This is a genomic window from Phenylobacterium sp. (assembly GCF_004799515.1).
GTDB lineage: Bacteria > Pseudomonadota > Alphaproteobacteria > Caulobacterales > Caulobacteraceae > Phenylobacterium.
The window spans coordinates 109980-167389 of sequence record NZ_SSMX01000053.1 but is presented as its reverse complement, the minus strand read 5'-3'; the positions used below and the strand labels follow the sequence as shown (position 1 = coordinate 167389).

The following is a 57410-nucleotide window of genomic DNA, read 5'->3' as shown; positions in this document are numbered from 1 at the left end:
CCGGCGTGGTGATGCAGCGCAATGTCAACGCCGGTCAGACCATCGCCAGCCTGACCAACGGCGGGACCGCCGCGGCCTTCGTGGTCAGCGACCTGTCGAAGGTCTGGCTGGTGGGCAACCTGCGCGAAGCCCAGGCTCCGGCGGCCCGGGTCGGCCAGGCGGTCGAGATGACCGTCACCGCGCTGCCGGGACAGACCTTCGCCGGGCGGCTGGATTTCGTCGCGCCCAGCGTCGACCCGGTCACCCGCCGCGTCGCCGTGCGCGCCACTGTCGCCAACCCCGGCGAGCGGCTGAAGCCTGAGATGTTCGCCGACTTCAGCCTGACCACCGGGGAGACCCGCACCTCGGTGGCCGTGCCGGCGGACGCGGTGATCTATGAAGGCGACGCCGCCCGCGTCTGGGTGGCGCGCGCCGCCGACCGCAGCGTGGCGCTGCGCCAGGTGACCACCGGGCGCACCACAGGCGGCGAGGTGGAGGTCCTCTCCGGCCTGCGTCCCGGCGAGCTGGTCGTCACTAGCGGCTCGCTGTTCATCGACCGCGCCGTCCGGGGCGACTGAGGCCATGAACGGGGTCATCGCCTTCGCCCTGCGGCAACGGGGGCTGATGCTCCTGCTGCTGGGAGCCATGGTGGTCGCCGGCGTCTTCGCCTTCCGCCAGCTCAACATCGAGGCCTATCCCGATCCGGTGCCGCCGCTGGTCGACATCGTCACCCAGAGCACCGGCCAGTCGGCGGAGGAGGTCGAGCGCTATGTGACCATCCCTATCGAGGTGCAGCTGGCAGGCATCCCGCACGTCAAGACGATCCGCACCATCTCGCTGTTCGGCCTCTCCGACGTGAAGGTGCAGTTCACCTACGACTTCACCTACGACCAAGCCGAGCAGCGGGTGATCAACCGCCTGTCGCAGCTCGCCCCGTTGCCCAACGGCGCCAGTCCGCAGGTCTCGCCGACGAGCCCGATCGGGGAGATCTACCGCTATCGCCTGACCGGGCCGAAGGGCTACTCGGTGACCGACCTGAAGACCCTGCAGGACTGGGTGCTGCAGCGGCGGTTCAAGGCGGTGCCAGGGGTCATCGACGTCACCGGCTGGGGCGGCAAGACCAAGACCTACGACGTCACCATCGACAAGGCCAAGCTGGTCGCTCACGGCCTGACCCTGCCGCAGGTGATCCAGGTCATCGGCAACAGCAACGTCAACGTCGGCGGCCAGACCGTGAACTTCGGCCCGCAGGCCGCCATCGTCCGCGGCATCGGCCTGATCCAGTCGGTTGACCAGCTGCGCAACACCATGATCGCCAGCCCGAACGGCTCGCCGGTCATGCTGAGCGACGTGGCTGAGGTCAGCATCGGCCACCTGCCGCGCCTGGGCGTCGCCGGCCAGGACCGCGACGACGACATCGTCGAGGGCATCGTCCTGATGCAGCGCGGCGAGAAGAGCATGCCGACCATCCGCGCCGTCGAGGACGAGGTGAAGCTGCTCAATTCCAGCGGCATCCTGCCGCCGGGCGTCAGGATCGAGAAGATCTACGACCGCAGCGACCTGATCGCGGTGACCACCCACACGGTGCTGGACAATATGCTGTTCGGGATCGTGCTGATCTTCCTGGTGCAGTGGATATTCCTGGGCAATTTCCGGACCGCGCTGATCGTCTCGGCGACGGTGCCCTTCGCGCTGTTCTTCGCCGTGCTGATCATGATCCTACGCGGTGAATCCGCGAATCTGTTGTCGGTCGGCGCCATCGACTTCGGCCTGGTGGTCGATGCGACCGTGATCATGGTCGAGAACATCTACCGGCACTTGGCCGAACCCCGGACGCCGCCCCCCGCCGACAGCCCACGCGCCGCGTCCTCGCGGGAGCTGACCACCATCGCCGACGCCGCGGCCGAGGTGAACAAGGCGATCTTCTTTTCCGCGGCGATCATCACCGCCAGCTTCGTGCCCCTGTTCACCCTGACCGGTGTCGAAGGTCACATCTTCGGGCCGATGGCCCAGACCTACGCCTACGCCATCGCCGGCGGCCTGATCGCCACCTTCACGGTGTCGCCGGCGCTCAGCGCCATCCTGTTGCCGGAGAAGGTCAACGAGACCGACACGGTGGTGGTGCGGGGCTTGCGCAACCTCTACCGGCCGGTGCTGCGCTTCGCGCTCGCCAACCGCATCCTGACGCTGGGCGGGGCCGGCCTGATGCTGGTCGTGGCCCTCCTGGCCGGGCGCACCCTGGGGCTCGAGTTCCTGCCGCACCTGGAGGAGGGCAACTTCTGGATCCGCGCCACCATGCCCGCGGCGATCTCGCTGGAGGCCGGCGACGCGGCGGTCAACCGCATGCGCCAGGTGATCGGCCAGTTCCCGGAGGTCGAGACCGTGGTCTCGCAGCATGGCCGCCCGGACGACGGCACCGACTCCACCGGCTTCTTCAACACCGAGTTCTTCGTGCCGCTGAAGCCGTTCAACACCTGGCCGCACGGCATGGACAAGGCCAAGCTGACCAAGGCGCTCGACGAGGCCCTGGAGTCGCAGTTTCCCGGAGTCGACTTCAACTTCTCGCAGAACATCCAGGACAACGTCGAGGAGGCCGCTTCAGGCGTGAAGGGCGAGAATTCGGTGAAGCTGTTCGGGCCGGATCTGATCGCGCTGCAGTCCACCGCCGAGCAGATCAAGGACACCATGGCCAAGGTGCCCGGCATCACCGACCTGGCCGTGCTGACCAGCCTGGGCCAGCCCACGGTCCAGATCCAGATCGACCGCGCCAAGGCCGCGCGATACGGCCTCGCGCCGGGAGACATCAATTCGACGATCCAGGCGGCGATCGGCGGACAGTCGGCCGGGAACTTCTACGAGCAGGGCAGCGACCGCAACTTCCCGATCGTCGTGCGCCTGCAGCCCGAGGACCGCGGCGATCTGGAGGCGATCCGCAACCTGCCGATCGGCGCGACCAACCCGAACGGCGGGGTGGTGCAGGTGCCGCTGGCCGACGTCGCCGACGTGCGGCTGGTCTCCGGCGCGGCCTTCGTCTACCGCGAGAACCAGGAGCGCTACATCCCGATCAAGTTCAGCGTCCGGGGCCGCGACCTGGGCGGGGCGGTTCTGGAGGCCCAGCGCGCGGTCGCCGACAAGGTCAAGGTGCCGGGCGGCTATCACCTGGAATGGGTGGGCGAGCTCGGCGAACTGCAGAGCGCGCTGACCCGGCTAGAGGTCGTCGTGCCCTTGAGCCTGCTGCTGATCGGCCTCCTGTTGTTCCTGAACTTCTCGCGTCTCAGCGACACCTTGCTGGCGGCCAGCGTCATGCCGATGGCGATGATCGGCGGCGTGCTGGCGCTGTTCGTCACCCAGACGCCGCTCAGCATTTCCGCGGCGATCGGCTTCATCGGCCTGTTCGGCATTTCGGTGATGAATGGGATCATCGTGCTGTCGTCGTTCAACCGCCTGGTGGGCGCGGGCTTTCCCCGCGATGCGGCCTTGCTGCGGGCCTGCGAGACCCAGCTGCGGCCCGTGGCCATGACCAGCATCGCCGCCTGCGTCGGGCTCCTACCCGCGGCGTTGTCGACGGCGATCGGCTCGCAGGTGCAGAGGCCGCTGGCGCTCGTGGTGGTGGGCGGCATGCTGCTGGCGCCGGCCCTGGTGCTGGTGGTCCTGCCGGTGCTGATCGACGTCTTCTCGCGTCGCGGCCTGAACTATCGCCAGGCCGAGCCTGAGGGCGGAGCCGTTCCCGAGGCCGAGGCGCCTTAGCGGTCGAAGGGGCTCAGGACGTCGCCGACCAAGGACCAGCGCCCAGCGCTTGGAACAGCGCCACGGTGTCGGTGAAGCGGCTGGTGCGGGCCTGGATCAGGGCGATGCGGCTCTGCTGGGCCGCCTGCTGGGCGGTGTAGAGCGCCGCGGCGCTGACCTCGCCGGAGCGTTCGCGGGCCTCGGTCAGCTGCAGGGTGCGCGCTGCGGCGCGATCCGCGTTCACCGCCAGTTGCAGGGCGTCGGCGTCGATCTGCAGCGCCTGCAGGGCGTCGGCCACCCCCTGGAAAGCCGACAGAGAGGTGCTGCGGTACTGCGCCAGCGCCTGGGCGTAGGCGGCTTCGGCGGCGCGCTGCTGGTGGAGCAGGGCGCCGCCGTGGAAGATCGGCTGCGCGACGCCCGCCGCGAGACTCCAGAAGCCGTTCGGCGCCGACGTCAGCTGCGCGATCCGGTCGGCGTTGCTGCCGCCGTTGGCGGTGAGGTTGAAGCTGGGCAGGCGCGCGGCGGCGGCGACCCCGATGTTGGCGCTGGCCTGGTGCAGGTTGGCTTCGGCGGCGCGGACGTCGGGGCGGTGCTGCGCCAGCGCCGCCGGCACGCTCACCGGGATGTTCTGCGGCAGCTGCAGGCTCGCGATGTCGAGGTCCACGGCTGGACCTTCGGATGGATAGCGCCCGAGCAGGATCGCCAGCAGGTCCTTCTCCGTGGCGAGCTGGCGGGTGAGCGGCGGCACGGCCTGCTGGGCTTGGGCGAGCGCGCTTTCCTGGGCGGCGACCTCAGCCGCCGAGACCTCGCCCACGCGCTCCTGCAGGCGCAGGATGTCGAGCAGCTTGGTCTCCGCGGCGATGATGTCCTGGTTGGCGGCGATCTGGCCGCGCAGGCTCGCCACCTGCAGCGCCGTCTGGACCACATTGGAGGTCAGCGTCAGGTAGGCCGCGTCGACCTGGGCGTTCGCCGCCTGCACCTGCGCCTTGGCGGCCTCGACCTGCCGCCGGACCCCGCCAAATACGTCGGGGACGTAGGAGATCGCCACCTGCGCCGTGTAGAGGTTGTAGATCGAGGCGTTGTCGGCCAGCACCGGGGCGATGACCGCCGAGGTCTTGTTGCGCGAGCCGTTGAAGCTCGCGTCCACCGTCGGCAGGTAGGCGGCGCGCTGGACGCGCAGCAGCTCGCGGCTTTGCGCCAGCGCGCTCTGGGCGGCGGCGAGGTCGGGGTTGTTGGCGATCGCCTCCTTCACCAGGGCGTCGATCTGCGGCGAGGCGAAGAGGCGCCACCATTCCGCCGGCAGGGTCTTGCCCGCGTCGAAGGTCTGGGCCGCGCCGGCCGGATCGGCGACCTGGCTGGTCTGGGTCGGCTGGGACGCGACGAATTCCGAGACCTTGGGCGGCGCCGGCGGTGTGTAGTTCGGGCCCGCCGCGCAGCCGGCGGACAGCGCGCTCAGCAACGCGATCGGCGCAGCCCGCAACATCGCCGTCCTGCGCGTTCGGGAGATCAAGCGAAGGTCCCTCGTTTGTCCGGCGGCCCGCAGCCAACTGGCGGCGCAGAATACCGCGATCCGCTGGCGCGGCGCCAGCCGACTGACCTCCGCGCGCCACCTCCTGCGCCCTGGCGAAGGCGGGATCGTGGCGGCCTCATGTCGCCTCTGGAACGGTGGGCGCGGCCGGCGCGGAGGCCGCCGGCGGGCGCCAGGCGGAAAGGGCCAGCGGCGGCAGGAGCAAGAGTCCCAGGAGGGTGCACGTCACCAGGCCGCCGATGATCACCTGCGCCATCGGGCCCAGCAGCTCCATGCCCGGCCGTCCCGCATCCAGGGCCATGGGCGCCAGCGCCGCGCTGACCAGGAGCGCGCTGGTGACGATGGGCCAGAGCCGCTGGCGGGCCGCCAGCCGGACGGTCTCCGCCGTCCAGGGCCGGGCGCGGGCCACCACGAGGTCCTCCACCCGCGAGACCAGCAGGATCGCCGCGCGCGCCGAAATCCCGAACAGGGCGACGAATCCCGCCAGCGCGCCCAACGACAGCACCCCGCCGGTCAGGGCCACCACCGCGGCCCCGCCGACGAAGGCGAAGGCGGTGGATCCCAGCACCAGCACCCCCGCCCGGGCGGACCCGAAGGCGAACCCCAGGAGGGCCAGCATGCCTACGGCGGCGAGCGCGATCCCAGTCAGCGCGTTCCCGCCGCCCAACTCGCCGGAGTTCACCGACACGAAGTCGAGGTAGACGCCGGGCGGCAGCGTCACGGCCTTGGCGACGCGCGCCTGGGCCTCGCGGATGAAGGCGCGCTCGTCGCCCACGCCGTCGGCGAACACCGACTGCCGGCGCACCCCGCCATCATGCTCGATCGCGCCGCGGGTCTCGGAGAGATAGACGTTGGCCACGGTCTTCAACGGCGCGGAGACGCCCGAGCTCGACCGCAGCAGCAGGTCGCCGGCGCCGTCCGGGTCCTTGCGCAGATCGGTCTGGGCGGTGACCACGATGTCGACGGCGCGGCCCTTGTCGTAGACCTGGGCGGCGCGGCGGCCCTCGAAGGCGGTCTGGACGGTGTCGAGCACGTCGGCGGCGGACAGGCCATAGATCGCCAGGCGCTGGAAGTTCAGGTCGACGCGGACGGCGGGCGCGGCGGCGGCGATGGGCGCGGTGACGTGGCGTGCGCCCGGAACGCCGGCCAGCGCCATCGCCACCTTGGCCGCGGTGGCGTCCAGGGCGTCGAGGTCGTCGCCGGAAATCCGCACCTCGACCTGGCCGCGCCGCTCGGGGCCGGTGACCTCGCTGGCGAAGCGCGAGCGGACGTCGGCGTGGAAGCCGGTGTAGCGCTCGAGGGCTGCGCGGATCTTCCGCTCCGCGGCGTCCTGGGCGCTATCCGAGAGGCCGGGCTTAAGCTCGATGTCGAAGAGGGCGTGCTCCGGCCCGGATGGATCGATCCCCGTCTCGGCGCGGCCGGTGAGCTGGGAGACCGTGGCGACCTGCGGGATCGCCAGCAGATCCCGCGTCATCCGCCGCCCGTAATCCTGCATCGCCGAGATGGAGGTCGAAGCCGGGCCGCTAAGTTCGGCGGTCAGGTGGCCGCTGTGAAAGGGTGGCAAGAACTCCAGGCGGAAGGCCGCGAAGGCGAAGCCGGCGACCAGCACCAGCGCCAGGCTCGCCAGCCAGATCCATCCGGCCCCGATGCGCATCACCCCGGCCAGCGCGCCGTCGTAGCCCTGCTTCAGCCGGTGCAGGACGGGGGGCTCGTGATCGGGGCGCACATGGCCGAGGAACATCAGGGCGAGCGCCGGCGTCACCAGCATGGCGACCAGGAGCGAGGCGACGAGGGCGGCGATCACCGCGGTCGCCAAGGGGGCGAGCAGGGCGCCGGCGACGCCCGGGATGACATAGACCGGCAGCAGGCCCACCACGATCAGCGCCGTGGCGTAGAGCACCGGCTCGCGCACCTCGATCGACGCCCGCAGCAAGGCCTCGGACCGCGAGCCGTCGTGGAATTCGGCGTCGCGCAGGCGGTTCAGCAGGTGGTCGAAGTCGATAACCGCGTCGTCCAGCACCAGCCCTAGCGCCAGGACGAGACCGCCCAGGGTCATGACGTTCAGCGTCCAGCCCAGCAGGCTGAGCACGGTCAAGGCCGCGGCCAACGACAGCGGCAGGCTCAAGAGGGCGACGATGGCGGCCCGCCAGTCGCGCAGCGCCAGGACCAGCAGCACCGCCGCCAGGATCGCGCCGATCACGAGGTCTCGGGTCAGGCCGCTCAGGCCCGCGGTGATGAAACTGGCCGGACGGTCGATGGACAGGTCCGTTGTGACGCCCTCAGCCTGCAAGACCGGGCGCAGCAGGGCCAGCTTGGCTTCGACGGCGCGGGTGGTGTCGAGGGGGTTGGCGCCCATCTGGGCGCGGATGCGCAGCACCACCGCCGCCCGGCCCTGCACCTGGGCGTCGCCCACCGGCGGGGCGGGCCCGTCGACCACGTCGGCGACATCGCTGATCCGCGTGGGCGCGCTGCCCACCACCTGGATCTGGCCGGCCTCGACGTCCTCTGGCGTCAGCGCCTGGCCATGCGGATCGACCAAGACGCGTTGGGTGGGCGTATCGATGAAGCCCGCGCCGGCCACGCCGGTGGCGCGGCGCACAGCCTCGAAGACGTCGGCGTAGCCCAGATCGCTGTCGGACAGGTCGCCCGCGCGGGCGCGCACCTCGATCCGGCGCACCTCGCCGCCATAGACCTCAATCTCGGCGACGCCGGGCGTCGAGAGCAGCGGCGGGCGCGCGGTCCACTGGACCAGGGTGCGTAGGTCCATGGGCGACAACTTCGCGCTGGTGAACGCCACCTTCAGCACGTCGCCGCCGCCGGCCGTGGCAGGCGACAGGCGCGGCGCGCCCACGCCCTGCGGCAGGCCCGCGGCGACCGGGGCCAGGCGCTCGGCGATCGCCTGGCGCACCCGCAACGGCTGCGCGCCGGTCTGGAACCGCAGGGTCACGACGGACCGGCCGGGGATCGAGGTGGAATGGATGTCGGCGACGCCGGGCGTGCCGATCAGGGCGTTCTCGACGGTGCGGGTGACCAGCTGCTCCACCTGCTCGGCGCCGAGGCCGGCCGCCTCGGTCTCCACCGAGGCCGAGGCCGGCGCGAGCGGCGGCAGCAGGTCCTGCTTCAGGCCGCCGGCGGCGAGGGCGCCATAGACCAGCAGCAGCGCGGCGGCGGCGATCACCACCCGCGGGCATCGCAGCGCCTGCCGGACGAGGGCGGAGATCACGCTACCGCGCCTGGCCGGCGGCGAGGTCGGCGGCGAACAGGCCCGCGACGCCGCTCACCGCCACCTGCTCGCCGGGCGCGAAGCCCTTGGCCACGAAATATCCGCCGTCCTCCGGCAACTCGTCCTGCAACAGGCGGCGTTCGAACTGGGCGTCGCCGTGACGGACGTAAGCCCAGAGGGAGCCTTGGTAGCGGACCACGGACTCCTTCTTGATCACCACGCCGCTCTTGGGGCTGCCGGTGTCGATATGGGCGCTTTGGGTGAGGCCGACGGAGAGCAGGATCGCCGAGGGGCCGGTCACCTCGACAATCAGGCCGGAGGACTGCAGCCGCGGCTCGGCGGCGCGGGCGGGGCCCAGCACCACGCCACCGACGCTGGTGTCGGCGCTGACGTCGATCTTCACCGTCCTGGCCCCGGCCTGGCCGGCGTTGGAGGGGGTGTCCACGTGCACCAGGGCCGCGACGCCCTTCGACAGGGCGCTGACCAGGGCCTGTCGGCGCGCCTCGCTCATGCGCGCGACGCCGGGACCCCATTCGAGACCCAGGCGCTGGCGCAGGATCTCGACCTTCAGCGCGTCGGATTTGGCCTGGGCTTCTGCGGCCTCCTGGTCCTTGCGGGCCAGCGCGCCGCCGGTGGTGGCCAGGGTCTTGGCCCGGACGGCTTCGGCGCGGGAGGCCTCGGCCGCGGCGACGGCGGTCAGGAGGTCCGAATTGAGCTGCGCCAGCGGGCCGGGATCGAGCACCTTGGCGAAGGCGTCCACCTGGGCCTTGTGCTGGCCGGCGGCGAGCGGCTCGGTCTTGACCCCCAGGGTCTTCTGTTGCGCGCCCGAAAGGGTGACGCCGCCGCTCGCGGCGGCCGACCAGGCGGGGCCGGTCGCCATGACGGAAAGGGCCAGGACGGCCCGCAGGATCTGGATTCGAGTTTTCACGATCCCCGCCACCGTTCCGGCGTCGCGCGAAAGCCGCGTTCCGGTCCGCTTAGGCTAACCCGGTTCGCGGATTCCGGGCTAGTCGAGATCGCCAAGATCGGGCGGCTCGGAAGTCTCCGGCTGAGGCGCGGTCCGGGTCAGGGTTCCGGCCACCCAGCGCGCCACCTGCGGGCCGATCGCCAGCACCACGATCACCCGCAGCGTCTGCAGGGCCATGACGAACGGCGTGTCGACCTTGGTGGAGGCGGCGATGATCGCCGCGGCGTCGACGCCGCCGGGGCTGGTGGCGAGGTAGGCGGTCAGCGGATCGACGTGCAGCAGGACCACCAGCAGCCAGGCCAGGGCGCCGCAGAAGGCCATCAGGAGGGCGGTGGCGCCCAGGCTCTGGGGCAGGGCCCGGGCGGCGGCGGCCAGCACCTCGCGGGTGAAGCGCAGGCCGGTGTTCCAGCCGATCACCGCATAGCTGGCGATCAGCACGACGGGCGGCAGCTCGAGAGTGACCCAGCCCATGACGTTCAGCACGGCGCCCAGCGCCAGGGGCCCCAGCAGCACGCCGGCCGGGATCCGCGAGGCGAGGCCAACGCCGCCGCCCACGGCCGCCACGGCGATGGTGGCGGCAAGGTTCTGCAGGTGGACCGGCGGGAAATAGCCGCCGGCGAAGCGCGGGGCGCCGCCGCCATGCACGAACAGCAGGGCCACGCCGGACGCGGCGGCGGCGACCAGCACCACGCGCAGGTACTGCATGAAGGCGACCAAGCGGACGTCCGCGCCATAGGCCTCGCCCATCACCATCATCGCGGTGGCCGCGCCGGGCAGCATGCCCCAGACGGCCGTCGTGCCGGGAACGATGCGCAGGCGGCTCATGGCTCAGCCGATGCCTGCGCTGGCCGCAATCGAGGCCGCCACCACCGTCAGGAACACCGGCCAGTGGCTTGCGAAGCCGCCGACTATGGCTGGCGTGATCGAACGCGCGACCAGGCAACCGACGATCGTCTGGGCGGCGGCCATCAAGGGGCGGGGAACTTTCACCGCGCCGCCCGCCGCCTGGACGCAGGCCGCGGCGGCCAACGGCCCCAGCATCAGGCCCGCCGGCAGCCGGGCCAACTGCAGCAGTCCCGCGCCCACGGCGGAGGCGGCCAGCAGGGCGACCCATCGTCCGGCGGCAGGCAGGCGGTCCAGTGGCCGGCGCGCTGTCGCCGGGGGCGCCTCGATCACGCCTGCAGCTCGATCTCGTCGGTCTTGGCCACGCGGCTGAGCCGCGGGAAGATCTTCTCGAAGGCGAAGGCGTGCATCTCGGCCGTGTGGGTCGCCGTGGCGTCCTCGGCCAGCACCACGGCGTAGCCGTGCTCATGCGCGGCGCGGGCCGTCGATTCCACGCCCATGTTGGTGGCGATGCCGCCGATGACCACGGTGGTGACGCCGCGGCGACGCAGCTGCAGGTCGAGGTCGGTGCCGTAGAAGGCGCCCCACTGCCGTTTGGTGACCCGAAGGTCGGAGGGTTCGGCCAGGCCGTCGACGAGTTCGGTCCAGCCTTCAGGAAAGCCGCCGGGCGGCATCCCCGAGGGCTGATCGACAGGGCTCTTCAGGGAATCGGCCAAGTCCGGCGCGAAGGCGACATTGACCAGCACCACCGGCGCCTTCGCTGCGCGGAACCGGCGGGCCAGGTCCATGCCCTTGGCGACGACCGCCTCGCCGGAATGGGGCTGAAGCGGCAGGCCGGCGATGAACTTCTGGAGGTCGACCAGGATCAGGGCCGTGGTCTGGGCGGGCAGGGTGATCATCGGGGCGTCCTTTCGGGATCGCGGCGTCCGTTTCCGCCCGTTGTCCGGGGGAGCGCGAGGCGCTACAGAGTTGAGGATGGACTCAAGCAGCGTCTCTATTTGAGGATGTCCTCAACTTCGTCAAGCCGGAATCGCGGGCCGCTGGCGCCGCAGCGCGAGGTCGGCCGCCAGCGGGTCGCCGACCTGATCGAGGCGGCGGCGGCGGTGATCCAGGAACGCGGGTTCGAGGCCGCGACCATGGCCGAGATCGCCGCGCGGGCCGAGGCGAAGATCGGCTCCCTCTATCGCTTCTTTCCCAACAAGGACGCCATCGCCGACGCGCTGATGGCGCACCAGGCCGAGATCCTGCGGACCGAGTACGACGCGCTACATGCCCGGGCGGCGGACGCTACGCCGGAGGCGCTGGCCGATATGCTCATCGACCTTCTGGTCAAGCTGCACCCGCAGACCCAGGGCCTCGCCGCTATGCTGGATTCGCGGACGGACTGGACGGCGGTGCGCCAGAGGTTCCGCGCCCAGACCCTGGCGGGCATCAAGACGGCGCTGACCACCTGCGCGCCTGGCCTCGGCGACGCGGAGGCGGACGACGTCGCCGCCGTGATGCTCAACAACATGAAGACCATGGTGGGCATGATCAGCAAGGACGCGCCCACCAGCCCCGGCGCGCCGGAGGAGCTGCGGCTGATGACCCGGCTCTATCTGGCGGCCAAGCTCGCGCCTGGCCGGCTCGGCGGCGGGGCTGCTCAGGCCTGAGGGCTCCAGCCGCCGCCAAGCGCGGTGTAGAGGCTGACCAGGTCGCCGATCACCGCGCCCTGCGCCTGCAACAGCTGGTCGTTGGCCTGGGTGACCGAACCCTGAGCCTGCAGCACGTCGATGAACGGGGTGAGCCCGGCCCTGTAGCGGGCGTCGGCCAGGGCGGCGCTGTCCTGCGAGGTCTTCAGGTCCTCGGCGTAGCGGGTCTGGCGCTCGCGGTCCGCTGTATAGGCGGTGAGCGCGTCTTCCACGTCCTGCAGGGCGCTGAGCCAGGCCTTGCGGTAGGCGAGGTCGGCCTGGACCGCTTCCTCGCGCTTGGCCTTAATGTTGGCGCGGGTCTTGCCAGCGTCGAACAGAGTCCAGCTGCCATCGGCGACGCCGATAGTGGAGAAGTTGCGGCTCGACAGCAGGCTGGAGAGGTCGCGGCTGGCGAAGCTCGCCAGGCCCAGCAGGTCGAGTTTCGGATAGAGGTCTGCGGTGGCGACGCCGATCTGTGCGGAGGCCGAGGCCAGGCTGCGCTCGGCGACGCGGATGTCGGGACGGCGCTGCAACAACTCCGACGGCAAGCCGACGGGCAGGGCCGCGGGTTCCGCCGGCAGATCCTTGGGCGGCGACAGTTCGGCGTCCAGCGCTGTCGGCGGCTGGGCGAGCAGGACGCCCAGCGCATGGATGGCGCCGCGGGCCTGCTGATCGAGCTGCGGGATTTCGGCGCGGCGGGCCTGCAGGGCCTGCCTCTGCTGGTTCACGTCGAGCTCAGTGACCACGCCGGCCTTCGACCGCGCCGCCACCAGCGACATCAGGTCGGAGATGCGCGCCACGTCGGCGTCGGCCTGCGCGCGGCGGGCCTGGGCCAGGCGCAGGGTCATATAGGCCTTGGCCACTTCGGCCGAGAGGGCGACCTGCGCGTCGCGGACCTGCCAGTGGGCGGCCTCGGCCTGGGCTTCGGCGGACTCGATGCCGCGCCGCGTCCCGCCGAAGATGTCGATCTCCCAGGTGGCGTCGACGCCCAGCGAATAGACATCGAGGTGCTTGGGCAGGGAGAAGCCGCTGGACGCCGCCGCGGGCGGCGCGCCGCCGATGGCGCTCTGGGCGTCGCGGCGCGCGGCGATGCCGCTGGCGCTGGCGTCGGGGAACAACGCCGCACGCGCGACGACGATCTGCTGGCGCGCTTCGCGCAGCCGCGAGGCGGCGGTCTTGACGTCGAGGTTCTGGGCCAGCGCGCGGTCGACCAGGCTGTCCAGCACCGGGTCGCCGAGCTGGCGCCACCACTGCGAGAGATCGGCGGCGTCGCCGGTGGCGCCGGGCGTGCGCGCGGCCTCGCCGAACGCCGGCGGCGCCTCCAGCTTCGGCTGGCGGTAGTTGGGGCCGACCATGCAGCCGCCCAGGGCCAGCAGCGACAGGAGACCGACCAGGCGCCTCATCGCGCGGCTCCCTGTCCGGCCGGCTGGGTGCGCAGGAGGAGCACCAGGGGCGCCATGCAGCCCACGAACAGGGTCAGCATCCAGAAGACGTCCATGTAGGAGATCAGCTCCGCCTGCTTCAGCACTGTCTGGTAGAGGCTGCCCATCTGCACCCCGTCGAGCTGTCCGACGCCAATGCCGATGCCCCGCAGGCGGTCGCCGATCACCGCGGTCTGGGCCTGGTAGTTGGGATTGAGCGGGTTCAGGCCCTCCACCAGCCGCGACTGGTGGAACTGCTCGCGCTGGGCCAGGAAGGTCTGGACCGCCGAGATGCCGAGGGTGCCGCCGAGGTTCCGCGAGATCGACAGCATCGACGACGCCTGGCTCGACTGGTCCGGCGGCAGGCCGACGTAGGCGGCGTTGCTCAGCGGCACGAACAGGAACGGGATGCCGGCGGCGATCCACACCCGCATCTGGGCGGCGTAGCCGAAGGAGATGTCGCCGTTGATGTGCGTCAGCCGCCACATGGCGAAGGTCTCGATCGCCATGCCGAAGGCGAGCAGCCAGCGCGGCTGTATCTTGCCGGTCAGGACGCCCACCAGGGGCATGATCAGCAGCGTCACCGCCCCGCCGGCGGTCATGGCGTAGCCGGTGTTGGTGGCGGTGTAGCCCAGCACCTCCTGCAACAGCTGCGGCAGGAACTGGGTGGTGCCGAACAGGATCACCCCCACCACCAGGATCAGAACATTGGCCAGCGCATAGTTGCGGCTGCCGAACAGGCGCAGGTTCAGGAGCGGCTCTTCGTTGGTGAACTCGCGCACGACGAAGGCGATCAGACCGAGGATCGCCAGGCCGGCGGCGATGACGATGGAGGGGTCGGAGAACCAGTCGAGCCGCTGGCCGCGGTCCATGGTGTATTCCAGGCAGCCCAGGCCGATGGCGATGAAGGCGAAGCCGATGAGGTCGAGCCGCAGGCCGCGGTCGATCTTGGCCTGGCGCTCCTTTTCCAGGGCCTCGGGTTCGACCAGCACGGTCTGCACGAGGAACAGCGACAGCGCCGCCACCGGCAGGTTGATGAAGAAGATCCAGCGCCACGAGAGGTCGTCGGTGATCACCCCGCCCAGCGTCGGGCCGATAGTGGGCGCCAGGATCACCGTCAGGCCGAACAGCGCCAGCGCCAGGCCCCGCCGCTGCGGCGGGAAGGTGTCCACCAGGATCGCCTGGGTCGTCGGCTGCAACCCGCCGCCGGCCAGGCCCTGGATCACCCTCGCCAGCACCAGGACGGTCAGGTTGGGCGCCAGGCCGCACATGGCCGAGGCGATGCCGAAGCCCGCCACGCAGATCATGTAGTAGCGCTTTCGCCCGACCACCGAGGACAGCCAGGAGGAGATCGGCACGGTGATGGCGTTGGCGATCAGGTAGCTGGTCAGCACCCAGGTCGCCTCGTCGTAGCTCGACGACAGGCCGCCGGCGATGTGGCGCAGGGCGACGTTGGCGATGGAGGTGTCGAGCACCTCCATGAAGGTCGAGATCGAGACGACCGTGGCGATGATCCACGGGTTGCCGCCGCCGGCCGCCGACCGCGCCGCCGACCAACCGCCAGCCTGGGCGGGCGCTTCCGACACGTCAGCGCACCTTGACGGTGGGTGAGACGGAAAGGCCGGGGCCGAGCGGGCAGGTGCGGGGCACGTCCTCGAAGGTGATCTTCACCGGCACCCGTTGGACCACCTTCACATAATTGCCGGTGGCGTTCTCGCTGGGCAGCAGGGAAAAGGCCTGGCCCGCGCCGCGCTGGATGGAGTTGACCTTGCCGTGCAGCTTCACCGGGCAGGCGTCGACGCTCAGATCCACCGGCTGACCCGCGCGCATGTTCTTGAGCTGGGTCTCCTTGAAGTTGGCGGTGACCCACATCTCCAGGGGCACGATGGCCATCAGCTGCTGGCCGGGCTGGACGTAGCCGCCCGCCGCCACGGTCTTCTGTGAAACGTAGCCGGCCACCGGCGCCACGATGGTCGTACGGCCGAGCGTGATATTGTTCTCGGAGATCGTGGCGTTGGCCGCGGCGAGCACCGCCTTGGCGCCTTCGATCTGGGTGCGGGCGGCCTTCACCTGGGCGGCGGCGCCGTCGGCCTGGCGCAGGGCCGCGTCGCGCTGGGCGGTGGTCTGGCGGGCCTGGGCCACGGTCTGGTCGACCTGCTGGGCGGCCACCGCGCGCGGGTTTGTGGCCTGCAGGCCGGTCAGCCGCCGGGCGTCGCTCTGGGCCTGGGCGGCCTGGGCGTCGAGGCCCCGGGCCTGGTCGCGCGCCTGGCGATAGGAGGCCTGGCTGACGCCCACCTGCGCCTGGGCCTGGCCGATCTGGGCGATGGCCTGGCCGCGCTGGGCCTGGGCCTGGTCGAGCTGGGCGCGCACGGTGCTGGAGTCGATCTCCACCAGCACCTGGCCGGCCTTGACCACGGCGTTGTCGACCACCAGCACCCGCATCACCTCGCCGGACACCTGCGGCGCCAGGCGCACGATGTGGGTGTCCACGAAGGCGTCGTCGGTGGAGACGTACTGCCGCGCGTGCAGCCAGTAGAAGACGCCGCCGATCGCCAGGACCACAATGACGATCCCGCCGATGATCAGCACCTTGGGGTTCTTCAGCGGGTTGGGCTTCTTCTTCGGCGGCGGCTTGCCGTCGCCGCCTTGCCGGCCGCCTTCAGCGGGTGGGTTACCGCCGCCGCCCTGGCCGCCCTCGCGAGGCTTTTCGTCGCTGGAAGATTGATCGGCCACGAAGCGTCCCCGACACGTGAAACCATTGGCGGCGCCGCACCGGCATCGACCCTATTTTCCTAAACAGGCTTCGCCTTTGCCGGTTCCCGCGCCACTGCGGGTTGTGCGCCGCGCGCGGACTTAGTCGGCGGCGGACATGTTCGGCAGGGCGTCATAGACGCCGCGCCCAGGCCAGCGTCACGCCTATCTCCCGCCCGCGCCGTTCGTCGCCGCTGCGGCGTGGTCGCGCTCGGCGTTGCGGGCGCCGGCCAGGATGCCGGGCAGGGCGTAGTTGCCCTCGTTGCAGGCGTATTCGTAGATCACCCCGTGCAGGGGCGAGAACTCGTACTCGCCGCCCCAAGGCTGGTCCCAGGAACTGGGCGAACTGACCTTGAACGAATAGCGCAACCGGTCCTTGGCGGTGCGGGTGAACCGTTCGGTGATCGTCAGGTCCTTCCAGGCGCCTTGGAAGGCCTGCTTCTGCGGGACGTGGTTGGTCTCGACGACCAGGGTGTCACCCTCCCACCAGCCGATGGAATCCCCGAACCAGGGCCGCACGTCGTCGGCGCGGTGCTGGGAATGCAGCCGCACGATGCGGGTGTCGTGCACCATCTCCACCTGGATGGCGATGGCGTCGGGGGTCTGCACGATGTTGTAGTCGTTGTTGTAGAAGCCGTTGGGCAGCATCGGCGGCCCGACGTTGCCGCCGAACATGATGCAGCGCTCGCTCAGCGGCCGGTTCTCCGGATTGTCGTACGAACCCAGGGGATCACGGCTGCCCTCGCCGCCGCCGCTGTAGTAGCCTGCGGTGCTCGCCGCGGCGGTCTTGCGCGGCGGGACGTGGCCGTCCTTGGTGGTGAGCAGCGAGGTGCGGGGCTCGCCGCCCACCCGCATCACTGTGTGGCCGGGATCGAGCCAGCCGCGGTTGTAGCCGCCCACATCCCCGCCGGCCGCCAGGAACGACGGCTTGAGCTCCAGGCCGTTAGGCGCGTTCACCGGCGCATTCGGGTCCGTGCGTTTGTTGCCGACGTCGACCTGGTGGGCCTCGTCGGCCTCCAGCGCCTTGGCCTCTTCCGGCGTGAAGACCAGACGGTCGCCGAGCTTGGAGTCCCGCTGCATCGGGGTCAGCGTGGCGTTGGACCAGTAGCCGCCGATTTCCGGCTGGCCGGACGAGGTGCGTGGCGCCTTGTAGGCCGCGGGGTCGGCCAGGGCGGCGACCGGCAGGATCGCCAGTCCGGCGACAAGGGCCATGGCCACGCGATGAACGCGACGTCGCGGCGCGCGCGATGACATATTGAGGCCGGTGTCGGTCATGACCTTGCTCCCTGAAGCTGATGTCCCGAGGTTCTTTGCCGCCTCGGTTTTGAGGGATCGAACGGGATCGAACGCCATTCGACAAGCCTTCCGATGGCTGGCCACCGGCGGAAAAGCCCGAAGGCGCGTCGCCACCGTCTACGTCCAGGCGTCGGAGGACAAGGCTTTCGTGGATCACGGGTCGGCTAATTGCGCCGCCTTAACAGCCCGGGATCGGTCGCGGGCCGCAACCTGGAGGCGCTCCAACGCCGGCCTAGGCGCCGTAGTCCTCGAGGATTCGCAGGTCGGTCACGGTGTAGGACATGCCGAAGCGGAAGCCGCGTCCGACCCACAGCGGCGCCAGCGTATGCATTTCCTCGCCCGGAACCTCAGGGAGGCGGACCTCGGCGTCCCCGGACCACAGGTCGACGACATGCAGGTTGTCGGTCAACGACAGGGTCAGCTGATCGACCGCCGGCGTATCGTAGGCCTTGCCGTCGAGGCGCGGGAAGTAGCGGCGCATGACGGTCGGGCGGTTGAACACCGTCGTGGGATCTCCGATCGTTTCACGCAGGGTGACGCGCACATCGTCCAGTCTCTCGCCGTGCGCCGAGCAACTGGCCCCGAACCGCGAGCCGGCGGCCACCGGCGCAGCCGCGGGGCTGGGCGCGGCGTAGCTGCGGGTTTGGAAGACCTGGCCGAGCTTCTTCGGGAATCCCTGAATGTGGCCGCGCATGAAGGCCGCGTCGTTGTCGACGAAGATGTAGGGACAGTAGACGATCGGCATGTCCTTCCAGTGGGCGTCGAGCAGGATGAAGCACTCGCGATACTGGTAGCGGCGCCGGGTCGAGCATCTCTTGCGAGGCGGTGTACAGCCAGTCGAGGAACATCAGCACCGCGCGCGCCTCGCCGTCGCCGTCGATGGTCACGTTTGGCGGCAGGGTCGCCTGGGCGGCCCCGCGGTCCACCCAGAACTCGGCGGCGATGACGTCGCTGGATAGTGCCAGGGCGGCAGAGGCGCGAGGTTGGCTTGCCCCAAGGGGCTGCGGGGGACGGTGTAGCCCTTAAGCACGGCGCGCTCCTGTTCCGTCGCGCCAACGGCTGGCGCAGGTGGAGGCGGACGCTAGCGGCCTGCTGCGGAGCGGGATTGTAGGGGGCCTCGCGGCTTGGCGATCCTTGACCCGCGTCCCGCCGGGCGGGCAGGGGCCGGCAAGGCGGGGCAACGCGATACAATACGGCGTCGGGACCAGCCGCCACAACGCCCGGACCGCCTTCGTCATCGCTCCGGCTCCCGCATGCGCATCGGCCTGTTCATCCCCTGCTACATGGACGCCTTCGAGACGGAGGTGGGCGTCGCCACGCTTGAACTGCTGGAACGGCTGGGCTGCGAGGTCGACTATCCGTTCGACCAGACCTGCTGCGGCCAGCCCATGGTCAACACCGGCTGCCACCATGAGGCGGCGGCCTGCGAGGCCTTGTTCGTCCGCAACTTCGCGCCTTACGAGTATATCGTCTGCCCGTCCGGCAGCTGTGCTCACCAGGTGCGCGCCCACCTGACCGCGGTCGAGCAGACGCCCGAGGTGGCCCACGTCCGCGAGCGGACCCTGGAGCTGACGGAATTCCTGCACGATGTCCTGAAGATCGACGCCCTGCCGTGGGCGAAGTTCCCGCACAAGGTGGCGATCCACTACAACTGCAACTCGCTGCGCGGCATCAATATCGCGAGCCCCACGGAGATCCGCCAGCCGCCGTTCTCCAAGCCCAAGGCCCTCTTGTCGCTGGTCGAGGGGATCGCCTTCGCCGACCTGGCCCGCCCGGACGAGTGCTGCGGTTTCGGCGGGACCTTCAGCGTCTTCGAGCCGACCGTCTCGGCGAAGATGGGTTACGACAAGGTCACCGACCAGAAGCGCTCCGGCGCCGACTATGTCGTCTCGGCCGACTCCTCCTGCCTGCTGCACCAGAAGGGCTGCGCCGACCGGATGGGCGTGGATCTGAAGTACATCCACATCGCCCGCATCCTGAACGGGGCCGCACGACCTCACGATGATCCTCAGGTAATAACTCGGCGATCACGTCGATGTTGTGCAGCCAATCCTCAATGTCGAGGAACCGCTCCTTGTCCTTGGCGATCATCGCCGCGATCTGCTGCTCAGTCTCATAGCGCAAGGGTCTTGGGCTCACGCTTCCACCTCTTCTTGTGTCCGCCCCTGGCTCTTCTCGATGGTCCAACCCAGGAGACGTCATGACCGATACAGAAATCTCAGTCCCTGTCAGCATTGCCGACGTGATCGCCGGCATCCGCTGCGGGCTAGCATTCGATGCCAAAGGGGGCGCCCTCGCTCGGTCAGAAAGCACACGAGCAAGTGCCGCCGAGTTCTGGAGAGCATACCTGATGCTACCGGGTATCGCCCTCGTCATCATGGTGTCGTGACGCTCTCGCCGTTCCATCGAGCGATGGAGCAGCGTTGGCGCGAGCTGTCGTGGGTTGTACAGGGCGCTTGCACCAGTTGCCCCATGCGCGCGCGAAAGCAGTGCCGTGGCGCGAGGTTCGATTGAACGTCTGAAATCCGGCTTTGGACCAACTTCCGCTCCTGGCGCATCTCGCCCGTTGCGAACGTCTGCTTCCGAGCCGGTCGCGCCACGTCCGCTTGCTGGCTGGAGTCCCAACGTGGACAACCGATCCGTAGCCGACACCCGTCTCTGATCGGTCCGGGTCTGACCCCGTTGTTCTAGGGCGAATGCCGGATCGACGAGGCTCTCCAGCGGTGCCCGCGCTCGCGTCGGCCGGTGAATTGGCCGCCCGTCGCGGAGTGATCGATGCACCGCCGTCGCGGCTTCATGGCCCTTGGCGCAGGCCTGCTGTTCAGCACCGGCCTCGAGATCACGGCCCACGAGAGACGCTGATGTACCCGAACGTGAATGACACCGATGATGCCCCGCATCGGTCCGCCTTCGTCACCGTCAATGGCGTGAAGCTGATCCGAAACTGCCAGCCGATATGATCCGCAGGTTTCTGCTGGCCCCGCCGGGGCGCTGAGGGCGAAGCCATTGTCGAAATACGCGGATGGAAAGCGGAGTTTGACCAGCCAGAGTGTTCGCCTGTCCTATGCGGGGTGGTCGAAGAAGCGAACGATCCGCAACGCCTGATAGCCGACGACGAGAAGCCAGACGGCGACCTGGACGCGTTCACGCCGGCTCAACAGGCCCACAAGGAAAGCAGCGCAAGACCTGCCTGGGCGATCGGATATTCGATTCCGAGCGACGCGAAATAGACCGAGCCCTTCGCCCAGGTGTCGAAGAAGTCCACGGCCAACCACGCGATCAGCAGCCCGAAGAACCACCGCCGGCGGGCCATGAAGTAGTCCTTGAAGCTTTGGAACGGCGCGGCGTCGCTGGGGAAGAGTACGGCGCAGATCAGGTAGATCAGGAACGCGTAGCCGAGCACGAAAGCGTAGAACTGGAACGACCAACTGGTGATCAGCCGCAGTCTGAACTCCCACCACCACCAGAACACGGCGTTCACGAACATGTAGCCGACCCAGCCCAGGTGCAGCCACCAGATGCGCATGCGGCTGGGCTGTTCGACGATCCGCGCGATGCCTTGCATCAGATGAGTCAGGGCGAGCCCGATCACGACTCCCGTCAGAACGACGACATACTCGAACATGCCCACGATGGTCCCCCCGGATGCCCCTGAGCGGAGGACTATGCCAGCTTCGGCCGCAATGTCCGCTACGGGTCGAGCGCGGTCTTAGGGTTAGGCCCTAAAGCGGATCCCGCGAATTTCCGGATCGGGGGAGAGCGGACGTTGCCGCGGCGCCCGTCGGAGGGGCCGTTTCTCGCTCGAAAGCGAGGTCCGGAGCATCTGCTGTGGGCTGCCTATGAGGTAAGATCGCCCTGCCTGTATTTCCGGATCGTGCGATGGCGTAGCAGCCCGTCGTTGAAGCTTGACTGTCTAGGTTGCGCGATCGGGCGCATCGAGCTTCATTGACCCGTCTGGGGGATGCGGGTCCAGAATCGGAACGGGCGGGAGGCGTGATGTCGCTGGATCGGTTGTCGGCGCTGTCGCAAATCATTTCCGCCATCGCCGTGGTCGCCTCCCTGGTCTTTGTCGGCATCCAACTGCGCCTCGCCATCCGGGCTGTGCGAGCCTCCACATCGCAGGCGCATTCGGCGAACTACTATGCGATCAACTCGAGCATCATCAACGATGGCGAATTGGCCCGTATCTGGCGGGAATCCCTCGCGGATTTCGACTCCCAGGACGCCGACGCGAAGGTCCGCTTCGTCGCTCTGGCGAGCAGCATCTTCCGCTTCTACGAATCCTCCCGCGCCCAATGGCTGCGCGGTCAGCTGGATCCCGAGCATTGGCAGATGATCGAGCGCCAGGCGACCAGCTTCGCCTCGCAACCCGGCATCAAGAGCTGGTGGAAGCTGCGTCGCCAGTGGCACTCCGCGGAGTTCCGGCGCTGGTTCGAGGAACTTCCCGAAGCGGACAGCCGGACCATGTACGGAGAGACGGGCTGAAGGTGCGGAGCCACTTGCGATCCGACATGGAGGGCGGCCGCGCAACCTCGGCGATCGGTGGACGGCCGACCTAGGCGAGGCGTGCCTTGATCCGCAGCCGCCCTGCGACCGTGCGCCAGTTTGGCGAGGGCGCGAGCGCCCCCGGCCCGTCACCCGCGACGGCCTGGATGCCGAGCAGCGTGAACCAGACCAGCGGAAGTTCAGAGCCCGCGGCTGTGAAATAGAAGCCCTTTCGGACCGCCCAGAACTGCGCCGCCCCAGCCATCATGGGCATGGCGTAGAGCGCCACGTAGCGGGTCAGCACGCCGGGGATCGGCAACAGCGCGCCGGCGATCTCAGCCGACAACACATAGGCTGGGACAAACCAAGGATAGCCGGCGCCCTGGAGGTTGTTCCACCAGGATTCGATCCCGCCCGGCAGCACGGCGATCTTCCAGTAGAGGTGCGCGATGAACAGGGGCCCAAGGAGGAACCGCAGCAACAGCGCTTCCACTTTCGGCTCCGATGTGCGGGTTTCGATGTGCGTCCCGACCTCAAGCGCCGTCGTTCCGGGCAAGTTACGCAATCGGACTCTTCCGCCCGCCGCAACGGGTCCCGGGGCAGTCTCAGGCGAGGGGCGCCTGGCTGTTCAGGCTGGGCGTTTTTGTCTGTGGGTCGACAAGGCAGCTTCCCCAGGTCGGGCGCAGCTCGGATATCACTCTGGCCTTGTCCTTGTCCGTCAGCGCCACGCCAAGGTCCTCGCCGGCGCGCAGCAGGGTGACGGACGCGTAGAACATCTGCAGATTGTCGATGCGCAATCGCTGCAGCGCCAGGACGGCGCGGTCACGTTCCACCGCCGTCAGCGGGCCGGGTCTCGGGTCGAGGGCTCCCAGGTCGGTGGCGTCCTGGCGCTCCCGCACGTTGATGGCGCCGGTCGCGGGCACGACGTTATAGACCTGAGATCGATGGAGAGCCTCCTCGGCGGTGAGACGGGTAAGGACGTCAGAGGAAACCATGGCCTGCCACGCGTTCATGTCCCAAGTGCGGAACGGCGGATTGTAGTCTTTGACGAGACGGGCGAAGGCCTCGCGCGATTGATCGGCGGCGAGCACGGCGGTGAGCGCGTCCAGCCGCTTGTCCAGACATCCCCGCACGACGAGACGCGCGTAGGCCTGGGGCAGGTCGTCGTCGTGCAGCTCGAACTGCACGGCCGCGTCGGCGTCGGCCAGCTTGTGGCGCCAATGCAGCCATTCCGCCGTCTGCTCGAAGGCGATGGCGATCAGGACGCCGATGACGATGGTGCCGATCTCCTTCAGGAACTCGCGCCAGCCGTGCCACGGCTTCGGTTTGTGGATTTCCATGCGCCCCCCGGCGGATCACCGGTCGTGACTTTAAGCGGACTCGCCGGACGTCCGCTATGGCGCAAAGGCGCCGTGCAATGCGCGAACAGCGGGACTAGCCTTGCCCTTTTCTCGGGGGAGGTGGGCATGGGCGGCGGCCAAGGTGGGGGGGACCAAGGTGAGGATCCGACGCGTCGGGCTGTGATCGCGTCGGGCGCCGGCGTTGTGGTGGCGGCGTCTTCGGGCCTGGCGATCGCGGCCGGCTCCGATCTCTGCCGAATGGGCGGTTCGGCCCTGGCGGCGGCGATCCGCTCGAAAAAGGCCTCCGCGCGCGAGGTCATGGCGGCCTGCCTCGATCAGATCGAGGCCGTGAACCCGTCGGTCAACGCCGTCGTCTCGATGCCGGCCCGTGAGACCCTGATGGACCAGGCGGCCGCGGCCGATGAGCTGCAGGCCAGGGGTGGGACACTCGGGCCCTTGCACGGCCTGCCGCACGCCGTGAAGGACCTGCAGCCGGTGAAGGGTCTGCGCTTCACTCAGGGCTCGCCGATCTACAAGGACCGCGTCGCCGCGGCCGACAGCCTCATGGTGGAGCGTCTGCGGCAGGCTGGCGTCATCTTCGTCGGCAAGACCAACACCCCGGAATTCGGCTTCGGTTCGCACACCTTCAACCCGGTGTTCGGCGCCACGCACAATCCCTATGACCTCGGCCGCTCGGCGGGAGGCTCGAGCGGCGGCGCGGCGGCGGCGCTGGCCTCGCGCATGCTGCCGCTGGCCGACGGCAGCGACTACGGCGGCAGCCTCAGGAACCCCGCGGGCTGGAACAACGTGTTCGGTTTCCGGACCGGTTTCGGGGTGGTTCCGGCGGCGGGGCCGGAAGTCTGGCTACCCAGCATGGGCGTGGCGGGGCCGATGGCGCGCTCGGTGGAGGATCTGGCGCTCTTGCTTTCGGTACAGGCGGGCTACGACCCGCGCAGCCCGCTCTCTCTGCCTGGCGGCGGCGCCATCTACCGGCAAAGCCTCGATGCCCCCGTGAAAGGTCGTCGCATCGGCTGGCTCGGCGACTTCGGCGGCGAGGTCCCGCACGAGCCCGAGGTGTTGGATCTGTGCCGCGCGGCCTTGAAGACCTTCGAGGCCTTAGGCTGCACGGTCGAGGAGGCAAAGGTCGCAGCGCCCGTCGAGGCGGCTTGGCAGGCCACGATCAAGCTGCGGGCCTGGCAACAGGGCGGATCGATCCTCGCCAATTACCGCAATCCCGCCGAGCGCGCTCTACTCAAGCCCGAAGCGGTCTGGGAGGTCGAGACGGCGCTGCCGCTGACCGCCTACGAGATCACCGCCGCCTCCACGGCCCGCACCACCTGGTCGATGGCGGTCAAGGCGCTGTTCAGCCGCTACGACTACCTGGTCCTGCCCAGCTCGCAGCTGTTCCCGTTCCCGGTGGACGAGCGCTGGCCCAAGGCGGTGGCGGGCCACGAGATGCGCACCTATCACGAGTGGATGAAGTCGGCGCTGCTGGTGACGCTATCGGGAAACCCCGCCCTGGTGGTCCCGGCCGGCTTCGGCGCCCAGGGCCTCCCGATCGGCCTGCAGATCGTGGGCCCGAACCGCGGCGAGATTTCCTGCCTCCAACTCGCAAAGCCCTATGAGGCGGCGACCCACTGGACAGACAAGATGCCGCCGCCCCGTCGCGCCTGACCAACGGTCATCCGCAAGCCGAACGATCACGCCGAAGTCCCGGAATTGGAGCGATCCCAAGATCCGGTTACGGCGCATCTCGGACTTGGGAACGTCGGCTGCAAAGCGGCCCTGGCGTCGGGTCCCGCACGGCGAGGCCAAGGGCCTGCTAAGTCCGGGCGCTTTCAAACTCGCCAGCGACGAACCGGTCGCGCAGCACGAATTTCTGGACCTTACCGGAGCCGGTGAGCGGCCACTCCGGGATTTCGATCCAATGCGCCGGCGTTTTCTGCGGGGACATGCGCTCGCGGCAGTGGGCCACCAGCGCCGCGCGATCCAGCGGCCCCACCGTCGCCGGCCGTAGGAAGGCGACGACGATCTCGCCCCAGCGCGCGTCGGGGACGCCGACGACCGCCGCCTCGGCGACGTCGGGGTGTTCCAGCAGAACGTTCTCGATCTCGGCCGGGAACAGGTTTTCCCCGCCGCGAATGATCATCTCCTTCACCCGGCCGGTGATCCTGAGACGTCCGCCAGCATCCAGGGTCCCGAGGTCGCCGGTGCGCAGCCAACCGTCAGCGTCTATGGCGTTCGACGTGGCCTCGGGATCGTCATTGTAGCCTAGCATGACCCCGTAGCCGCGCGCGAGGATCTCGCCGACGGCGCCGATCGGCTGCACGGCGTTGGTCTGCGGATCGCGAATGGACACCTCCGTCTGCGCCAAGGGCTGGCCGACCGTTTCGCAGTCGTCGGCGGCGGCGACGCTCAGGAGGCACGAGGTCTCGGTCTGGCCGTAGACAACGTGAAAGGCGCAACCGAACGCCGTCTGGACTCGCCTGACCAACTCCGGCGGGACCATGGCACCGCCCGATCCCATGGTCCGGACGCAGGAAAGGTCGCGCGGCTGGGCGGCCCGAGCTTCCAGCAGGGCGACCAGCATGGTCGGCACGCCGAGTACGAACTCCACACGTTCGGCTTCGATGATATCCAGCGCCCGCGCCGGCTCGAACAGCCGCGCCACGATCAGCCGGCAGCCGAACTGCACGGCGCCCAGCGTCAGCAGCCCGCACCCTGCGGTGTGGAACAGCGGCATGACGTTGAGGACCGCGTCGCCTTCCCGCAGGCCCATCCGCGTCATCGAGAGACGCGCGTTGTTGGTGATGCCGCGATGGTGCAGTACCACGCCCTTCGGAAAGCCGGTGGTGCCGGAGGTGTACTGGATCTGCACTGGGTCGTCTGGGCTGACCTCGGGTAAGGGGATCGCAGCGCCCTCGCCGGCGTAGAGCGCCGAGGGATCCTCGAGATCGACGACCTCGCGCACGGCGCGGATCTGCGCCGCGACCTCGGCGGCGATCTCGGCCATCGGGTTGCCGCGATGCGCCTTGACGATGAACAGGCCAACTGAGCCGGACTGCTCCAGCACGTGCTGCAACTCGCGCGGTCGGTAGGCTGGATTGGCGGTGACCAGGGTCAGGCCCGCCAACCCAGCGGCATATTCGAGGAGCACCCACTCAGGGACGTTCGGCGCCCAGACGGCGATCCGTTCCCCCGGCCGGTAGCGCGACAACAGCGCCCTGGCGAGACGCTCAGCTTCGGCCGCCAGCTCGCCGTAGGTCCAGCGCCGCCGGAGCACCCCGGCGATGTCGGCCTCGACCAACGCCTCAGCGTCGGGCATCGCCTTTGCGCGCGCCCGTAAGACGCTGCCAACCGTCGTTTCGAGCACGGGATGGTCATTTTGAGCCAGGAAGTGAGCCTGATCCAGATGAACCGAATACACGTCGCGCCCTCAACGGCTTCTGGCGAGGCTAGCATCACGGTCCAGCTTGCAGAAATGCAATTGGCCGCCTTCGCACTGATTGCGCGGACCTCTAGTGCTTCAGCTGCAGGCACGCCGCGAATGTCCTCTTTCTGCAGCGACGCGAACGCCCCCTCGTGGCGCATTCGCGACCTTGTGCATTGCACTCACCCGTCGCGAGTTCCTCGCGACGGGTCCTAGGATTTGGCCTTCTGCACCCGGGTCGGGAAATCGATGAGACAGCCCTTTGAGGCTTGGGTCGCCGCAGGGGCCGGCTGGCCGGCCAGGACGGCGGAGATCGCGACGTCTGCGAATTCCTTGGTCGCCGCCTTCGCGATGCCGTAGTCGGAGCGGTCATCTAGCGGGCCGTGATAGGCGACTTTCCACGTCTTGGGATCGACCACGAAGACCTCTGCCGTGCGGGTCACGCCGAGCGCTTCGCCGACAGCCTGGGTCTTGTCCATCAAGATTGGAATGTCGATGCCGAACTCCTTGGCCTCGGCGACGATGGCGTCGCGGCCATCTTGAAGGTTCGAGTCGAACATCATCACCTCGACACCCTTGGCGGCATACTTGTCGCGTAGCGCCTTGAGCACCGGCGTCATTGCGCGCGCGATCGGGCAGCCGACACCCGTCGAAACCAGGACGATCGCCTTGTCGCCGGTCATCTTGTAGAGTTCGTGGGGCTGCCCTTGGGCGTCGATCAAGGTGAAGTCCCGAACCGTGGCCAGCGAAGCCCGACCCGCCGCGGGTTGGGCTAAGACTCCGGTGGCGATCAGCAGTAGGGCCGCGGTAGAGGCGCCGAACACGCCGCGTCGATCAAACCTCATTTTCTAATTCCCTGTTCGCGCTGGTGTGGTCTGCCGAAACTCACTCGGCGCCTGTCTTGGCCTTGGCGGCCGCCTCGGCATGGCGGGCGCCGGCCAGCATGCCCGGCAGGGCATAGTTGCCCTCATGGCAGGCGTATTCGTAGACGATGCCCGTCAGCGGGGCGAAGTCGTACTCGCCGCCCCAGGGCTTGTCCCAGGTGTCCGGGTCCTCGACCTGGAAGCGATAGTCGATGCGGGTCGGCGAGACGCGGGTGAACCACTCCGTGACCTTTAGGTTCTTCCACGACCCGAAGAAGTTCTGCGCCTGCGGGATGTTGGTGGTTTCCACCACCAGGGTGTCGCCCTCGTAGTGTCCGATGGAGTCGCCCATCCAGGGGCGGATGCCGTCGGTGCGGTGCTGGCTGTCCAGCCGGATAACGCGCACGTCGTGCACCATCTCGACGTCGATGGCGACGTAGCGCGGCGTCTGAATGATCTCATAGTTGTTGTTGTAGAAGCCGTTGGGCAGCATCGGCGGGCCGGCGTTGCGCCCAAAGCCGATAATGCAGCGCTCGCCCAGCGAGCGGTTCTCCGGATTGTCGAAGGATCCGAGCCCGTTGCGCCGAAACGCGCCGGCCCCGCCGCCATCCTTGCGCTTCGGGATCTGGCCGTCGGGCGTGGTCAGCAGCGAGGTTCGGTATTGGCCGTTCACCCGCATCAGGTGGCCGCCGGGGTCCAGCCAGAAGGCGTTGTAGCCGCCCACATCGCCCCCGGCCGCGGCGAACTCCGGCCGCAGCTTCAGCAGCTTATCCTCGTCCGCCTTCGCGTCCGTGGGCTTCTGGTCCGTCTTGGTGGGCGCATCGGCCTTTGCCAGCGCCTGGGCGAAGGCGGCTTCGGCCGCATGGGCCTGGGCGTCGGGGAGAACGGCGTCTCTCGTAAGCCGAAGATTGCGGACCGTAGGGGTCATGGTGGCGTTGGACCAGTATCCGGAGAGTTCAGGTTGGCCCTCGGGATTGCGAGGAACCTTCCAGCCCGATTGACGAACAGTGGGGTCGACGTTCGCAACCTGGGCAGCCGCTTGCGCGACGATTGCAGACCCTACGGAAAACGCGCCGCTCAATGCGAGCACCACTGCAAGACGCATGGCAAACTCCCGGTCTCATATATCGTGTCATGATATAATACCTGGAGGTCTCTTTCGCCAGATCCTTGTCGCGCGAGCGCACCGGCGAGGCCTTGAAACCAAGCTTTCGGAACGCGCCCCTCCACAGGGTCCACACGTGGCGGACCCTTCAAATTCCGCTGCTGGCGCACAGGTGACTTATGCGGTCAAATCCGCCTGACGCCCGCGGACAGCGTTCATGTGGCGTAGCTTTGGGCGCTTTCGGAACCGATCGGCGCCAGTCTGGACCAGACAAGCAATAGGATGGCCCGCCGAACGCCCCCCTCGGGCGAAGTTAAGACAAAGACAAAGACTAACATAAGTAGGTAATAATAAGTTGAGACCATGTCATGAGATACATCATCCAGTCGGAGGGTGTCCTGACCCGCCGCACCCTTGGCGGCAGCCAGTTGGTCATCAACCAGGAGGTCAAGTTGCTGCCGTCGCAGGTCCGCGACAAACCGAACCATGACCTCAGGGTCGGATAGTCTCGGCAACTCCCCCAGGGCGAGATGGATGGAGATGATGGCTGCCTAGGCCTACGCCTTCATCGCCGCCAGCACCGCCTTGGGGCGGATCGGCAGATTGCGGACCCGAGCGCCGCTGGCGGCGAAGATCGCGTTGGCGATGGCAGGCCCCACGACGGTCGTGGCCGGTTCGCCCAGGCCCACGGGGACCTCGGTGCTCTCGATGAAGACGATCTCGATCTCCGGGACGTCGGCCATGCGAAGCGGGGTGTAGGGGCCGAGGTTGGTGTCCTTCACTTGGCCGTCCTTGAACTCGGTGCCTTCGAAGAGCGCCAGGCTCATGCCCCAGAGCGCCGAGCCCTCGACCTGGGCGCGGGCGCCGTCGGGGCTGACGATGGTGCCGGCGTCGATCACCAGGGTCAGCTTCTCGACCTTCACCTTGCCGGTGGCGGGGTCGACGTGGACGCGGGCGGCGCAAGCCGTCCAGGTCGGCATGTCCCGTTCCTGGCCGAAGGTGGTGGCCATGCCGAGACCGGTGTTGGCCGGCAGCGGCTTGCCCCAGCCCGACAGCTCGGCGACCCGCGCCACCACCGCGTGCTGGCGCCTGGCGCCGCCGACCGCGCTCGTCCCGTCCGCCGCGCCGGAGTTGCGGCCGCTGGCGTCCAGCAGCGCCAGGCGGAAGGCGACGGGGTCCTTACCCACCGAATGGGCGGCCTCGTCCATGAAGCTTTCCACGGCGAAGTTGGTCCAGCCGGGCCCGACGGAGCGCAGCCAGCCCGGCCGGAAGGTCCTGTTGGCCAGGTCGTTCGAGATCGCCCGCACCCTCTGGGCGCCGACGCTGTACCAGTGGTTCGCGCCGCTGATCGCGAAGGGATCGTAGGGGACGCCGTTGACACCCTTGGGCATGAAGAAGGGCGCCATGACCTCGGTGGGCCAGCCGGCGGAGGCGGCGTGGTCCATGCCGATCACCTTGCCGCCGTCCCCGAAGGCCATCTTCACCACCTGCACCGAAGGCGAGCGCGGGCTGTCGAAGCGGGTGTCGTCGGGGCGGGTGCAGACCATCTTCACCGGCTTGCCGCCGATGGCCTTGGAGGCCAGCGCCGCGCCCACCGCATAGTCGCCGTTCAGCCGGCGGCCGAACCCGCCGCCCAGCAGGTAGGAGCGCATGACGATCTGGGTTTCCGGCCGGCCCAGCGCCTTGGCCAGCCATGGCAGCACCAGCGACTGCCACTGATTGCCGGTGTGGATTTCGAACACCCCGTCCTTCTCGAAGGCCAGCGCGTTGATCGGCTCCATCTGGAAATGCAGGGCGGTCGAGGTGGTGTAGGTGCGTTCCAGCGTCTTCCGGGCGCCGGCGAAGGCGGCGTCGACGCCCTTGTCCTCGACCACCAGCGATCCGGCCTTGGGATCGGCGATCAGGGCCGCGGCGCGAGCCTGGATGTCGGCTTCGGAGACCTTGGCGCTGTCGCCGGTCTTCCAGGTGACCTTGACCAGGTCGGCGGCGCGGCTGGCGGCCACGAAACTGGTCGCATCGACCATCACCCAGCCCGGCACGGTGACCGAAGGATCCTGCAGCGCGATCGCCTGGAGGTAGCCCGGCACGGCCTTGGCGGCGCTGTCGTCGATGGCGACGACCGACGAGTCGTTGCGGGTCGGCGGCAGCTTGGGCCGGGCGTAGACCATCCCGTCGACCACGGCGTCCAGGCCATAGACCGCCGCGCCGTTGGTCTTGGCGGGGATGTCGCGGGCGTCCGCGGGCTTGCCGATCAAGCGCCGCTCGGAGGGCGGCTTGATCGGCAGCTTGCCGAGCTCGTCGGCGGTGAAGCTGCGCCTCAGTTCGCCCCTGGCGACGATCTCGCCGTAGGCGATCGACTTGCCTGCGCCGCTGACGACGCTGTTGCGCGCCTGGCAGGACGCGGCCGGCACGCCCATCAGCCGCGCGCCCTCCTCAACCAGCGCGATCCGCCCGGCGGCGCCCGCCTGGCTCATCAGCGGGAAGGACTGCCACACCGACCAGCTGCCGCCGGTGACCATCAGGCCCCACTTCGGGTCGCTGTCCACGTGGTCGAACTTCACCTTCGACCAGTCCGCCTCCAGCTCGTCGGCGACGATGCGCGCGATGGCGGTGCCGACATGCTGGCCCATCTCGGCGCGGATCACATGCACGGTCACCACGCCGTCGGGGTCGATGCCGTACCAGATGGTGGGCGCGTAGGCCGCGGCCGCGTCGGCCTCGTCCACCCCGCCGGCGAAGCTGAACATCAGGCCCGCGCCGGCGGCGGCGATCAGGAAGCTCCGCCGTGACGGCGCGAGCGGCTGGGCAGGCCCGGCGGGCTGGGCGATCCGGTTCATGCCCCTGCTCCTTGAGTGTGGGGCGCTTCCTGCATGCGCGAGGCGGCGAGCTTGATGGCCTTCTTGATCCGCACATAGGCCATGCAGCGGCAGAGGTTGCCGTTCATCGCCGCGTCGATCTGGGCGTCGGTCGGATTGGGCGTGGTCTTCAGCAGCGAGGCCGCTTGCATGATCTGGCCCGACTGGCAGTAGCCGCATTGCGGGACCTGCAGCTCGATCCAGGCCGCCTGCAACGGATGCGCGCCCTTGGGGTCCAGCGCCTCGATGGTGGTCACCGACTTGCCCGACACCGCCGCCAGGGGCGTGACGCAGGAGCGCGTCGCCTTGCCGTCGATGTGCACGGTGCAGGCGCCGCACTGGGCGACGCCACAGCCGAACTTGGTGCCCTTCAGCCCGATCTCGTCGCGGATCACCCAGAGCAGCGGCGTGTCGTCCGTGCTCTTTGGCGTCACCGGCCGGCCGTTGAATTGAAAGGTCGCCATTGGCCCGCTCCAACCTCATTGCGAAGCTGTGAGCGAGCACCCGTCGCGCGAGGCCTGCAACCCCTTATTTCCGAACGGAATTTGGGCTGCATATCGGTGCGCCTGCGGGATCGGCGGCGGCTCGACGATCCCTACAGCAGGTCTTCCATCCGGATCGGCAGGTCGCGGATGCGCTTGCCCGTCGCATTGAAGACGGCGTTGGCGACCGCGGCGTTCATGCCGACGATGCCGATCTCGCCGATGCCCTTGACGCCCAGCGGGTTCACGCGGTGGTCCTCCTCGGGCACGAAGATCACGTCGAGCTGGCCCACGTCGGCATTCACCGGGATCAGGTAGTCGGCGAAGTTGGTGTTCACATAGCGCGCGGCGCGAAGGTCCAGTTCGGTCTGCTCGTGCAGCGCCGAGGACAGGCCCCAGATCGCGCCGCCCATGAACTGGCTGTAGGCGGTCAGGGGATTGACGATCGTCCCCGCCGCGAAGGCGCTGACCACCCGCGGCGTACGGATCTCGCGGGTGCGGGCATGCACGCGCACCTCGACGAACTGGGCGCCGAAGGCGTAGGCGGTGACGTCCTTGCGGCCGGCGCCGCGGGACATGGCCATCTTGCCTTCATAGAGGCCCTTCGCCGAATCCGCCGGCATGCCCTCGGGCACGTTCTCGACGTGGACTTCCAGATTGCCGCCGATCCGGCCAACGGCCTTTGACAGCGGCTCGTGCTGGCCGTCCGGACCCACCAGCGCGCCGCCGGCGAGCTTCAGGCGCTTCGGGTCGGCGCCGAAGAAGGGGCTGTCGTGGGTTTGCACGGCGGCGGCCGCGAGCCTGGCGCGGACTTCCTCGCAGGCCTTGGCCGCCACGTTGGTGGTTGAGGCGGCGTTGTTGGAGCCGCCGGCGACCGGCACGGGCGGCAGGTTGGAATCGCCCATCTCCACCGTGATGTCGGCGACCTGCAGCCCGAGGCCGTCGGCGACGGTGATGGCGACCGTGGTGTAGGCGCCGGTGCCGATCTCGTGCGCCGCCATCTGCATCAGCGCCTTGCCGTTGGGCGTGAGCGACAAGCGCGCGGCGGCCGGCCCGATGTTCGACGGATAGCAGGAGGTCGCGCAGCCGTAGCCGATCAGCCAGTCGCCCTCGCGCGTGGCGCCCGGCTTCGGGTTGCGTCGGCTCCAGCCGAACTTCGCCGCGGCCTGGTCGAAGCATTTCATCAGGGAGCGGCTGGAGAACGGCTTGCCGTCCAGCGGATCGGTCTGGGTGTCGTTGAGGCGGCGAAGCTCGACCGGATCCATGCCGAGCGCATAGGCCAGCTCGTCCATGCCGCTCTCGAGGGCGAACATGTAGGGCGTGTCCGGCGGGGCGCGCATGAAGCCGGGCGTGGAGCGGTCGGCGTGCACGACGTGGCGATGTTCGGGCAGGCGTACATCCGCGCCGTCGTCTCGGTGCCGGAGACGTTGTAGCCGGAGGGCCGCGAGGTGACTTCGCGGCCGTCGTGCAGCAGGGCCAGGAGCTTGCCGTCCCTGCCGGCGGCGAGCCGCAGGTGCTGGCGGGTTTCGGCGCGGAAGGTGGCCATGGTGAAGCCCTGGTCGCGGGTCGGGACCAGCTTCACTGGCCGTTTCAGCCGCCGGGCGGCCAGCGCGATCCAGACGGTGCGCGAGGTGGCCGCGCCGCGCGACCCGAAGGCCCCGCCGACGTAGCGCGAGACGGTCCGCACATTGGCGGCATCGATGCCGAGCTGCTTGGCGACGGTGGCCTTCAGCCCCCACATCGATTGGGTGGGCTCATAGATGGTGAGCTTCGGCCCGTCCCACACGCAGGTGGTGGTGAACAGCTCCATCGGATTGTGGTGCTGCGTCGGGGTCGAATAGTGCGCGTCGATCTTCACCGGCGCGGCGGCGAAGGCCGCGGCCGCGTCGCCCTTGGCAGGTTCCTTGGCCTCGGGGCTGGCGGGCGCCTTGGGCTCTTCGGTCACGCCGGGGCTGTCGAAGGTCGCCGACGGTGTTTCGGGGTCGTAGGTCACGATCACCTTGTGGCCGGCCTCGCGCGCGGCCTCGTAGGTGTCGGCGACGACGATCGCCACGATCTGGCCCGCGTGCCAGACCTTGGCGCTGTCGAGCGTTGTGGTGGTCGGCTTGCCGTCGGGGCCGGGCAGGGGCTGGGTCTGCCCGCCCACGGTCTCGTAGGTCAGGATGTCCAGGACGCCGGAAACCGCTTTGGCCGCCCCCAGCTCGAAGCCTCGAACCTGGCCGCGGGCGACGGTGCTGGTGACCAGCCAGGCGTAGGCAGGGTTGGCCAGCGGCTCGTCGGAACCGTAGTGCGCCTGGCCGGTGACCTTGGCGACGCCATCCACGCGGACGGCGGGCTTGCCGATGAGGCGGCCTGCATCGTCGGCCATGCTCAGACCTCCATCGCCTGGGCCTGGAGGAGGGCGCGCACCAGGGTGCGGCGGCCAAGCTCCGGCTTGAACGCCAATTCGCCGGGCGCCTTGGCCTGGGCGAAGGCGGCGTGCGCCGCGGCTTCCGCGCTCGCTTCGGTCAGCGGCTGCCCGCGCAGAGCGGCCTCAGCCTCGTGTGCGCGCCAGGGCTTGGCGGCGACGCCGCCGAGGCCGATGCGGACTTCCCGCACCAGGCCACCGTCGAGGTCCAGGGCCACTGCGGCCGAGGCGATCGCGAACTCGTAGGACTGGCGGTCCCGGATCTTCAGGTAGAGCGAACGTCGGGCCCAGGCGCCGGCCGGGACGGTGAAGCCGGTGATCAGCTCGTCGGCCAGCAGCGTCGTCTCGACCTGCGGCGTCTCGCCCGGCAGGCGGTGCAGGTCTTCAACGGCGATCACCCGGCGGCCCTTGGGGCCTTCCAGGTCGACCGTGGCGCCCAGGGCGGCGAGGGCGACGGCGAAATCGCCGGGGTAGTTGGCGATGCAATGCTCACTCGCGCCCAGGATCGCGAGCTTGCGGTTGACGCCGGTCAGCGCCGCACAGCCGGAGCCCGGGTGGCGCTTGTTGCAGGCGCTCCAGCCGGTGTCGCGGAAATAGGGGCAGCGGGTGCGCTGCAGGACGTTGCCGCCCAGGCTCGCCATGTTGCGGATCTGCGGACTGGCGGCGAGATCGAGGGCCTGAGCGACCATGGGGTAGTCGCGGCGCACGCTCGGGTCGGCGGCGACGTCGGACATCCGGGCGAGCGCGCCGAGCTTGAGGCCGGAGGCGTCGGCCCGGATCTCGCTGTGATCCTTGGCGAGGGCGTTGATGTCGACCAGGGCGGTGGGCCGCAGCACGTCGAGCTTCATCAGGTCGATCATGGTGGTGCCGCCGGCCAGGTAGGCTGCGCCCTGATGCGCGCCGGCGACCTTGAGGGCCTCACCGCGGTCGGCAGCGTGTTCGTAGTGGAAGGGCCGCATCAGGCGCGCGCCATCTTTGGCGCCGCGTCCTTCACGGCGGCGACGATCTTCGGATAGGCGGCGCAGCGGCAGAGGTTGCCGCTCATGTATTCGCGGATGGCGTCGTCGCTGACGGCGTGGCCCTCGTGCACGCAGGCGACGGCGGACATGATCTGGCCCGGCGTGCAGTAGCCGCACTGGAAGGCGTCATGTTCGATGAAGGCGGCCTGCATGGGATGCAGCGTCTCGCCCTCGGCGAGGCCCTCGATGGTGGTCACCGCGCGGCCTTGAACGGTCGCGGCGAGCGTCAGGCAGGCGAGCACCCGGCGGCCATCGACATGGACCGTGCAGGCGCCGCACTGGCCCTGGTCGCAACCCTTCTTGGAGCCCGTCAGCGCCAGGTGATCACGCAGGGCGTCGAGCAGGGTGGTGCGAGGGTCGAGGGCGACGTGGTGGTCGCGCCCGTTGATGTTCAAGATCATGGCCATCCGCGCCCTCGCCTCCATCCTCGTCTTGGGCGGAGCCGGCTTCGCGTTGGCCAACAGGGGCAGGGCCGCGGCCGCGCCGGCGCCGCCGGTCAGCAAGCCGCGCCGGCTCGGCCCTCGCTCAGGGTCAGGGGGTTGGGCCATCGCATCCTCGGGATTTCCGCCTCATGCAGAAACTCCGGGTGGCTACAGCGGTTCCTGGCGCGGCGGCCCCGCGGCCGGGAAAGTCAGGGGCGCTTCGTCACCAGGATCGACAGCTTGGCGTCGGGGGCGCCGGACACCTGCAGCAGGTAGCGGCCAGGCTGCAGGGGGAACTCCACCATCTTGCGCAGCGTCGAGCACGCCGGCCCGTGATCGTGCCCGATGGAGCTTAGCGCCTTGCCGTCCTTCAGCACGTCGATCCAGGCGCCGGCGCCCAGGCCTACGACATAGGTCCCAGGCTGCTCGATCTTGACGTCGAACAACCCGCTGTGGCTGGCCGGGTCAGCCGGCTTCTCAGGTGGAACCGCGAAATCGACATCCGCCGTCGGCGACAGGCGAGCGACGACCGACTTGCCGGGCGTGAGCTGGGCCTGCGAAAGGCTTGCGGCGCTGACGGCGGCGGCGAGGGGCGTCTGCGCGGTCCAGGTCGAAAATCCCGGCAGCAGCGCGCGATCCATGGCCGGGCAATCGGCCTTGGCCGCAGGTGTTTCCTGCGCCAAGGCGGGGGCGGCGAAGGCCGCCAGAACGATCGTCAAAATCACCGTCCGCATACCCGCCTCCGCCCGATCGTTCTGCACCGAAAGTCTATAGCGCTCAGCGAGTTGACGCCACCGACTACATCGCTGGAATTCACGCTGGGTGCTGTCGCCGCGCCGTCTTCCTCTCTATGTTCGGGGTCGGATGACGCCCTACGACGACTCTTCGCCCCGGCCGCAAGCCGGCCTGATCGACGGCTTTGGCCGCCCGGTCAGCTACCTGCGCGTCTCGGTGACCGACCGCTGCGACCTGCGGTGCGTCTACTGCATGAGCGAGCACATGAGCTTCCTGCCGAAGGCGCAGGTGCTGTCGCTGGAGGAGCTGGACCGGATCGCCTCGGCCTTCGTGGGCCTGGGCGTGCGGAAGCTGCGCATCACCGGCGGGGAGCCCTTGGTGCGCAAGGGCGTCATGGGCCTGATCGCCAGCCTTGGCCGGCATCTTACGTCAGGGGCGCTCGACGAGATCACCTTGACCACCAACGGCACCCGCTTGGCTGAGTTCGCGGCGCCGCTGGCGAAGGCCGGCGTGCGACGGATCAACGTCTCGCTGGACACCCTGAAGCCGGACCTGTTCCGCCGCCTGACCCGCGGCGGCGACCTAGCCAGGGTGCTGGCCGGGATCGACGCGGCCCAGGCCGCCGGCCTGAAGGTCAAGATCAACGCCGTGGCGCTGGCGCACGACAACGCCGCGGAGCTGCCGGAGATGGTCCGCTGGGCGCATGGGCGCGGGCTGGACATGACCCTGATCGAGACCATGCCCATGGGCGAGGTCGAGGCCGACCGCACCGACCAGTATCTTTCGCTCACCCGCCTGAGGGCCGAACTGGAAAGCTTCTGGAGCCTCACGGACCTCCCGCTCACCACCGGCGGTCCGGCGCGCTACGTCGAGGTCGCCGAGACGGGCGGCCGCCTCGGCTTCATCACGCCGCTCAGCCACAATTTCTGCGAGGCCTGCAACCGCGTTCGGCTGACCTGCATCGGCACCCTGCACACCTGCCTGGGCCGCGAGGACGCCGCCGACCTGCGGGCGGTGATCCGGGCCGGCGCCGCCGACGAGGCCCTGGCTGACGCCATCCGCGCGGCCGTCGAGGCCAAGCCCAAGGGCCATGACTTCCAGATCGGTCGCCAGCAGCCGCCAGCCGTGGCTCGGCATATGTCGACGACCGGCGGCTGACGACCGCGGGCGCCGGGTCAGCGGCCCGCGTCCGCGAGGAGACGGCGGGCCAGCGCGGCCGCCGCGTCCGCCTGGGCCAGGCCGCCTAGACCCGCCTTCAGCCGCCGCCCCAACCCGTCGCGCGCGGCCTTGTCGAGGCCCAGGGTCACGGCGGCTTCGACATAGTCCGCCGACGTCGCGCAGACCAAATCCTCGACGCCGACCGTGCGCAGCATCGCCGCCGCATGCCGCGACCGCAGGGTGTCGCCCGGCAGGGTGATCACCGGCACGCCATGGGCGAAGGCGTCGAGTACGGAATTGCAGCCCGACCAGCCGATGCTGTCCAGCATGACCTCGGCGCAGCCTGTCGCCGCCCGGAAGTCCTGCGGCGTCATGCGCGGCAGTACGGCGCAATGGTTTGAGGCGTCGAGCCCGCGTTCGGCGAAGGCGACGGCCAGGCGATCCTGGAAGCGGGCGGTGAGCGGCGGGCTGCCGGGGAACTCCACGAACACGAACCGGCTCTTCGGGACCCGCGCGGCGATCTCGGCGAAGACCCCGTCGTGGACCGGCAGGTATTTGTAGAGCGACTGGCCGCACCAATAGACGACAGCGTCCTCCGGCAGGCCTAGGGCCGATCGTGACGCCGATGTCGGCGCGGCCGGAACCTCGAAGCGCGTGGAAAGACCGGGCAGGCGGATCAGGCGCTCCGTGTAGTGGGCGTCGGCGTCGCCCGGCTCCATGGCGTCGCTGCTCAGATAGGCGTCGATGGTGGGAAGGCCGGTGGTCGAGGGATGGCCCCAGGAGGAATACTGCGCAGGCGCCAGGCGCAGGGCCGCCAGGCGGACCGCCATCGGGTCCATGCCGACTTCGGGATAGATGAGGGCGTGGGGCCTAAACTCGGCGATCCGGGCCAGCCAGGTTTCGAATGGCAGAGGCCCCTGGACGAACCGCTCGAACAGGCCGCGCGCCCGGTCGGTTTCGGCGTCGCAGAGCGCACCGGTGTGGAAGCCGGCCAGGTCGAACTGCGCGCGGTCCAGGCCCTCCACCCAGCCGCGGGTCGGCAGGCGCCAGACGGAGTGGTCGCGAAGGTAGCCGCAGACGACGCCGATCCGCAGGCGCTCGCCGGGGCGCGGCGGATCGGCGAGCGGCGCGGCCGGCCGGCCGGCGGCCATGGCGCGGCAGACCAGGGCGCCGTAGCGGCGCTGCAGGTCCGCATCGTCGCGGCCCTGGTAGGCCAGATAGAAGGGCTGGGACACGCCGACGCCAGCCGCCAGCGCGCCGACGTCTGTCCGTTCGGCGTACGCCGCCAGGGCGTCGAGCTCCGCCGCATAGTCCGCCCGCCGCCGGTCGATCTCCGCGGCGTCGACGTAGAGCGGCGGCAGATGCGCCATGCAGAGCGCAAAGCGCGCGCCCGGCAGATCGGGCGCGCGGGCCACGACCTGGCGCAGCAGGGCCACGGCCTCGTCCGTCTGGCCTTCGTCCCGGCGCGCCAGGGCCAAATTGTAGAGCGCGTCGACGAAGCCGGGCCGCAGGCCGATGGCCCGCTCGAAGCTGGCGGCGGCGCCGGAAAGGTCGTCCAACTCCTTCAGCGCCACGCCCAGGCTGTTGAGCAGCCCGGCGTCCTCGGCCCGCTCAACGGTCCGGCGATAGGCGGCGATGGCCGCGCCGGTGCGTCCGGCCCGGCGGTGCGCGGCGCCCAGCCACAGGCCTGCCACCGCGGCTTCCGCCGTCGTGCCATGGGCGATCACGCGTTCCAGGAGGCTGACAGCCTCCGCGTCGCGGCCCGCCCGCCCGGCGATCTGGGCGAGCAGGCTGAGGCTCGGGACATGTTCCGGCGCCGCCGCGAGCGCCCGGCGCAATACGCGCTCGGCCTCGACATCATCGCGCGCCTGGAATCGTCCGAACGCCTGCGAAAAGAGAGCTTCAGCCTCGTGCACTCGGGCGGTCGTTCCTTCCGTCATATGACCGGCTTGCAAAGACTCTGCATAACGGCCTACTGCCCGATATGCATGTACGCTACAGGTCGGTGGCGGCTAAAAAATGACTGAGGGGACCATGGCTCAGGACGACAGCAAACCACGCTCTGCGCGTCTTCCCTACTTCGCCGGTTCAATCGCCGCGGCGCTGCTGTTCTGCGACGCCGCCGCCGCCCAGGAGGCGACCTCCGTCGTCAGCAGCCTCACGGTGAAGGCGCAGCCGCCCGAAGGCTACAAGGCCGACGAGCCGATGCTCAGCAAACTCACCGAGCCCTTGATCGACACCCCGCAGATGATCGCCACCACCACCCGCCAGGTGATGGACGATCGCGCGGCCACCAGCCTCACCGAGGTGTTCCGCAACAGCTCAGGCATCTCCCTCGGCGCGGGCGAGTCGAGCTGGCAGGGGACCAATCCCTCGATCCGCGGCTTCAACGCTCGCAACGACATGTACCTCGACGGCATGCGCGACTTCGGCAGCTACACCCGCGACCCTTTCGACCTCGAGGAGGTCGAGCTGCTGCAGGGCCCGTCCTCGATCCTGTTCGGCCGGGGCTCCACGGGCGGGGTGATCAACCAGGTCACCAAGGCGCCCAGCCTGCAGGGCTTCATCCGCGCCGAAGCGGTGGGCGGCACCGACGCCATGGCGCGCGGCGTGGTCGACCTCGATGCGCCGCTGCCGGACCTGGGCACGGGCGCGGCGGCCCGCCTGGTGGCCATGGGCCACACCCAGGACGTCACGGACCGTGACCAGGTGCACTACAGCCGCGAAGGCGTCGCCCCGAGCGTCGCGTTCGGTCTGGGGACCGCGAACCGCCTGACCCTCAGCTACTTCGGCCAGTGGGAAGACGACCTGCCGGACTACGGCCTGCCCTATCTGCGGGGGCGCCCGGCGCCGGTGGCGCAGAACAACTTCTACGGCTTCGACAGCGATTACCTACGCACCGCCGCCAACGTCGAGACCGCGAAGTTCGAACACGACTTCTCGCCCGACATCACCATCCGCGACCAGATCCGCTACGCCGACTACGCCCGCCACTGGCGGGACACCGAGCCCCAGGTGAGCACGACCGGCCTGACGGCGGCGACGCCGCTCTCCGCCATCACCGTCAACCGGGCGCTGCAGGGCGGCACCAGCCGCGAGACCTTCTTCCAGAACCAGATGGACCTGCTGGCCAATTTCCACACCGGTTCGGTCGAGCATCACCTCGCCGCGGGCTGGGAGATCGGGCCGGAGAGCTCGACGCCGACCTATGACAATGGCCTGGGTCTTCCCGCCACCTCGCTGCTGTCGCCCACGCGGGTCCCGTTCTCGGGCATCGACTTCCCGCGTGTGCGGGTGAAGACCACCGCCTTCACCGTCGGCGCCTACCTGATCGACACCCTGAAATTCGGGGACCATTGGGAAGTCTCGGGGGGCGCGCGCTGGGACAGCTTCGATTCCCACTACGTGGCGCAGTTCCTCGGCAACACGGTTCCGACGCTGAACCAGCCGACCACCCGCCAGGATGTCCACGAGCTGGACCAGAAGCCGAGCTGGCGCGGCAGCGTGATCTTCAAGCCGGTGTCGTACGGCTCGATCTATTTCGACTATTCGACCTCGTTCAACCCGTCGGCGGAATCGCTGTCGCAGATCGTGGCGGTGCGCTCGTTCAACACCGGCAACATCGGCCTGGCGCCGGAGGAGAACGAGACCTTCGAGCTCGGCACGAAGTGGAACCTGCTGACGAGCCGCCTGCAGCTGCAGGCCGCCATCTTCCGCGAAGAGAAGACCAACGCCCGCGAACCGGACCCGGCCAACACCGCCTTCAACATCCTGGCGGGCGACCAGCGGGTCGACGGCGGCGAGATCGAACTCGTCGGCAAGGTCACCGACGACTGGCAGGTGACCGCCAGCTACACCCACCTGCACGGCGAGACGATCAAGACCGTGACCGGCGGGCCGCCCCTGGGCTCGCCGCTGTTCAACGCGCCGGACGACAGCGTCGCGCTCTGGACCACCTATCAGCTGCCGATGAACATCCAGGTGGGCGGCGGGCTCAACTACCTGTCGCAGCGCTACGCCTCGCTGACCACCACGCCCTTCACCAGCGTGCCGGGCTACACGACCCTCGACGCAATGGCCAAGTGGCAGGTGACGCCGCACATCCGGCTGCAGGTCAACGTCAACAACCTGACCGACAAGTTCTACTACGACCAGATCCACGGCTTCCACGTGATCCCCGGCGAAGGCCGCACCGCGCTGTTCACCGTGGCCTACACCGGCTAGCCTTCGGGCATGCTGCTGCACCTCCCGGAGGTCCTGAGCCCGGCGGACCTGGCCGAAGTCCGCGCCGCGCTCGGCGAGGCCGCGTGGGTCGATGGGCGCGGCACCGCCGGACACCTGTCGGCGCCGGTGAAGCACAACGCCCAGCTGCACTGGCAGGACCCTTCGGCCGTGCGCCTGGGGACCCTGGTCCGCATGCGCCTGGAGCGGAACCCGATGTTCGTGTCGGCGGCCCTGCCGGCGCAGATCCTGCCGCCGCTCTTCAACCGCTACGCCGGCGGGGGTCACTACGGCCCGCACGTCGACGGCTCGATCCGGCCGATCGACGGGACCGACCGGCGCCTGCGCACCGACCTTTCCCTCACCGTGCTGCTGAGCGACCCGGCCGACTACGACGGCGGCGAGCTGGTGATCGAGGACCTGCTGGGCGGGCGCGCCGTCAAGCTGCCGGCCGGCGACGCCATCCTCTATCCGGCCGACACCATCCATGAGGTCACGCCGGTGACGCGCGGCGAGCGGCTGGCGGCCTTCACCTGGATCCAGAGCCTGGTGCGCGACCACGCCGACCGCCAGTCGCTGTTCGAGCTCGACGCGGCGATCCAGCGCCTGCCGGCCGGGGGCGAGACGGACGCCGCGCGCCTGTCGCTCACCAACCTCTACCACCGGCTGATGCGCCGCTGGGCCGACGTCTAGGGTTCGAGGTCCAGGGCCGCCCGCACCCGGTCGGAGGCCGGCGCGGCCAGGACCTCCGACGGCGCGCCGACCTGCAGGAGCTCGCCCCGGTCGATGACGATCAGCCGGCTGGCCAGGTCCGCGGCTTCGTCCAGGTCGTGGGTGACCAGGATCACCGGCGCCCGCGAGACGGTGCGGATCGACGTCAGCACCTCACGCAGCTTGCGCCGCGTGCGCCGGTCGACGGCGGACAGGGGCTCATCGAGGAGCAGCACCTGTGGATCGCGGGCCATGGCCCGGGCCAGCGCCACCCTTTGCTGCTGGCCGCCGGATAGCTGGCCCGGCGTGCGGTGGGCGACGTCGCTGAGATCGACGCGCCCCAGCAGCGCCAGGGCCTCGGCGCGCCGATCGCCGGCCGGCCTGCCGCTCATCGCCGCCTCGACGTTGGCGAGCGCGGTCAGATGCGGGAAGAGGGCGTAGGACTGGAAGACCAACCCCACCCGCCGCCTATGCGGCGGCCGCCAGAGGTGGGCGTCTGGGTCCGACCAGACCTCGCCGCCGCAGCGGATGAGCGCCCGGGCCGGGCGGTAGAGGCCCGCGATGCTGCGCAGCAGGGTGGTCTTGCCGGCGCCGGAAGGACCGACGAGGGCGATCAGCTCGCCGGGCGCGCAGTCGAACGCGGCATCCAGCGGGATCGGCCCGCCCTGGCGCAGCGCGACGGTCAGGCCCGGCGGATCAGGCATGCCGCCGCCCCGTGCGTCCGGTCAAGCCGTAGACGACGGCGATCGCTGCGATGGAGAGCGCCAGCAGCAGGGCCGACATGGCGCCGGCCGCCGCGGTGTCGAAGGCCTGGGTGCGGTCGTAGATGGCGAGAGCCGCGGTGCGGGTCTGGCCAGGGATATTGCCGCCCACCATCAGCACCACGCCGAACTCCCCCATGGTGTGGGCGAAGGTCAGTGCGAAGGCCGAAAGCACGCCTGGCCAGGCGAGCGGCAGCTCGATGCGCAGGAAGGTCCGCCAAGGCGACAGCCCGCTCACCCAGGCGGCTTCACGGACGTCGGGCGGCAGGGCTTCGAGCGCGCGCTGCATGGGCTGAACGGCGAAGGGCAGGTTGACGATGACCGAGGCGGCGAGCAGGCCGCTGAAGCTGAAAGCGAGGGGGTGACCAAACAGGGCGGTCCAGAGCCGCCCGAGCGGCGAGGCGTCGCCGAAGCTGACCAGCAGATAGAAGCCCAGGACCGTCGGCGGCAGGACGAGCGGCAGGGCGATGAGCGCTTCCAGCAACGCCTTGCCGGTCCGGACCCGGAACGCCAGCACACGCGCCAGGCCAAGGCCAGCGGGCAGCAGGATCGCGGCCGTCAGGGCGGCAAGCTTCAGGGAGACGCCGAAGGCCGTCCAGTCGATCACGGCCCGGCCTCAGTCCTTCCCGGTGGGCTGGGCGAAGCCGTAGCGCTTGAAGACCGCCTGTGCGGGCGGGGTCTGCAGGAAGGCGAAGAAGGCGCGCGCCGTCGCGCCGGCGCCCTTGAGCAGCACCGCGCGCTGGCGCAACGGGCCGTGCAGATCGGCCGGGATCAGCGCGAAGCTGCCCGCCGCCTGCACCTGGGGCGTCAGGGCCAGGGATTGCGGGATGATGCCGCCCTGGGTCGAGCCGGAGGTCGCGAACTGGGTCGCCTGGGCGACGTTCTCGCCCAGCACCAGATGCGGTTCGATCGCCGCCCAGAGCCCCGCCTTGGTCAGGGCCTCCTTGGCCGCGCGGCCGTAGGGGGCGTGGTCGGGGTTGGCGATGGCGAACCGCGTCAGGCGGCCATCGCGGAGGGCCGACGCCAAGCCCTTGAGGTCGCCGCCCGGCGCGATCGTCGAGCCCTTGGGCAGGAAGAGGCCGATCCGGCCCAGGGCGTAGAGCACGCCCGGGCCCTCGGTCTTGCCGGCGGCGGCCAGCTTGTCGACATAGCTTTCGTCGGCGGAGAGGAAGACCTCGAAGGGCGCCCCGTTCAGGATCTGCTGGGTGAAGGCGCCGGACGACCCGAAGATCAGGTTCACCGACTTGCCGGTCTGCTTCGTGAAGAGGCTGGCGAGCTCCGGCAGGGCGGAGCTGAGATCGGCGGCGGCGGCGACCGAAGGCGCAGCCGCCTCGGCCGCCCAGGCGGGCAGGGCGCCTAGCGCCAGAAGTCCGGCGCCGGTCAGGACAGCGCGCCGGGAGCTCTGATCGATCGTGTACGGCATGCGCTCCCTCGGCCAGCGTTGCGTTCGCAGGCTATCGGCAATCCCGATCGGAAGCGAGGTTGCCGGTCGGTCAGAGCCGGTCCAGCCGCAGCACCTCGACCAGATCGCCGGCCTCCGCCGCCGGCGCGTTGATCGGACAGCGGATCAGGACGTCGGCCTGGGCGAAGACGCTGACCAGGGAGGAATCCTGGTCGGTCATGGCCTCGACGAAGAGGCCGCCGTCGCGGACCTCGGACCTCGCCCGCGCCCAGTGCTCACGCGGGCCGTTGGCCGGCAGCGGCTTCGCCAGCCGGGCGGTGAGCAGGGCAGGTCCTGGGGCAGCGCCCTGCATCTTCATCAGCAGCGGCCGCAGGAAGAGCTCGGCGCAGACCAGGGCGGAGGCCGGATTGCCGGGCAGGCCCAGCACGCGGCGGCCGTCGTCCAGGACGCCGAACCATGTCGGCTTGCCGGGGCGCAGCTTCAGGGTCTCGACGCTGAGGTCGAGGCCGAGTTCAGACAGGGCGGGTTTCACCAGGTCGTGGTCGCCCACCGACGCGCCGCCCAGGGTGACGACCAGGTCGCCGCCGGCGTCCCGGACCGCGTCGCGGATCGCCGCGGCGTCATCGCCGGCGATCGCCAGCCGCCGGGGCTCGCCGCCCCAGGCCGCGACCAGGGCCGCCAGGGTCGGCGATCCGGAGTCGTAGATCTGATCCGGGCCGATGGGGGCGCCGGCCGGGACGATCTCCTCGCCGGTCGAGAGCACCACGACCTTGGGGCGCCGGGCGACCACAAGCGCCGCGCGGCCCGCCGAGGCGGCCAGCGACAGGCGCCAGGGGTCCAATCTCAGGCCGGGCTGCAGCAGCACCGCGCCTTCGCGGAAGTCCCCGCCGCGAGGGCGGATGTGCTTGGAGCCGCCCGTTTCGGAGGTGCGCACGACCGCGCCCTCGCGGACCGCGACCTCCTGGATCACCACTCGGTCGGCGCCCGGCGGGACCGGCGCGCCGGTGAAGACCCGGACGGCCTGACCGGCCGCGAGCGGCGCGTGATAGCCGTGGCCGGCGGCGCTCTCGCCCATGATCCGGAACCCGTCGCCGGGCCCGCTGACCGCCCAGCCGTCCATGGCGGAGGCGTCGAACGGCGGCTGGTCGCGCAGGGCCGTGACCGGCTCGGCCAGCACCCGGCCGATCGCGGCCTCCAGCGCCACGGTCTCCGATCCCGAGGCGACCGCGGCGGCCAGCATCCGCCCGCGCGCGATCTCGACCGTCAGGTCGCGGATGTCCTGGCTCACGCGTCCTCGCGCCGGAAGTCGCCCGAGGCGCCGCCGGACTTCTCGACTAGTCGGATGGCGTCGATGGTCATGCCCCGGTCGGCGGCCTTCAGCATGTCGTAGAGCGTCAGACACGCGACGGAGACCGCAGTCAGGGCTTCCATCTCGACGCCGGTCGGGCCGGTGGTCTTGGCGGTGGCGGTGACCGTCAGGCCGTCGCCCTCGGCGGAGGTCGCCACCTCGACGACGATCTTCGACAGGCTGAGTGGGTGGCAGAGCGGGATCAGGTCGCTGGTGCGCTTGGCGGCCATGACGCCGGCGAGTTCGGCCACGGCGATGACGTCGCCCTTCTTGCCGCCGCCGCCCAGCGCCAGGGCCAGCGTCTCGGGGGCCATGCGCACGCGCCCGGCCGCGACCGCGAGGCGGGCGGTCGCAGGCTTGTCCGAGACGTCCACCATCCGCGCGCGGCCGGTGGCGTCGATGTGGCTGAGGCGGCTCATGCTGCGCCTCAGACCTCGTTCAGGCGGGGCATCAGCTCGACCATGTTGCAGGGCTTGTGGCGGCTGTCGAGCTGGGCCGCGATCACCTTGTCCCAGCCGTCCTTCACCGCCCCGTTCGAGCCGGGCAGGCAGAAGACGAAGACGCCGCCGATCAGGCCGGCGGTCGCCCGCGATTGCAGGGTCGACAGGCCCACCGTCTGGTAGCTCACCAGATGGAAGATCACCGAGAAGCCGTCGATCTTTTTGTCGAACAGCGGCTCCAGCGCCTCCGGCGTCACGTCGCGGCCGGTGAGGCCGGTGCCGCCGGTGGTGACGATGGCGTCCACCTCGCCGGACGCCACCCAGGCCATAACCCTGGCGCGGATGGCGGACCGGTCGTCGGCGACCAGGGCCCGGTCGGCCAGCGCGTGGCCGGCGTCGGCGACGCGGCCGGCGAGGATGTGGCCGGACGTGTCGCTTTCCTCATCGCGGGTGTCCGAGACGGTGAGCACGGCGACCCGGACCGGCTTCAAGGGCAGGTTCTCGTCGATCCTGCCGCCCGGCGCGGGAAAAAGGGCGTTCATGGGCGGCTCCATATCCTGATCGATCACGCCGCCAAACTATCGCCTCGGGCCGCCGGCTGCGAGGCCTCTAATCCCAGCGCGCCGCGTCGGCCTGGTCCTGTTCGGTGGGCTCGATCCAGCGGGCGCCGTCCGGGCCGTGTTCCTTCTTCCAGAACGGGGCGCGGCTCTTCAGGTAGTCCATGAGGTGGTCGGCCGCCTCGAAGGCCGCGCGGCGATGGGCCGAGGCGGTCGCGACGAAGACGATGGTCTCGCCCGGGGCGATGCGGCCGATGCGATGGACCACCATCAGGTCGTCGAGCCCGAACCGCGCCTGGGCCGCCGCGGCGATGCGGCCGATCTCCGCCTCGGTGAAGCCGGGATAGGCCTCGAGCTCTAGGTCGGTGACCGCGCCAGCCTCGCCCCGCGCCAGGCCGCTGAAGCTGACCACGGCGCCGGTCTGGGTGCGGCCTTCGCAGAAGGCCGTCAGCAGCGCGCCCGGGTCGAAGGGCTCGGCCTGCAGGCGGATCACGCTCAGCCCCCGCTCATCGGCGGCATGAAGGCGACTTCTTTGACGGCGTCGAGGGAAACGTCGCCCCGGGAGAGGACCTGGTCCACCGCCGTCCGGACCCCGACGCCGGCCAGGGCCTCGGCGAGCTGCGGGTCGTCGGCGCCGATCAGCCGCTGAAGCGCCGACAAGGTGGCAGGCGCCGGATCGACGGTCCGCTCGCGCCATCCCGCGACATCCGCCAGCCGACCGAACAGCAGCACCCGCACCATGATCTAGCCAACGTTCATCGACTGACGCCTGTTCTCAGACCGACTTCAGTTGCGCCACGTCGATGGGCAGCCGGCGCACGCGCTTGCCGGTCACCGCGAAGATGGCGTTGCACAGGGCCGGCGCGACAGGCGGCAAGGCGGGCTCGCCCAGGCCGGTGGTCGGGTTGTCGCTGCGCAGGAAGTGGACCTCGACCGGACAGGCCTGCGGCATGCGCAGCAGGCGGAAGCGGTCGAAGTTCGATTCCTGGGCGCGGCCGTTCGCGAAGGTGATCTCCTGACCGAGCGCCTCGGCCAGGCCATCAAGCACCGCGCCCTGCACCTGGTTCTCGGCGCCGCTCATGTTGACGATCTGGCGGCCGATGTCGCCGGCCACCCACACCTTGTCGACCTTGATCGCCCCGCTGGCCGCGACCGAGGCCTGCACGACCTCGGCGAAGTAGCCCCTGTGGCTGTAGTAGAAGGCCACGCCCATGCCGGTCCCGACGGGCAGTTTGGCCTCGCCCCAGCCGGACTTCTCCACGACAAGGTCCAGCACGCCGTGCATGCGGCCGGTGTCGAAGGGATCGGTCTGCGGGGTTCCCAGCACCCGCGGCGCGCCCAGCAGCTGGCGGCGGAATTCCACCGGGTCCTTGCCGCCGGCGTGGGCCAGCTCGTCGATGAAGGACTGCAGCACGAAGGAGAGCGCATTGCTCTGCGGCGCCCGCAACGCCCCCGTGGGAATGCCGCAGGGGATCAGCGAGGCCTCGATCAGGTAGTTGTCGACCACCCGGGAGGGGAACTCCGTCCCGGTCATGCCGCCGCTGCTGACGAACTTCACGGCCTCGTTGTTCGCCCCGAACGAGACGAAGTGGTCGTGGAACGCCACGAGCTTGCCCGAGGCGTCGAGGCCGCCCTTCAGGTAGTGGAAGCCGCCCGGCCGATAGAAGTCGTGGTGCATGTCGTCGGCGCGGTTCCACAACAGCTTCACCGGCGCGCCCGCCGCCTTCGAAATGGCGGCGGCCTCGACCATGTAGTCGTTGAGCAGGCGCCGGCCGAAGCCGCCCCCGCAGCGGACCATGTGCACCGTGACGTTGGCTTCGGGGACGCCCAGGGTCTTGGCGACCAGGCTCAGCCCCGGCGCTGGCATCTGGGTCGGCGCCCAGATCTCCACCTTGTCGCTGCGGACGTCCGCCGTGCAGTTCTGCGGCTCCAGCGGTGCGTGCGCGATGAAGGGATAGCTGTATTCGGCCTCGATCACGTGGGCCGCGTTGGCCAGCGCCGCCTTGGCGTCGCCGTCCTTGCGGACAGGCAGGGTCGCCGGCTGCTTCGACAGCGCCGCGGCCTGCTCGGCGAAGCCCTTGCTGCTCTGAGCGGCGGTCGGGCCCTCGTCCCAGACCACCTTCAGGCTCTTGCGCGCCTTGTCAGCACGCCACCAGGAGTCGGCGACGATCGCGACGCCGTCGAGCAGGCCGTCCAGCGCCGGGCCGCCCTTGATGATGTAGACGCCCTTCACCCCGCGCTGGGCCTTCACCTCGTCGACGTTGGCGCTGACCACCTTGCCGCCGAACACCGGGCACTTCTCGAAGACCGCGTAGACCATGCCGGGCACGACGACATCGATGCCGTAGAGCGGTTTGCCGGTGACGATCGAGGCGTTGTCGATCCCGCCGACCCTTTGCCCGACGATCTTGAAGGTCTTGGGGTCCTTCAGGGCGACGGCGGCGAAGTCCGGGGTCGGCAGGGCCGCCGCAGCTGTCGCGAGCGTCCCATAGCTGGCGCGCTTGCCGCTGGCCTTGTGCAGGACCACGCCGGCGGCGGTGCTGCACTCGCTCGCCGGAACGCCCCATTTGGCGGCGGCGGCGGCGATCAGCATCGCCCGCCCGGCGGCGCCGACCTGGCGCATGTGGTCGTAGTTCTGCGCCATGGCCGTCGAGCCGCCGGCGTACTGGAAGCCGAACACCTTGGTGTCGACCCGGGCCTGCTCGATGCGGACGTCCTTCCAGTCGACGTCCAGCTCCTCGGCGATCAGCATCGGCAGGCTGGTCTTGATCCCCTGGCCGATCTCCGGGTTGCGCGAGGCGATGGTGACGATCCCATCCGGCGCGATCCGGACGTAGGCGCTGAGCGCGGCAGGTGCGTCATCCGCCGACGCGGCGTCGGTCAGGCCGGCGCCGATGAAGAGCCCCCCGCCGAGGGCGAGGCCGGTCTTCAGGAACAGCCGGCGGGACGGGGCGATGTTGGCAGGCGCGTTCATCGGTCTGCCCCCTAAGCGACGGCGACGCCGGCGGCGTCCTTGATGGCAGCGCGGATGCGATTGTAGGTGGCGCAGCGGCAGATGTTCCCTGCCATGGCCCCGTCGATCTCGGCGTCCGTCGGCTTCGGGTGGGTCTGCAGCAGGGCGGTGGCCGACATGATCTGGCCCGCCTGGCAGTAGCCGCACTGGGCGACGTCGTGATCGATCCAGGCCTTCTGGAGCCGCTTGCCGATCACCGAGTCGCCGACGCCTTCGATGGTGGTGATCTTGGCGGCGCCGACCGTCGAGATCGGGGTCATGCAGGAGCGTCGGGCGACCCCGTCGATGTGCACCGTGCACGCGCCGCAGAGGCCGACGCCGCAGCCGAGCTTCGGCCCCTTGATGTTGAGCTCGTCGCGCAGCACCCAGAGCAGCGGCATGTCCGGCTCGACGTCCACGTCACGCACGGACCCGTTCACATTCAACTTCATCGCCATGGTCCCACCCCTGGGTTCGCATCTGTCGCGCGAGCCTTTTCACCCGGGGGAGTCTTCTCCCCAAGGCGGCGGCGGGCCAAGTGTTTTCTTTGAGGGTTCGGTACGGCCTAGGCGAGGTCCCCGGGCCGGTCGACGTCATAGAGCACGCCATCGTCCGGCGCCGGGATCAGCTTCAGCGCCTCGCCCAGCCCACTTAGCAGTTCGCCGGCGCCCCGGTCGCCTTTGAGTGTGGTCAGTTGCGGAAGGAGCCGACGCCCGAACAGCACCGGATGCCCGCGGCGGCCTTCGAATTCGGTCGCGACGGCGTCCGCGCCGGCGGCGAGGGCCTGGGCCATCCGAGCCGTGAGCCCCACTGGGATGCGCGGCATGTCGCCGAGGAAGACGAAGACGCCGTCGATCTCGGCAGGTGCGGCGGCGACGCCGGCGGCCAGCGAGGCGGATAGCCCCTCGTCGTAACGGGGCGCATGCACCAGGACCAGGCGCTCGCCCTTCGGCGCGCGCACGGCGAAGGCCGTGGTCGCGGCCAGCACCGCGGGGTCAGCGCCCCAAGTCACATAGACCTTGTCCACCGGCGCGGCGCAGGCCGCGGCCAGGGCGCCGTCGAGCAGGACGCCGCCTCGCCAGGGCGCCAGGAGCTTGCCGCCGCCGTAGCGCGTTCCCGATCCCGCGGCCAGGACGACCGCCGCCAACTTCATGACCTCCGCTCCCTGTCGCACCGCTTCGATCCCGCCTATCCTATTTGCGATGAGCCTGCATGACGTGCGTCACACCGATCCGAACACCGCCGACGCGCAGGATATGCCGCTGACGCTTCCCGAATGGCCGACCTTCGGCTGGGCCGATGATATGCGGCCGGCGATGCGGGCGGCGAGGGCGGCAGGTGAGGTCGCGGCCCTGGTGACTTTGCATACGGTGATCGGTGGCGGACCGCGCCCGCCCGGCGCGCAGATGTTGCTGTCTCCCAGCGTCGCGTCGGGATTCCTGTCGGGCGGGTGCGTCGAGGGCGACATCGCCATCCACGCGGCGCGGACGATCGAGGACGGTCGGGCTCGTCACCTGGCCTATGGGGACGGCAGTCCGTGGAAGGACATCCAGCTCCTATGCGGCGCGCGCATCGAGATCCTGGTGGAGCGGGTGACGCCCGACGACCGCGCCGTCGAAGACCTGTTGAACGCGGCTGGAACGCGGCGGCCGGTTCAATGGATCACGGACGGTGATGCGCGACGGATCGCGCCGTCCGAAGACGTCGATGCGCCGCCCTGCGCGGTTCGCGCCGAGCCCTTCGAGCTGAGGCTGCGCTACGATCCAGTCCCCAGGCTCGCGGTGATCGGCTCCGATCCGGTCGCCCTGGCGATCGCCGCGCTGGGGTCGCAATCGGGCTTTGAAACCACCCTGGTGCGACCGCAGGGACCCGCAGCGCCGCCGCCGCTTTCGAACGTCGCCTACAGCCGGGCGAGCCCGGCCGAAGCTCTGGAAGCCCTGACGCCGGATCGCTGGACGGCGATAGCTGTCGCGACCCACGACTGGGAGATCGATCAGGCGGCGTTGTTGGCCGCCTTGCCGTCGGACGCCAGCTACGTCGGCGTGCTGGGCGCGGGCCGGCGGGTGGTCGACCGGCTGGACCGGCTTCGCGCCGCCGGGCTCGACGAACCGTCCCTGCAGAGGCTCCGGGCGCCGATCGGCATCGATCTGGGCGGCAAGGCGCCGTGGGAGATCGCAGTCTCCGTAATTGGCGAGATCGTCGCCGAGCGGCATGCCGCGGTCAGCGGCTCCGTTCGGAGAGCCGCGCTCAGTCGACCGCCAGAATGACGTGCGAGGCCTTGATCAGGGCCTGGACCTTGTCGCCCACCTTGAAGCCCAGGTCCTCCGCGCTGCCCCGGGTGATGGTCGCGGTCAGGGTTTTGCCGGGGTCCAGTTCCAGCACGATCTCATCGTTGACGGCGCCGGTCTGGTGACTGATCACGACACCCTGTAGCTGGTTGCGCGCCGAGGTCCGCAGGGACTCTTCCGCCGGCGCCAGGATCACGAAGCTCGACTTGATCAGGGCCACGGCCTCGCGGCCGGGCTCGAGGCCCAGGTCTTCGATGCTTGATCGGGTGATGACCGCGCAGAGGGTCACCGCGGGGCTGATCCGCAATATGACCTCGCCGTTCACGGCGCCGTCGGTGACGGTCTCGACAACGCCGCGAAGGGCGTTCCGCGCGCTGGTCTTCATGCCAAGGCTCCATAGGACCTGGCTGGGGGACAGCCCGGCCTCGCCCGAGAGGCTTTCATTCAATTCGGCCATCAAGGCGTTGAGGTTCCGGTCCAGCTTCTCGTAGCCCGCGATCACCGCCGCGCCCAGGGCGGTGACGGTCGCGCTGCCGCCGGTCGCGCCCCCGACCTGGGTGACGACGAGGGGGCGGTCGAACAGGTTGTTCAGAGCCTGCACCGAGTTCCAGGCCGCGCGGAAGCTGATGCCGACGGTTTGGCCGGCCTTGGAGATCGAGCCGCGCTCGGCGATGGCCTTCAGCAGGCGAATGCGGTCCATACCGACCCGGTTGGCGTCGCCGCGCCGCAGTTGGAAATGAACCTCTAGCGGGTCGGGCTGCGCCATGGGCTCACCATGCCATGTCGAGATGGCGATGTAACCGACCTGCAATTCGTCGCGAACCCGGTTAAACGGCCGCTCGCTGGGCCGAGTGGATCGTGGTTAGTTCAAGGCCGCGAGCGGGAGGGAGACAACCGGTGAGCGATGCAGTTCTGCGCACCAACGGCGCCACCGGCTCCCAACCCCACGCCGAGGTCATCTATCGTCACACGGTGGTGGTCCGCGTCACCCACTGGATCAACGTCGTCTGCCTCACCTTGCTGCTGCTGAGCGGCCTGCAGATCTTCTGCGCCCATCCGATGCTGTACTGGGGCCAGAAGGGCGATGAATACGACCGCCCCTTCGTCTCCATCGACGCCGACGACTGGCGCAAAGAGCATCCGGAGGGCGTCACCCGCATCGGGCCGCTGACCTTCCGGACGACCGGCGTGCTCGGCGTTTCCGACGGGGAGGTCCGCGCCTATCCCCGCTGGCTGACGCTGCCGGCCAACCGGGACCTGGCCACGGGCCGCCGCTGGCATTTCTTCACGGCCTGGATCTTCGTGATCAACGGCCTGGTCTACCTGTTGTCCAACACGCTGAACGGCCACTTCAAGCGCGACCTTGCGCCGACGCGCAAGCAGCTCCAGCCCCGCCACATCTGGATGGACATCGTCGACCACGTGAAGCTGAAGCATCCGGTCGGCGAGGCCGCCAAGCACTACAACGTGCTGCAGAAGTTCGCCTACCTGGGCGTGATCCTGCTGATCGTCCTGATGGTGCTGACGGGCCTGACCATGTCGCCGGGCGTGGACGCCGCCGTGCCCTGGCTGCTCAACCTGTTCGGCGGCCGGCAATCGGCCCGGACCGTCCATTGGATCTGCGCCAACCTGATCGTCCTCTTCGTGCTGGTGCACGTCGCCGAGGTGTTCCTGGCCGGGGTGGTCAACGAGGTCGGTTCGATGATCACCGGCCGCTACCGCATCAAGACGGGAGACGGCCATTGAGCAGGACCCTCCTCTCTCGGCGCGGCCTCATCGTCAGCGGAACCGCGCTCGGCGGCCTGTGGCTTGCCGGCTGCGACCGGCTTTCCCAAGCGCCTGAAGCCGCGAAGTTCCTCGATCGGGACGATCAGCTGAACATGAGCGCCCAGCGCCTGCTGCTGGCGGGCCAGCCCTTGGCGCGGGAGTTCAAAACCTCCGAGATCTCCCGCGTCTTCAAGGCCAATGGCTCCATCGCGCCGCAAGACCCGGCCTATCTGGCGTTGGTTCAGAGCCGGTTCGCCAACTGGGCGCTGACCGTCACCGGCCTCGTCCAGCGGCCGCTGGCCCTTAGCCTCGCCCAGCTTCGCGCCCTGCCGGCCCGCACCCAGACGACCCGCCACGATTGCGTCGAGGGCTGGAGCGCCATCGGGCAGTGGACCGGGCCGCAGCTCAGCGGCCTGCTGCGCACCGCCGGCCTGCAGCCGCACGCCCGGTATGTGGTCTTCCACTGCGCCGACACCCTGGGTGACAGCCGCTACTACGAGAGCATCGACCTCTTCGACGCCTTCCACCCGCAGACCATCCTCGCCCACACCATGAACGGCCAGCCCTTGGCCGTCGCCCACGGCGCGCCGATCCGCCTGCGGGTTGAGCGCCAGCTCGGCTACAAGCAGGCGAAGTACGTCATGGGCATCGAGGTGACCAACAGCCTGGACCACATCGAGGGCGGCGGCGGCGGCTATTGGGAAGACCGCGGCTACGAGTGGTACGCGGGTATCTAGTTGGCGGAAGAGAGTGGGAGTCGAACCCACGAGGGACAGGCTCGCTGCCCCACCCGGATTTGAAGTCCGGACGCCCCACCGGAGACGGGTCTCTTCCGAGATCGTGCTTAGACCGCGGTCCCGAACAGGTCCAGGCGATGCTTGTTCACCCGCCGCTGGTCGCCCCGCCGCAAGGTCACGCCATGCCGGTCGAAGAAGTCGAGTATCTGGATGGCGACCTTGCGGCCGTTGTCGACCTGGTCCCGGAACGCCGCCGCGGTGAAGACGCCGTCAGCCGACTGGGCGGACAAGCGGGCGACGATGTCCGCCATCTCCTGCACCGTTCCGCGGAGGAAGAAGTGGTCGTGCGCCACCTCGTCGACGCGGCCGAGGCGCGCGCAGAGCTTGCATAGCCGCCGGATGTCGCCTTCAGGACGGCCAAGCGCCTCGGCCAGGTCCCGCACGCGGGGCGGCCGAAAGCGCTCGGCGGCGCCGAGCCGCGGCGCGATCTCGTCCCACAGCGCTTCATCGGCCTCGGTCAGGCGAACGGTGTGGGTGGCGAGACGGACGAAGGCGCCGTCGAGCGCGATACCCTGGCCGCGCGCCAGGCTCTGCAGGGCGGCCGCGAAGGCCGGCGCCGGCAGCCGCGGCTGCAGCATCAGGCGCAGGCGCTCGCGGCCCAGGCCCTGCACATCGGGATGCTCGGCATGGAGGGCGGCGAGGGCGGCCATGATGTCCGCGGTCAGCGCCGCCCAGCGCGCCGGCAGCAGCGCCACCGCGTCGTCGCCCGCCTCTAGGACGACAAGGGCAAGCTCCTGGGCGAGAGCGTGCGCCTGGGCCTCGGAAAGAGCGTGATCGCGGCGGAAGGCGCGCCAGTCGCAGTGGTGCGGCGCGGCGTCGAGGAGGGCGCCGAGGACTTCGGCCGGGCTCGACAAGGTCAGGGCCTGAAGCTGACCGATCCGCTCGGGCGTCCGCCGCTTGCGGGCTGGGGCCCTCAGGTCGAGGAAGCGCCCGCCGCCCAGCGTGCGCTGGCCAGACACGTCACGGATGACGAACCGGTCGCTTGAGGCTACCGCAATCGGCCGTTCGAGGACGAGCTGCACCATGGCGGAGCCACCCGCGGAGAGTGGCTCATCGTCCAGCCTCACGATCCGCGCGGCGACCTCGGCGGCGGCGTGGTGCAGGCGGACAGGGAACCACGGACGCAGCGCCGCGCCTTCGCCGGGGAGCAGCCGCAGGCTGGCATCGATGCGGTCGGCAGGCGCGTGCAACTCGGGGTCCAGCGCCATGTCGCCGCGGTGGATGGCGTCCGTCGTCACACCCTCGCCGGAAAGGTTCAGGGCGCAACGCTGGCCGGCCCGGCCGATCGGGGCTGGGCGGTTCTGCACGTGGAGCGCCCGCACCCGTGCGGGAAGCCCCTGCGGGCTCAGCAACACCCGGTCGCCGACCCGGACCTCGCCCGACAGCGCCGTGCCGGTCACGATGACGCCCGCGCCCGCGAGGGTGAAGACGCGGTCGACCGCCAGGCGGAAGCGGCTCTCGACGGGGCGCTGGATGGGGTCCCCCGCGGCGCGGAAGAGCCATTCGCGCAACGGCTCCAGCCCCTCGCCGGTGACGGCGGAGACCGGCAGGACCGGCGCGTCCGCCAAGGGGCCGTCGGCGAGGATCCCCGCCATGTCGCCCATGACCTCGGCGACACGCCCGGGCGGGACCGCGTCGGCCTTGGTCAACGCCACCAGGCCGCGGCGGACGCCCAGCATGTCCAGGATGGCGAGATGCTCGAAGGTCTGCGGCTTGCATCCGTCGTCGGCGGCCACGGCCAGCAGGGCGAAGTCGATGCCGCTCGATCCGGCGACCATGGTGCGGACGAACCGCTCGTGGCCGGGCACGTCGACGAAGCCGATCGTCTCGCCGCCGGGGGCCGGCAGGTAGGCGAAGCCGAGCTCTATGGTGATGCCGCGGGCCTTCTCTTCCTTCAGCCGGTCGGTGTCGACGCCGGTCAGGGCGCGCACCAGTGAGGTCTTGCCGTGGTCGATGTGGCCCGCGGTGCCGACGATCATGAGACCGCCTCAGGCCGGCGGGTCGCCGGCGAGCTCCGCGAGGACCGACCGGAAGGCGGCCTCGTCCTCCAGACAACGCAGGTCCAGCATCAGCGCGCCGCCGTCGATCCGGCCGATCACCGGCGTCGAGAGCGCCCGAAACCGCGCCGCCAGCCGTTCGAGCCCGCCGCCGCGGCCCAGCCCGTGGATGGCGAGGCCAGCGCTGGGCAGGGTCTCGAGCGGAAGGGCGCCGGAGCCCACCTCGCTGCGGCAGGACGCGACCTCGACCGCGTAGCGGTCCCCCAGCGCCGCAGCGATGGCCGGGGCTAGGCCCCGCGCCTGGGCGGCGATTTCGGCCTCGGGGCGGGCGAGCAGACGCACGGTTGGCAGGCGCTCGGCCAGGCGGTCCGGGTCGCGATAGAGCTTCAGGGTCGCTTCGATGGCGGCGAGGCGGATCTTGTCC

At 69.8% G+C, this 57410-nt stretch carries 48 protein-coding genes, 1 tRNA gene and 3 pseudogenes (2 of these 52 cut by a window edge); 14 read left to right on the top strand and 38 right to left on the bottom strand.

Translation table 11 applies throughout. The features are described from left to right. Both E8A49_RS21290 and E8A49_RS21285 read left to right on the top strand, forming a co-directional pair. A protein-coding gene (locus E8A49_RS21290; RefSeq protein WP_293386294.1) for an efflux RND transporter periplasmic adaptor subunit crosses the window boundary here: on the top strand, window positions 1–557 show its 3' portion. 673 nt of this gene lie to the left of the window's left edge; the window shows 557 of its 1230 coding nt (coding positions 674–1230); its start codon lies beyond the left edge, outside the window; it ends in the stop codon at window positions 555–557. 4 nt (window positions 558–561) lie between these two features. Continuing rightward, complete coding sequence (locus tag E8A49_RS21285) at window positions 562–3726, top strand: CusA/CzcA family heavy metal efflux RND transporter (protein WP_293386292.1); 3165 nt, start codon at window positions 562–564, stop codon at window positions 3724–3726. Window positions 3727–3739: 13 nt separating this feature from the next. Here E8A49_RS21285 and E8A49_RS21280 read toward each other — a convergent pair whose 3' ends face one another. From E8A49_RS21280 to E8A49_RS21255, 5 genes and pseudogenes are all read right to left on the bottom strand, one after another. After that, window positions 3740–5215, bottom strand: a complete 1476-nt coding sequence (locus tag E8A49_RS21280; protein WP_293386290.1) for an efflux transporter outer membrane subunit — start codon at window positions 5213–5215, stop codon at window positions 3740–3742. A gap of 136 nt (window positions 5216–5351) precedes the next feature. Next, a complete protein-coding gene (locus E8A49_RS21275) occupies window positions 5352–8456 on the bottom strand; it encodes an efflux RND transporter permease subunit (protein WP_293386288.1) in 3105 nt (1034 codons plus the stop codon). Window position 8457: 1 nt separating this feature from the next. Continuing rightward, a complete protein-coding gene (locus E8A49_RS21270; protein ID WP_293386286.1) occupies window positions 8458–9384 on the bottom strand; it encodes a hypothetical protein in 927 nt (308 codons plus the stop codon). Between the two features lie 78 nt (window positions 9385–9462). Further along, window positions 9463–10464 (bottom strand): annotated as a pseudogene (locus tag E8A49_RS21265) (AbrB family transcriptional regulator). 131 nt (window positions 10465–10595) lie between these two features. Then, the gene (locus E8A49_RS21255) at window positions 10596–11165 is read right to left on the bottom strand and encodes a hydrolase (protein WP_293386280.1); all 570 of its coding nucleotides are present in this window, start codon (window positions 11163–11165) and stop codon (window positions 10596–10598) included. 105 nt (window positions 11166–11270) lie between these two features. On the opposite strand from E8A49_RS21255, the gene E8A49_RS21250 reads away from it, so the two are divergent. Next, window positions 11271–11918, top strand: coding sequence for a TetR/AcrR family transcriptional regulator (locus E8A49_RS21250; RefSeq protein ID WP_293386278.1), 648 nt, complete (start codon window positions 11271–11273; stop codon window positions 11916–11918). Here the strand turns inward: E8A49_RS21250 and E8A49_RS21245 are convergent. The 5 genes and pseudogenes from E8A49_RS21245 to E8A49_RS21225 form a co-directional block, all read right to left on the bottom strand. Continuing rightward, window positions 11909–13339 carry an efflux transporter outer membrane subunit gene (locus E8A49_RS21245; RefSeq protein ID WP_293386276.1) on the bottom strand — a complete coding sequence of 477 codons (1431 nt, stop codon included), beginning with the start codon at window positions 13337–13339 and terminating at the stop codon, window positions 11909–11911. The two genes, E8A49_RS21250 and E8A49_RS21245, sit on opposite strands and share 10 nt — an antisense overlap. Then, window positions 13336–14943, bottom strand: coding sequence for a DHA2 family efflux MFS transporter permease subunit (locus E8A49_RS21240; RefSeq protein WP_293386274.1), 1608 nt, complete (start codon window positions 14941–14943; stop codon window positions 13336–13338). The genes E8A49_RS21245 and E8A49_RS21240 overlap by 4 nt, the downstream gene beginning before the upstream one ends. Window position 14944: 1 nt before the next feature. Further along, window positions 14945–16090: an HlyD family secretion protein gene (locus tag E8A49_RS21235; protein ID WP_293386272.1), complete on the bottom strand. Its 1146-nt coding sequence runs from the start codon at window positions 16088–16090 to the stop codon at window positions 14945–14947. A 183-nt stretch (window positions 16091–16273) separates the two neighbouring features. Next, entirely contained in the window at window positions 16274–17320 is a 1047-nt protein-coding gene (locus E8A49_RS21230) for a hypothetical protein (RefSeq protein ID WP_293386270.1), read from the bottom strand. A 316-nt stretch (window positions 17321–17636) separates the two neighbouring features. Further along, window positions 17637–18188: pseudogene (locus E8A49_RS21225) on the bottom strand (acetoacetate decarboxylase family protein); the annotation flags it as partial. A 469-nt stretch (window positions 18189–18657) separates the two neighbouring features. On the opposite strand from E8A49_RS21225, the gene E8A49_RS21220 reads away from it, so the two are divergent. Both E8A49_RS21220 and E8A49_RS21215 read left to right on the top strand, forming a co-directional pair. Further along, window positions 18658–19608, top strand: coding sequence for a (Fe-S)-binding protein (locus tag E8A49_RS21220; RefSeq protein WP_293386268.1), 951 nt, complete (start codon window positions 18658–18660; stop codon window positions 19606–19608). Further along, on the top strand, window positions 19605–19793 hold the full coding sequence (locus tag E8A49_RS21215) for a hypothetical protein (protein ID WP_293386266.1): 189 nt from the start codon (window positions 19605–19607) through the stop codon (window positions 19791–19793). Before E8A49_RS21220 ends, E8A49_RS21215 begins: the two co-directional genes overlap by 4 nt. Window positions 19794–20558: 765 nt before the next feature. Here the strand turns inward: E8A49_RS21215 and E8A49_RS21210 are convergent. Then, entirely contained in the window at window positions 20559–21029 is a 471-nt protein-coding gene (locus E8A49_RS21210) for a hypothetical protein (protein WP_293386264.1), read from the bottom strand. A gap of 371 nt (window positions 21030–21400) precedes the next feature. Here E8A49_RS21210 and E8A49_RS21205 point away from each other — a divergent pair, with 371 nt between their 5' ends. Continuing rightward, window positions 21401–21889, top strand: a complete 489-nt coding sequence (locus tag E8A49_RS21205; RefSeq protein WP_293386262.1) for a hypothetical protein — start codon at window positions 21401–21403, stop codon at window positions 21887–21889. 70 nt (window positions 21890–21959) lie between these two features. Here E8A49_RS21205 and E8A49_RS21200 read toward each other — a convergent pair whose 3' ends face one another. Beyond that, on the bottom strand, window positions 21960–22382 hold the full coding sequence (locus E8A49_RS21200; RefSeq protein WP_293386260.1) for a DoxX family membrane protein: 423 nt from the start codon (window positions 22380–22382) through the stop codon (window positions 21960–21962). A gap of 112 nt (window positions 22383–22494) precedes the next feature. Beyond that, window positions 22495–23229 (bottom strand): hypothetical protein, encoded by a 735-nt coding sequence (locus E8A49_RS21195; protein ID WP_293386258.1) that lies wholly within the window; start codon window positions 23227–23229, stop codon window positions 22495–22497. A 180-nt stretch (window positions 23230–23409) separates the two neighbouring features. On the opposite strand from E8A49_RS21195, the gene E8A49_RS21190 reads away from it, so the two are divergent. Next, the gene (locus E8A49_RS21190) at window positions 23410–24903 is read left to right on the top strand and encodes an amidase (protein ID WP_293386256.1); all 1494 of its coding nucleotides are present in this window, start codon (window positions 23410–23412) and stop codon (window positions 24901–24903) included. Between the two features lie 148 nt (window positions 24904–25051). Here the strand turns inward: E8A49_RS21190 and E8A49_RS21185 are convergent, their stop codons facing one another. From E8A49_RS21185 to E8A49_RS21175, 3 genes are all read right to left on the bottom strand, one after another. Beyond that, window positions 25052–26602, bottom strand: a complete 1551-nt coding sequence (locus E8A49_RS21185) for an AMP-binding protein (RefSeq protein WP_293386254.1) — start codon at window positions 26600–26602, stop codon at window positions 25052–25054. 269 nt (window positions 26603–26871) lie between these two features. Next, on the bottom strand, window positions 26872–27504 hold the full coding sequence (locus tag E8A49_RS21180; protein WP_293386252.1) for a redoxin family protein: 633 nt from the start codon (window positions 27502–27504) through the stop codon (window positions 26872–26874). Between the two features lie 40 nt (window positions 27505–27544). Continuing rightward, the gene (locus tag E8A49_RS21175) at window positions 27545–28450 is read right to left on the bottom strand and encodes a hypothetical protein (protein ID WP_293386250.1); all 906 of its coding nucleotides are present in this window, start codon (window positions 28448–28450) and stop codon (window positions 27545–27547) included. 545 nt (window positions 28451–28995) lie between these two features. Here E8A49_RS21175 and E8A49_RS21170 point away from each other — a divergent pair. Next, a complete protein-coding gene (locus E8A49_RS21170; RefSeq protein WP_293386248.1) occupies window positions 28996–29133 on the top strand; it encodes a hypothetical protein in 138 nt (45 codons plus the stop codon). Window positions 29134–29184: 51 nt separating this feature from the next. On the opposite strand, the gene E8A49_RS21165 is transcribed toward E8A49_RS21170, so the two are convergent. The 6 genes and pseudogenes from E8A49_RS21165 to E8A49_RS21140 form a co-directional block, all read right to left on the bottom strand. After that, a complete protein-coding gene (locus tag E8A49_RS21165; protein WP_293386246.1) occupies window positions 29185–31464 on the bottom strand; it encodes a molybdopterin cofactor-binding domain-containing protein in 2280 nt (759 codons plus the stop codon). Then, the gene (locus E8A49_RS21160) at window positions 31461–31946 is read right to left on the bottom strand and encodes a (2Fe-2S)-binding protein (protein ID WP_293386244.1); all 486 of its coding nucleotides are present in this window, start codon (window positions 31944–31946) and stop codon (window positions 31461–31463) included. Before E8A49_RS21160 ends, E8A49_RS21165 begins: the two co-directional genes overlap by 4 nt. A gap of 131 nt (window positions 31947–32077) precedes the next feature. Continuing rightward, window positions 32078–34390: pseudogene (locus E8A49_RS21155) on the bottom strand (xanthine dehydrogenase family protein molybdopterin-binding subunit); the annotation flags it as partial. Then, the gene (locus tag E8A49_RS21150; RefSeq protein WP_293386242.1) at window positions 34335–35330 is read right to left on the bottom strand and encodes a xanthine dehydrogenase family protein subunit M; all 996 of its coding nucleotides are present in this window, start codon (window positions 35328–35330) and stop codon (window positions 34335–34337) included. The pseudogene E8A49_RS21155 and the gene E8A49_RS21150, both read right to left, overlap by 56 nt. Further along, window positions 35330–35797 carry a (2Fe-2S)-binding protein gene (locus E8A49_RS21145; protein ID WP_293386240.1) on the bottom strand — a complete coding sequence of 156 codons (468 nt, stop codon included), beginning with the start codon at window positions 35795–35797 and terminating at the stop codon, window positions 35330–35332. The genes E8A49_RS21150 and E8A49_RS21145 overlap by 1 nt, the downstream gene beginning before the upstream one ends. Before the next feature lie 224 nt (window positions 35798–36021). Continuing rightward, window positions 36022–36546: a homogentisate 1,2-dioxygenase gene (locus E8A49_RS21140; protein WP_293386238.1), complete on the bottom strand. Its 525-nt coding sequence runs from the start codon at window positions 36544–36546 to the stop codon at window positions 36022–36024. Between the two features lie 130 nt (window positions 36547–36676). On the opposite strand from E8A49_RS21140, the gene moaA reads away from it, so the two are divergent. Beyond that, window positions 36677–37705, top strand: coding sequence for a GTP 3',8-cyclase MoaA (moaA, locus tag E8A49_RS21135; RefSeq protein ID WP_293386236.1), 1029 nt, complete (start codon window positions 36677–36679; stop codon window positions 37703–37705). 17 nt (window positions 37706–37722) lie between these two features. Here moaA and E8A49_RS21130 read toward each other — a convergent pair whose 3' ends face one another. After that, window positions 37723–39645 (bottom strand): glycosyltransferase family 41 protein, encoded by a 1923-nt coding sequence (locus E8A49_RS21130; RefSeq protein ID WP_293386234.1) that lies wholly within the window; start codon window positions 39643–39645, stop codon window positions 37723–37725. A 79-nt stretch (window positions 39646–39724) separates the two neighbouring features. Here E8A49_RS21130 and E8A49_RS21125 point away from each other — a divergent pair, with 79 nt between their 5' ends. Both E8A49_RS21125 and E8A49_RS21120 read left to right on the top strand, forming a co-directional pair. Continuing rightward, window positions 39725–41929, top strand: a complete 2205-nt coding sequence (locus tag E8A49_RS21125) for a TonB-dependent siderophore receptor (protein ID WP_293386232.1) — start codon at window positions 39725–39727, stop codon at window positions 41927–41929. 9 nt (window positions 41930–41938) lie between these two features. After that, on the top strand, window positions 41939–42619 hold the full coding sequence (locus E8A49_RS21120; RefSeq protein WP_293386230.1) for a Fe2+-dependent dioxygenase: 681 nt from the start codon (window positions 41939–41941) through the stop codon (window positions 42617–42619). On the opposite strand, the gene E8A49_RS21115 is transcribed toward E8A49_RS21120, so the two are convergent. The 11 genes from E8A49_RS21115 to E8A49_RS21065 all read right to left on the bottom strand — a co-directional run bounded on the left by E8A49_RS21115 (window position 42616) and on the right by E8A49_RS21065 (window position 51290). Further along, window positions 42616–43341 carry an ATP-binding cassette domain-containing protein gene (locus E8A49_RS21115; RefSeq protein ID WP_293386228.1) on the bottom strand — a complete coding sequence of 242 codons (726 nt, stop codon included), beginning with the start codon at window positions 43339–43341 and terminating at the stop codon, window positions 42616–42618. The genes E8A49_RS21120 and E8A49_RS21115 overlap by 4 nt on opposite strands. Continuing rightward, entirely contained in the window at window positions 43334–44005 is a 672-nt protein-coding gene (modB, locus tag E8A49_RS21110; RefSeq protein ID WP_293386226.1) for a molybdate ABC transporter permease subunit, read from the bottom strand. The genes E8A49_RS21115 and modB overlap by 8 nt, the downstream gene beginning before the upstream one ends. Before the next feature lie 9 nt (window positions 44006–44014). Beyond that, window positions 44015–44821 (bottom strand): molybdate ABC transporter substrate-binding protein, encoded by an 807-nt coding sequence (gene modA, locus E8A49_RS21105; RefSeq protein WP_293386224.1) that lies wholly within the window; start codon window positions 44819–44821, stop codon window positions 44015–44017. A 70-nt stretch (window positions 44822–44891) separates the two neighbouring features. Beyond that, the gene (gene glp, locus E8A49_RS21100) at window positions 44892–46088 is read right to left on the bottom strand and encodes a gephyrin-like molybdotransferase Glp (protein WP_293386222.1); all 1197 of its coding nucleotides are present in this window, start codon (window positions 46086–46088) and stop codon (window positions 44892–44894) included. Then, the gene (moaC, locus tag E8A49_RS21095) at window positions 46085–46567 is read right to left on the bottom strand and encodes a cyclic pyranopterin monophosphate synthase MoaC (RefSeq protein WP_293386220.1); all 483 of its coding nucleotides are present in this window, start codon (window positions 46565–46567) and stop codon (window positions 46085–46087) included. Before moaC ends, glp begins: the two co-directional genes overlap by 4 nt. A gap of 8 nt (window positions 46568–46575) precedes the next feature. Beyond that, a complete protein-coding gene (moaB, locus tag E8A49_RS21090; RefSeq protein ID WP_293386218.1) occupies window positions 46576–47130 on the bottom strand; it encodes a molybdenum cofactor biosynthesis protein B in 555 nt (184 codons plus the stop codon). 67 nt (window positions 47131–47197) lie between these two features. Then, entirely contained in the window at window positions 47198–47638 is a 441-nt protein-coding gene (locus E8A49_RS21085; protein ID WP_293386216.1) for a molybdenum cofactor biosynthesis protein MoaE, read from the bottom strand. A 2-nt stretch (window positions 47639–47640) separates the two neighbouring features. Beyond that, window positions 47641–47886 (bottom strand): MoaD/ThiS family protein, encoded by a 246-nt coding sequence (locus E8A49_RS21080; protein ID WP_293386214.1) that lies wholly within the window; start codon window positions 47884–47886, stop codon window positions 47641–47643. A 34-nt stretch (window positions 47887–47920) separates the two neighbouring features. Then, window positions 47921–50119, bottom strand: coding sequence for a molybdopterin cofactor-binding domain-containing protein (locus tag E8A49_RS21075; protein WP_293386212.1), 2199 nt, complete (start codon window positions 50117–50119; stop codon window positions 47921–47923). Between the two features lie 11 nt (window positions 50120–50130). Further along, the gene (locus E8A49_RS21070) at window positions 50131–50595 is read right to left on the bottom strand and encodes a (2Fe-2S)-binding protein (protein ID WP_293386210.1); all 465 of its coding nucleotides are present in this window, start codon (window positions 50593–50595) and stop codon (window positions 50131–50133) included. A 107-nt stretch (window positions 50596–50702) separates the two neighbouring features. After that, window positions 50703–51290, bottom strand: coding sequence for an NTP transferase domain-containing protein (locus E8A49_RS21065; protein ID WP_293386208.1), 588 nt, complete (start codon window positions 51288–51290; stop codon window positions 50703–50705). 49 nt (window positions 51291–51339) lie between these two features. Between E8A49_RS21065 and E8A49_RS21060 the strand changes: the two genes are divergently transcribed. Next, on the top strand, window positions 51340–52404 hold the full coding sequence (locus E8A49_RS21060) for an XdhC family protein (protein ID WP_293386206.1): 1065 nt from the start codon (window positions 51340–51342) through the stop codon (window positions 52402–52404). Here the strand turns inward: E8A49_RS21060 and E8A49_RS21055 are convergent. Next, complete coding sequence (locus E8A49_RS21055; protein WP_293386204.1) at window positions 52385–53191, bottom strand: TOBE domain-containing protein; 807 nt, start codon at window positions 53189–53191, stop codon at window positions 52385–52387. The genes E8A49_RS21060 and E8A49_RS21055 overlap by 20 nt on opposite strands. Window positions 53192–53322: 131 nt before the next feature. Between E8A49_RS21055 and E8A49_RS21050 the strand changes: the two genes are divergently transcribed. Both E8A49_RS21050 and E8A49_RS21045 read left to right on the top strand, forming a co-directional pair. Further along, window positions 53323–54171, top strand: a complete 849-nt coding sequence (locus tag E8A49_RS21050) for a cytochrome b/b6 domain-containing protein (RefSeq protein WP_293386202.1) — start codon at window positions 53323–53325, stop codon at window positions 54169–54171. Then, complete coding sequence (locus E8A49_RS21045; RefSeq protein WP_293386200.1) at window positions 54168–54929, top strand: molybdopterin-dependent oxidoreductase; 762 nt, start codon at window positions 54168–54170, stop codon at window positions 54927–54929. Before E8A49_RS21050 ends, E8A49_RS21045 begins: the two co-directional genes overlap by 4 nt. Window position 54930: 1 nt before the next feature. Here E8A49_RS21045 and E8A49_RS21040 read toward each other — a convergent pair. The 3 genes from E8A49_RS21040 to selA all read right to left on the bottom strand — a co-directional run. Continuing rightward, window positions 54931–55026, bottom strand: a tRNA-Sec gene (locus tag E8A49_RS21040). Between the two features lie 10 nt (window positions 55027–55036). Next, window positions 55037–56968, bottom strand: a complete 1932-nt coding sequence (gene selB, locus E8A49_RS21035; RefSeq protein WP_293386198.1) for a selenocysteine-specific translation elongation factor — start codon at window positions 56966–56968, stop codon at window positions 55037–55039. A 9-nt stretch (window positions 56969–56977) separates the two neighbouring features. Next, window positions 56978–57410, bottom strand: partial view of an L-seryl-tRNA(Sec) selenium transferase gene (selA, locus tag E8A49_RS21030; protein WP_293386196.1) — the 3' portion only. Its footprint extends 977 nt past the window's final position; the window shows 433 of its 1410 coding nt (coding positions 978–1410); the start codon falls outside the window, past its right edge — the gene reads right to left on this strand; its stop codon occupies window positions 56978–56980.

Bases quoted from the DNA above. Each gene is read 5' to 3' on its own strand.
- E8A49_RS21055 (WP_293386204.1), bottom strand. From the start codon at position 53,191: ATGGCGCAGCCCGACCCGCTAGAGGTTCATTTCCAACTGCGGCGCGGC.
- E8A49_RS21065 (WP_293386208.1), bottom strand. From the start codon at position 51,290: ATGAAGTTGGCGGCGGTCGTCCTGGCCGCGGGATCGGGAACGCGCTAC.
- E8A49_RS21075 (WP_293386212.1), bottom strand. From the start codon at position 50,119: ATGAACGCGCCTGCCAACATCGCCCCGTCCCGCCGGCTGTTCCTGAAG.
- E8A49_RS21080 (WP_293386214.1), bottom strand. From the start codon at position 47,886: ATGGTGCGGGTGCTGCTGTTCGGTCGGCTGGCGGATGTCGCGGGATGG.
- E8A49_RS21180 (WP_293386252.1), bottom strand. From the start codon at position 27,504: ATGAGGTTTGATCGACGCGGCGTGTTCGGCGCCTCTACCGCGGCCCTA.
- E8A49_RS21230 (WP_293386270.1), bottom strand. From the start codon at position 17,320: ATGGCCCTTGTCGCCGGACTGGCGATCCTGCCGGTCGCCGCCCTGGCC.
- moaB (WP_293386218.1), bottom strand. From the start codon at position 47,130: ATGAACGCCCTTTTTCCCGCGCCGGGCGGCAGGATCGACGAGAACCTG.
- modA (WP_293386224.1), bottom strand. From the start codon at position 44,821: ATGCCGTACACGATCGATCAGAGCTCCCGGCGCGCTGTCCTGACCGGC.
- E8A49_RS21160 (WP_293386244.1), bottom strand. From the start codon at position 31,946: ATGGCGACCTTTCAATTCAACGGCCGGCCGGTGACGCCAAAGAGCACG.
- E8A49_RS21175 (WP_293386250.1), bottom strand. From the start codon at position 28,450: ATGACCCCTACGGTCCGCAATCTTCGGCTTACGAGAGACGCCGTTCTC.
- E8A49_RS21145 (WP_293386240.1), bottom strand. From the start codon at position 35,797: ATGGCCATGATCTTGAACATCAACGGGCGCGACCACCACGTCGCCCTC.
- E8A49_RS21125 (WP_293386232.1), top strand. From the start codon at position 39,725: ATGACTGAGGGGACCATGGCTCAGGACGACAGCAAACCACGCTCTGCG.
- E8A49_RS21130 (WP_293386234.1), bottom strand. From the start codon at position 39,645: ATGACGGAAGGAACGACCGCCCGAGTGCACGAGGCTGAAGCTCTCTTT.
- E8A49_RS21060 (WP_293386206.1), top strand. From the start codon at position 51,340: ATGAGCCTGCATGACGTGCGTCACACCGATCCGAACACCGCCGACGCG.
- E8A49_RS21150 (WP_293386242.1), bottom strand. From the start codon at position 35,330: ATGCGGCCCTTCCACTACGAACACGCTGCCGACCGCGGTGAGGCCCTC.
- E8A49_RS21195 (WP_293386258.1), bottom strand. From the start codon at position 23,229: ATGGAAATCCACAAACCGAAGCCGTGGCACGGCTGGCGCGAGTTCCTG.
- E8A49_RS21165 (WP_293386246.1), bottom strand. From the start codon at position 31,464: ATGAACCGGATCGCCCAGCCCGCCGGGCCTGCCCAGCCGCTCGCGCCG.
- E8A49_RS21170 (WP_293386248.1), top strand. From the start codon at position 28,996: ATGAGATACATCATCCAGTCGGAGGGTGTCCTGACCCGCCGCACCCTT.
- E8A49_RS21215 (WP_293386266.1), top strand. From the start codon at position 19,605: ATGACCGATACAGAAATCTCAGTCCCTGTCAGCATTGCCGACGTGATC.
- E8A49_RS21205 (WP_293386262.1), top strand. From the start codon at position 21,401: ATGTCGCTGGATCGGTTGTCGGCGCTGTCGCAAATCATTTCCGCCATC.
- E8A49_RS21255 (WP_293386280.1), bottom strand. From the start codon at position 11,165: ATGATCACCCTGCCCGCCCAGACCACGGCCCTGATCCTGGTCGACCTC.
- moaC (WP_293386220.1), bottom strand. From the start codon at position 46,567: ATGAGCCGCCTCAGCCACATCGACGCCACCGGCCGCGCGCGGATGGTG.
- selB (WP_293386198.1), bottom strand. From the start codon at position 56,968: ATGATCGTCGGCACCGCGGGCCACATCGACCACGGCAAGACCTCACTG.
- E8A49_RS21115 (WP_293386228.1), bottom strand. From the start codon at position 43,341: ATGCCTGATCCGCCGGGCCTGACCGTCGCGCTGCGCCAGGGCGGGCCG.
- E8A49_RS21220 (WP_293386268.1), top strand. From the start codon at position 18,658: ATGCGCATCGGCCTGTTCATCCCCTGCTACATGGACGCCTTCGAGACG.
- E8A49_RS21285 (WP_293386292.1), top strand. From the start codon at position 562: ATGAACGGGGTCATCGCCTTCGCCCTGCGGCAACGGGGGCTGATGCTC.
- E8A49_RS21245 (WP_293386276.1), bottom strand. From the start codon at position 13,339: ATGAGGCGCCTGGTCGGTCTCCTGTCGCTGCTGGCCCTGGGCGGCTGC.
- E8A49_RS21070 (WP_293386210.1), bottom strand. From the start codon at position 50,595: ATGGCGATGAAGTTGAATGTGAACGGGTCCGTGCGTGACGTGGACGTC.
- E8A49_RS21250 (WP_293386278.1), top strand. From the start codon at position 11,271: ATGTCCTCAACTTCGTCAAGCCGGAATCGCGGGCCGCTGGCGCCGCAG.
- E8A49_RS21120 (WP_293386230.1), top strand. From the start codon at position 41,939: ATGCTGCTGCACCTCCCGGAGGTCCTGAGCCCGGCGGACCTGGCCGAA.
- moaA (WP_293386236.1), top strand. From the start codon at position 36,677: ATGACGCCCTACGACGACTCTTCGCCCCGGCCGCAAGCCGGCCTGATC.
- E8A49_RS21210 (WP_293386264.1), bottom strand. From the start codon at position 21,029: ATGTTCGAGTATGTCGTCGTTCTGACGGGAGTCGTGATCGGGCTCGCC.
- E8A49_RS21140 (WP_293386238.1), bottom strand. From the start codon at position 36,546: ATGCGGACGGTGATTTTGACGATCGTTCTGGCGGCCTTCGCCGCCCCC.